Source organism: Palleronia aestuarii (assembly GCF_003253995.1).
Lineage (GTDB): Bacteria > Pseudomonadota > Alphaproteobacteria > Rhodobacterales > Rhodobacteraceae > Palleronia > Palleronia aestuarii.
The window spans coordinates 113062-166546 of record NZ_QKZL01000006.1 but is presented as its reverse complement, the minus strand read 5'-3'; the positions used below and the strand labels follow the sequence as shown (position 1 = coordinate 166546).

The window sequence follows — 53485 nt, the reverse complement described above, 5'->3', positions numbered from 1 at the left end:
TCTCTTTTCGCACGAGAGCATTGTATCTCGGCGCGAGCTGACCTTCCGCGGCGCCGGGATCGGCGGCGAGTAGTGCCTCGGCCATCACGAGCCCGAGCACGCGGTCGCCTAGAAATTCCAGGCGCTGGTTGTCTGGGCGGCTTCGCGAGGAAATGGAGCCGTGCGTCAAAGCGCGGATCAGGAGGGCGGGATCGGCGAAATCATGGCCGAGCCTGCGCGAGAAATCCTCGTGTTCCGCAGACAGTTTCACTCGATCTTCTCGAAGAAGCGATCCGGACGCCATGTCCAGAAGAAGAACATCGACCGTCCCGCGGAGGAGAACATCACCCGGTCGGCGCGCCCGATCAGGTTCTCGTAGGGCACGAAGCCCACGCCCATCGCCGACGGGCTGACGCGGCTGTCGGTGGAATTGTCGCGATTGTCGCCCATGAAGAAGTACTGCCCCTCGGGCACCGTGTAGACGGGCGTGTTGTCGAGGCGGCTGTCGCGGATGTTGAGGATCGAATGGGAAACCCCGTTCGGGAGCGTCTCGATGAACTTCTCCTTCAGGCAATCGGCGCCGAGGCCAACGCCCGCATTGGCGCATTGCGGCAGGTTGCCGACCGGGCCCTGTTTCTCGAACGTCTCGACGAAAGTTCCGTCGGGGACCTGCGGGGCCTCCTCTCCGTTGATGAAAAGCACCCCGTCGCGCACCTGCACGGTATCGCCCGGCAGGCCGATCAGGCGCTTGATGAAGTCAGACCCCGTGACCGGGTGGCGGAACACGACCACATCGCCCATCTCGGGTTCCGATCCGAACCAGCGCCCGTCGATGAACTTGCACATCGAGAAGGGGCAGGAATTCTCGGAATAGCCGTAGGCCATCTTGTTGACGAAGAGGAAATCGCCGACGAGCAAGGTGTCCTTCATGCTGCCCGAGGGGATCCAGAACGGCTGGAAGAACAGGGTGCGGAAGATCCCCGCGATCAGGAGGGCGTAGACGACGGTCTTGACCGTCTCGAACACGCCTTCCTTCTTTTCGGCACGGGCCATGGATGTGTCCTTGCTGGAGGTCGACCGCTTCATGGGCGGCGCCGTCAGGGCTGTCAAGCGAACGAGCGTGTGAGACCCTTGGCCGGCCGCGGACCGTCAGGATCGAAGCGGGTCCGCCACGGGCCGCCCCTCGATCACGACGAAGGCCTGTGCCCAGGGGTGATCGTCCGTCAGTGTCACATGGATTATCGCCTCGTATCCCGGGGGCGTGATCTCCGCCAGGCGCCGCGCGGCCCATCCGGTGACCTGCATGACGGGCTGGCCGGTCGGCAGATTGTCCACCGCCATGTCCTTCCACGCGATGCCCATCCGAAGGCCTGTCCCGAGTGCCTTGGAGCAGGCTTCCTTGGCCGCCCAGCGCTTCGCGTAGGTCCCGGGCGTATCCGCGCGCCGTTCGGCCTTGCGTTGCTCGGTCTCGGTGAACACACGGTGGCGGAAGCGATCGCCGAACCGCTCGAGCGTCGCGGCAATCCGGTCGATATTGGCCAGATCGGTTCCGATACCGAGGATCATGCGCGTCGCACGATCACTCTTGCGCCACGGCGTCGAAGGTGAAGACGTGCCGTCCCTCCACCTTGAACGTCTCGACGATCTCGCGTGCACGATCCGAGACCAGCCAATCCTCGATGCGGTCGGCGAGGTCGGACCTCACGCCCTCATGCGTGTCGGGATTGACGGGAACGAAGGTAAACTGGTCGCGCAGGGCCGGATCCTCCGCGAAGAGGATCGCCAGACCGTCGCGTCCTTCGGACCGAAGCCAGCTGATCCTGTCGGCGATGAGATAGGCTTCGGCTTCGGCCGCGGCCTCGATTGTCGCCTGCATGCCGGCATTGACCGTTTCGTACCAGTCGGCCTGCGGATCGAGCCCCGCCCCGCTCCAGAGCGCCCTTTCCCGCACGTTGCTCTGGCTTCCGTCGCCGCGGCTGACGAAAGCGGCGCGGCGTCCCGCGATCGCCGAGAGGGCCTGCCGCACGGATTTCGCCTCTCGAATACCGGCAGGATCGGCTTTCGGTCCGATCAGGGCGAAGTCGCTATGCATGATCTCGCGCCGGCGAAGGCCGTCGCCGGACCGAAGGAGACCCTCTTCCAGATGCCGATCGTCGATCAGCACGGCGTCGACCGCGCCCTCTTGGGCTAGCTGCGCGGCCCTCCGGGGGCTGACCGTCCTGAGCCGTACGGAAATGCCCGTATCCTCCTCCATCGCGGAGATGAGGGCGGCGGAGAGCCCGGAACGGGCGAGAGGAGCCGAGATGGCGAGCCTGATCTCGTCCGCCGCGGCCGGTGCGATCAGGAAACAGGACAGAAACATAGCAAGAAGCCATCGCATCATGCCCTGCCATGGCTTCGCCGACATCCTCGACACTGACCGGCCTCCCGCATGTTTCAACCGTCTGGGACGGTTTTGACATGCGAAAGCGGCGCCGTCACCACGACCGAAGCGATCCGAGTTCAACTATACGGGATCGCTGTCATCCCGCGATGAACGGGACGCGTCAGCGACCAGATCAATCCTCCGAGTCGTCGTCCCGCGGGCCGTCCGGAAGATTAAAGAAGCTGTCCGCATCGCTCACGTCGCGGTCGTTCTCTTCTTCGAGTTCCTCGCCGGTATCGCTCAGCGTGAAGGTCTCGAGGCCGGAGATCGACGACGGCATCCGCGTCTCCGTGCCGCCCTCGAGGCTCTGCTCGGTGGAGACGAGCTTGCGACGCTCGTCATCGGTCATCACCTCGCCTTCCCGTGCCTTTTTGGCGGCGGCCTTCTGGACGATTAGGTCCAGTTCCGTCTGCCGGCACAGGCCCAGGGCCACCGGATCGATCGGCTCGATATTGTTGATGTTCCAGTGGGTCCGCTCCCGGATCGCCTGGATCGTGGGCTTCGTCGTCCCGACGAGCTTCGAGATCTGCGCGTCCGCGAGTTCCGGGTGGAACTTCACGAGCCAGAGGATCGCGGCGGGACGGTCCTGCCGCTTCGACAGCGGCGTATAGCGCGGACCGCGACGCTTCTCCTCGCCCACAGCGGCGGCGTTGAACTTCAGCTTCAGGCGATGGGTCGCATTCGCCTCGCCCTTGTCAATCTCTTCCTGCGTCAGCTGGTTATTGGCGATCGGGTCGAACCCCTTCACGCCCACCGCGACATCGCCATCGGCGATGCCCTGGACCTCGAGTTCGTGCAATCCGCAGAAATCGGCAACCTGCTTGAAGGTCAGCGTGGTGTTGTCCACGAGCCAGACTGCGGTGGCCTTGGCCATGATCGGTTTGTCAGCCATCGGACGTCTCCTTCGTCATCGGCATGCCATCCCCGCGGCCCTTCTCAAGGCCGGGCTCCGGGGGAACCCAAGTTCGCATTGTCGGGGAACTCGGATGACATATAGTCGGACGAACGTCCTGAGGAAAGACCCGAAATGCGTCGCCTGGCCGCCCTTCTGGCCCTTCTTGCCGCTCCCGCCTGGTCCGATGACGCCGGGGAGTTCGACTATTACGTCCTGTCGATGTCCTGGTCGCCCACCTGGTGCGCAATCGAGGGTGATGCGCGCGGCGCGGCGCAATGCGACCGCCGGTTCGGCTGGATCCTGCACGGTCTCTGGCCGCAATACGAACGCGGCTACCCCGAATATTGCGACACGACCGAAGCCGATCCCAGCCGTGCCGAGACCGCGGCGATGGCCGACATCATGGGCGATGGTGGTCTCGCGTGGTATCAGTGGAAGAAGCACGGCCGCTGCGCCGGACTACCCTCGGGGGCCTATTTCGACGCCGCCCGCACCGCGTTCGGGCAGGTGGCAAAACCGGATGTGTTCCGCCGTCTCGATGAACCGGTCGCCCTGCCCGCTCGGGTCGTGGAGGAGGCATTCCTCGAAGCGAATCCGGAGCTTTTCTCCGAAGCGATCACGATCACCTGTCGCGACGGACGCATTCAGGAGGCGCGTCTCTGCCTCACGCGCGACCTCGCGCCGCGGCGGTGCGGATTGGACGTGATCCGCGACTGCAGCCTCGGCGACGCGCTGATGGATCCGATCGAGTGAGCCGCGGTCAGGCCACCGACACCGCCGTCTCGATGAGAGACATAAGGTCTCCGAAATAGCCTTGGGAGCGGGCCGGACGGTTCGGATCGGAGGTGATGGCCAGCGTCATGTCGAGATCGGGAACGACGCAGATGACCTGCCCGCCATAACCCCGCGCGAGCGCGTAATCGTGGCCGCCGATCTGTCCCAGGAACCAGCCGAGGCCGTAGCCCATGCCGGAAAAGGGCGAGTTCGTCACGGGCTCCCAAGAGTCCTCGACCCAACCGGCACTGAGGATGCGGGTGCCGTTCCACGTGCCGTCCTGCCGGAAGGCCTCGCCGAAACGGATCATGCCCGCGGGCGTCAACGCCATCTGGTTGCCGCCCATGTAGCGCCCCTGCGGATCGCGGGTCCAGGGCGGGATCTCGATGCCCAGGGGCTGGCCGAGGCGCTGGCGTGCCTGATCGAGGAGGCTGAGCCCCGTGACCTCCGAGAGCACCGCCCCGAGCACGTGGAAGCTGCCCGTGGAATAGAGCATACGGCCGCCCGGCTCGGCCACGAAATCGCGCCCGAGCGCGTCCGCGACCCAGTTCGAGCTCGAGATCCATAGCCCGTAATTCGACCCCGAGGTCCGCTCGAGCCCCGCGCGCATCGTCACGAGGTCGAGGATCGTGAGACCCGGGACACGCGGATCGGCTCCGGACGGGATCAGTTGCGGCGCAAGTTCGCCCAATGTCGCGTCGAGCGAGCCGATCTCGCCCCTGTCGATCGCAACACCCGTGAGGGCCGCGACCACGGTCTTCGACACCGACTTGACGTTCACCGGCTGGCCGAGCGCGGGCCCGCGGAAACGACGCTCTAGCGCCGTCTGGCCGTCGAGCGCGATGACGAGGGCGTGCAGCTGATCGAGACCCTCTGCCGCCTCGATGACGGGAGCCCAGCGGTCGGACTGGCCGCGCGCCGGCAGGGCAAGCACTGCCGCGGCGCCCGCGAGCAAGGTCCGCCGGGTCGGTGCGCCGGTCATCCCCCGGCCACCTCCAGCACGATTTTCCCGATATGCTCCGAGCTCTCCATCCGGGCATGGGCCTTCGCGGCGTCGGCGAATGCGAACGTGCTGTCCATCACCGGCGCGACCTTGCCCGCGGAAAGGAGCGGCCAGACCTGCTCTCGGAGCGCATCGGCGATCCGCGCCTTCGCCGCATCGCTCTGCGGGCGCAGTGTGGACCCCGTAATCGTCAGCCGCCGCATCATCACCGGGGCGAAGTTCAACTCCGCCTTCGAGCCTCCGAGAAACGCGATCTGCACGAGACGCCCCTCGTCGGCGAGCGCCTTCACGTTGCGCGCGATATAATCGCCCCCGACCATGTCGAGAACGAGATGGGCTCCGCCCGCCTCATCGAGCACGTCCTCGAACGCCTCCTCGCGGTAATTGATCGCCCGCTCGGCGCCCAGTTCCTCGCAGAAGCGGCACTTCTCCGCGTTGCCCGCCGTCGTGAAGACGCGCGCGCCGAACTCGCGGGCGAGCTGGATCGCGGTCGTGCCGATGCCCGAGGAGCCGCCATGGATCAGCACGCGCTCGCCCGCGGCGAGGCGCCCGCGTTGGAAGACGTTGGTCCAAACGGTGAAGAACGTCTCCGGCAGGCAGGCCGCCCGCTTCAGGTCGAGGCCGTCGGGAACCGGCAGGCAATGCGCGGCCGGCGTGACCACGTACTCGGCATAACCGCCGCCAGGCGTGAGCGCGCAGACCTCGCTCCCAATCTCGAGATCGACACCCGGTCCCACGGCCGCGACGGTGCCCGAGACCTCGAGCCCCGGCAGGTCGCTCGCTCCCGGTGGCGGCGCGTAATTTCCCGCCCGCTGCAGGGCGTCGGGGCGATTGACGCCGGCCCAGGCTACGCGGATGAGCACGTCCCCATGCCCCGGCTCCGCGACGGTCCGGCGCGCGGGTTTCAGGACCTCGGGCCCGCCATACTCGGAGATCTCCACGACCTCCATCTCGTCAGGAATGTTTGCGCCGTCTTTCATCTCTTTCCCCTCCATCGTCCAGGCAGGTCCACCTTCGGCATTCGCGCGGGAGCCCGCACCTTCGAGAGCGCCCAGAGCGGACCCGCGCTCACCGTCCGCAGAACCGGGTTGGCCCGGACCGCAGCCTTCGCCTTCTCGATCCGCATCACGTCCTCGATGCGCCGGTCGATGAAGGCGCGGGTGTCCTGCCCCTCATAGGAATCGTCGCCGAGCCAGTAAAGGACGGTCGATCCATAGACCCCCGCGAGCGTGGCCCGTTTCGTGTACCAATTGATGTCGTCCGAGCGATCGCCGAGCGCGGTCCAGATCCGGTCCGCCGTCCCCCAGAGCGCCTTCGCGCCGTCCGCGCTGTACTGCGGCAAGGCGAAGAGCGTCGTGCCCCGGCGCACCGCTTCCCGGTCGGGGATGACCTCGAGCCGGATCCAGATCGCCTCCGCCACGCGGTCGCGAAAGCGCATGTCGGCAAGCGCCATGCCGGAAAGCCTCTCGGCCATCTGCGCGTCGCCGCGCCGATGGAAGGCGAGCGCGAGGTCCACCGCTCCGCGCGGGAAAAGCGCGCGCGCCTCGGCCTTCGACACGTCGGCATCGCGCGCGGCGCGGGCGAGCGTGGCCTCGCTCCATCCGTCGAACGGCACGTGGGTCAGCGCGGCATCGAGCAGCCGCTCCTCGGTCTCGGTCATAAAACCCTCCATCGCGTCGCGGGCCCGCGGGACCGCACTGATCGGTGGACAAGCTAGGCCCGGGCTGCTAGATGACCACTTCCTGCAAATCCGAAACTCCAACTTAGAAAGGTGGTGAAAACCACATGCAGGTCAGCGTTCGCGACAACAATGTCGATCAGGCGCTTCGTGCCCTGAAGAAGAAGCTGCAGCGTGAGGGTGTCTTTCGCGAGATGAAGCTCAAGCAGCATTTCGAGAAGCCCTCCGAGAAGAAGGCGCGCGAGAAGGCCGAGGCCATCCGCCGGCAGCGCAAGCTCGCCCGGAAGAAGGCCCAGCGCGAAGGTCTCCTCTAAGACCTCCGCCCGCCTGAGACGCCTTGGACCCCCGGACCCTTCCGTTCGGGGGTTTCGCTTTCCCCCTTTTCTTTTCCGATCCGGAACGTCCATGTCACGGGACGTCTTGGTGCGGGCGACGGACGAGACCATGGATCACTTCCTCTACCGCGACGGGCAACTCCATGCCGAGGATGTGCCGATCGCCCGGATCGCGGCGGAAGTCGGGACGCCGTTCTACTGCTATTCCACCGCCACGCTCACGCGACACTTCAAACTGTTCGACGCGGCGCTCGCGGGGATGGACCATCTCGTCTGCTTCGCGATGAAGTCATTGTCGAACGTCGCGGTGCTGAAGCTGCTCGGGGATCTCGGTGCGGGCATGGATGTGGTCTCGGGCGGTGAATACGCGCGGGCCCGTGCGGCCGGAATTCCGGGTGACCGCATCGTCTTTTCCGGCGTCGGCAAAACCCGCGAGGAGATGCGCCATGCGCTCGAACACGGGATCCGCCAGTTCAACGTCGAGTCGGAGCCGGAGATCGACCTGCTGAACCGCGTCGCGACCGAGCTCGGCACCGTGGCGCCGATTGCGATCCGGGTGAACCCCGATGTCGACGCCGCGACGCACGAGAAGATCGCCACGGGCCGCAAGCAGGACAAGTTCGGCATCCCGATCGATCGGGCGCGCGAGGTCTATGCCCATGCCGCTTCGTGCGAGGGACTGCGCGTCGTGGGGATCGACGTCCATATCGGCAGCCAGCTCACCGCCCTTGCCCCGTTCGAAGCCGCCTACGGCAAGATCGCGGAGCTGACCCGGACGCTGCGTGATGATGGCCACGAGATCTCGCGCCTCGATCTGGGCGGCGGTCTCGGCATTCCCTATTCGCGCGGCAACGACATACCACCCCAGCCCGCCGAATACGGCGAGTTGATCCGCCGTACCGTGGGCGATCTCGGCTGCGAGATCGAGATCGAACCAGGGCGTCTCATCTCCGGCAATGCGGGCATCCTGGTGGCCTCCGTCCTCTATCTCAAAAAGGGCTACGACCGCGACTTCGTGATCCTCGACGCGGCGATGAACGATCTGATCCGACCGGCGATGTACGGCGCGCATCACGACCTCGTCCCGATCGAGGAGCCGGCGCCCGGCACGGAAGCCGAGCCGCACGACATCGTCGGACCGGTTTGCGAATCGGGTGACACCTTCGCCAAGGCCCGCCCGGTCCCGCCGCTCCGCCCGGACGACCTGGTGGCGTTCCGCTCCGCCGGTGCCTATGCCGCCGTGATGTCCTCCGAGTACAATTCGCGGCCCCTGGTCCCCGAGGTGCTGGTGAGCGGAGATCAATTTGCCGTCATCCGCCGCCGCCCGACATTTGACGAGATGATCGCGCGCGATATTGTTCCCGAGTGGCTCTAACGCGGCATCCTCCGCATCGGGCCTGATACTCGGGCCCGGCCCGGAGGTCCATGACCGCAGAGCCCACCCTTCCCGAAGCGGCCCGCCGCGGCTTGCGACGTCCCCTCGCGATGACCCGCCTGGGACTGGTCGCCGAGCGCGTGGCACGAACCTTCTGGCCGCTCTGGACGCTCCTGATCCTCGCCGCGGCGCTCCTGATGCTCGGCGTGCAGGACACCCTCCCCCTCGAAGTCGTCTGGATGCTCGGTGTCGCCATCGTGGCAAACGTGATCTGGGCGGCATCCTGGGGCGTGCGACGCTTCTCCCTACCGACGGAAGCCGAGGCGCTCGACCGGCTTGACCGGACCCTGCCCGGTCGGCCCATCACGGCGATCTCCGACAGTCAGGCGATCGGCGGCGCCGACAGTGCCTCCCGCGCCGTCTGGGAGGCGCATGTGCTGAGGATGGCGGAGCGCGTTCGGTCTGCCCGCGCAGTGCGGCCCGATCTCAGGGTGTCGGACCGGGATCCCTATGCGCTGCGCTACGCGGCGCTTCTGGCGCTTGCGATCGCCCTTCTCTTCGGGTCGATCCTGCGCGTCGGCAGTATCGCGGAGATGGCGCCTGGCGGCGGTGGTCAGGCCGCCGCTGCGGGCCCCTCCTGGGAAGGGTGGATCGAACCGCCGGCCTATACCGGACTGCCGAGCCTTTATCTGGCCGATCTCGGCGAAAGCGTGGAGGTCCCTGAAGGCAGTTCCGTCACGCTGCGCCTTTACGGCGAGGTCGATTCCCTCCACGTGATGGAAACGGTTTCCGCCCGTGCCGGCGATCCGGAGGCCGCGTCGGGCCCGGTTCAGAGCTTCGAGATCACGCAGCCCGGCCGCATCGAGGTCGAGGGGCGTGGCGGGCGCTCATGGGACATCGCGATGGCCCCGGACGCGCCGCCGGCGATCACCGTGACCGAGCCTGCGGAACGCGCCGAGGGCGGGGAGTTCCGACAGCCTTTCCAAGCTTCCGATGATTTCGGCGTGACCGGCGGGCGGGTGACCATCACGCTCGACACGGATGCGATCGAGCGCCGCTACGGTCTCGCCCCGGATCCCGATCCGCGCGATCCGATCGTCGTCGACCTGCCGCTTCCGATCAGCGGCGACCGCTCCGACTTCACAGGAACCCTCGTCGACAATTTCAGCGAGCACCCCTGGGCCAACCTCCCGGTGACGCTCCGCTACGAGGTGGTGGACGCGATGGGTCAGACCGGCGCCTCGGAGCCGATCTCGACACCGCTTCACGGGCTGCGATTTTTCGATCCGATGGCACAGGCGATCATCGAACAGCGCCGTGATCTGCTCTGGACGCGGGAGAACGCCCGCCGTGTCTCGCAGGTGCTGCGTGCGGTGAGCTTTCACCCCGAGGACGCCTTCCCTTCGCAAAGCCTGTTCCTGCGTCTCCGCGTCGCGATCCGTCGGCTCGAGGCCGGCATCGCCGACACGCCGCTGGATCTGGAGCGGCAGGAAGAGATCGCGGCGGCACTCTGGGACATCGCCAACGAACTCGAATACGGCGACCTTTCCGATGCGCTCGAGCGCCTGCGCCGCGCGCAGGAGCGTTTGAGCGAGGCCATGGAGAACGGCGCCGATGACGCGGAGATCGCGGAGCTCATGCAGGAGCTGCGCGAGGCGATGGACGATTACATGCGCCAGCTCGCCGAGCAGTCGCAGGGCCAGGAACAGCAGCAGGCCCAGGGCGAGATGCAGGAGATCACCGGCGACCAGCTCCAGGAGATGATGGACCGCATCCAGGAGCTGATGGAGCAGGGCCGCATGGCCGAGGCGCAGGAGCTTCTCGACCAGCTCAATCGCATGATGGAGAACATGCAGGTCACGCAAGGTCAGTCCGGCCAGGGTCAGCAGAGCCCCGGGCAGCAATCCATGCAGGATCTGCAGGAGACGCTGCGCGATCAGCAAGGCCTGAGCGACGATGCCTTTCAGGACCTCCAAGAGCAGTTCGGTCAGAACCAGCCCGGAGAGGGGCGGCAACCCGGACAACAAGGACAGCAGCCGGGCCAGCAGGGTCAGCAACCCGGACAAGGTCAGCAACCCGGCCAGCAGGGTCAGCCCGGCCAGGGGCAACAGCCCGGACAGGGCGGTGAGCAGGGTCAGGGTCAATCGCTCGCCGATCGGCAGCAGGCGTTGCGAAACGAGCTCGAACGTCAGCGCGGCAATCTGCCGGGCGCTGGCAGCGAGGCCGGTGATGCGGCACGCGACGCCCTCGACCGTGCGGGTCGCGCCATGGACGGGGCGGAGGACGCCCTACGCGAGCGCGACTACGCCGGCGCGCTCGACCGGCAATCCGAGGCGATGGAAGCGCTGCGGGAAGGTATCCGCAATCTCGGCGAGGCGCTGGCGCAAGAGCAGCAGCAAGACGGCCAAGGCCAAGCGAGCACCGATGGCGATACGCAGGGCCAGCAACGCGACCCGCTCGGCCGCGAGCCCGCAAGCAATGGCCGTATCGGCTCCGACGAGCAGCTTCTCGGTCAGGACGACGTCTATCGCCGGGCGGAGGAGTTGCTCGACGAAATCCGGCGGCGCTCGGGCGACCAGCTCCGCCCGGAGGAGGAACGCGAATACCTCCGCCGCCTGCTAGATCGGTTCTGAAGGGACCCCGCTATGGGGCGGCCCGTCCGGAGCAAGGCACCCTCAACCAAGTCCTGATGTCAGGCAGTTGAGAGCGGTAAAGGGCTGCGTCAGCCGAAGAGCTTGGCGACCCGGCCCACCAGCATGAACGCCCGCGCACTGCGCGTCTCCGCCAGCGCGGCGATCTCCGCGTCGCTCGCCACGGGCTCCAGTTCTGCCAGGGCGGTGTCGAAATGGCGCAGGAAGTGCTGCGCGGCATCGCGGAAGATCGTGTCCTCCCGCATCCGGGCGGAGACCTTCGCAAGCGCCTCGCGATCTCGAATCCCGCCCAGAGCCGCGACGGCATGGCCGCGCTCTCCGCCCGCGAAAAGCCGCCAGGTCCGTGGCGGCGCGGCGAGCGGATGGAAATCGTCCATGTAGATTCCGTTCTGGCTCAGCAATGTCAGGATATCCTGTGCCGAGGTCACGATCTGCGCGGCACGACGATCCTTCAAGGCCCGCCGCAGGGCCCGGAATCCGGCATCATCGTCCGCATCCGTGGGAAACTGCATGGCGAGGATGAAATCCTCCAGGCTGAGCTCGTCGGCCTCGAAAGACTCGGTCAACGGCTCGGAGACCTCCTCGTCCTCGGGTGGAACCGTGCCGACGGGTTTCGGCGCTGCAGTCGACGGCGGTGGCGCCGCTGCCTTTGGCGAACCCCCGCCCCCGCTTTCGACGTGACGCAGGCGTTCGCCCAACTCGGCGATCTTTCCGGACAGCCGCGCCTCACCCCGGGTCTGCAAATCGATCAGGTGATCGAGCGCGTCGCGAATACCGGATCCGTCGGAGCCACCGGCTCCATCCTCCGGATCCGGCCGCCTCAGCTCCCGCGCGAGCGCCGCCTCGATCTGTTCGAGCGCTTCCGCCTGGGCCAGGCGGTCCTCCTGCGCGTCGAGAAGCGCCCGGCGCACCTGGAACACGCCGATCGCGAGCCATGCGAATCCCAGGGGCAGAACGACGATCGTGAGCGTCAAGAGCGCGTCGAGGTCGTTGATGCCTTCCGCGGTGAAGAGCCGGATGGACCAGAAGACGAACCAGAGTACGCCGGCGGCAAGGGCGATGATCTCATAGAACTTCACGTTCCCGCCCCCCAGCCGAGATGCCCCGGAAGGCGAGCGGCGTCTGTGATGCATTCGGACATTGCTGCCCTTTCCGATCGGAGGGGTCTAGGAATAGACGACGCTCACGACCTCGTAGGATTTCTCGCCGCCGGGCGTGCGGACCTCCACGCTGTCGCCCTCGTCCTTGCCGATCAGGGCGCGGGCCAGGGGCGACTTGATGTTCAGTCTGCCCGCTTCGAGATTTGCTTCCGGCTCGCCGACGATCTGGTACGTCTTCTCCGCCTCCGTCTCCTCGTCGACGAGCGTGACCCGCGCGCCGAACTTGATCGGACCGGACAGCTTGGACGTATCGATCACGTCGGCGAGGCTCAGGATGCCCTCGATCTCCTTGATGCGCCCCTCGATGAAGGACTGCTTCTCCTTGGCCGAGTGGTATTCCGCGTTCTCGCTCAGATCGCCGTGTTCGCGCGCTTCCGAAATCGCCCGGATGATTGCGGGGCGGTCCTCGGACTTCAGTTGCTTCAACTCGGCGTTGAGCGCGGTATGCCCCGCGCGGGTCAGCGCTATCTTTTCCATCGTCCCGTCCAACACTGATAGAGGTCAGGTGCATCGTCCGATCGCTCACGGTCGAGCGACGAGAGAATACACATATCGCGACCTTTCCGCGGGGAAAAGGCCGGATGGTTGCGAAAGGTGCGGACGATGCCCGGAGGCGGGCAAAACATCCGCGGCGTCGCATTTGACGCCGAAACCACTAGCTGCATAACAGATAACGACCGCGGGTCGTCATGTGAAGGGAGAGAGATGTCCGATTCAGAACGCGAAGCCATGGAGTATGACGTGGTCATCGTCGGGGCCGGACCGGCGGGTCTCTCGGCCGCCATACGCCTGAAGCAGCTCGACCCCTCCCGGGAGGTCGTCGTGCTCGAGAAGGGATCGGAGGTCGGCGCCCACATTCTTTCGGGCGCGGTCCTCGACCCTGTAGGTCTCGATGCGCTCCTGCCGGACTGGAAGGAGCAGGGCGCACCGGTCAGCGTGGCCGTGAAGAAGGACAACTTCTTCTTTCTCGGCGAATCGGGAAAGATGCGGATCCCCAACGCCGTCATGCCGCCCCTGATGAACAACCACGGCAATTACATCGTCTCGATGGGCAATGTCTGCCGGTGGCTGGCGGAGCAGGCCGAAGCCCTGGGCGTGGAGATTTTCCCCGGCATGTCCTGCTCCGAACTCGTCTATCGCGAAGACGGCTCGGTGAAAGGCGTCGTCGCGGGCGAGTTCGGCCGGAACGCGGACGGCACGCCGGGGCCGAGCTACGAGCCCGGGATGGAGTTGCACGGCAAGTACGTCTTCCTTGGCGAAGGCGTGCGCGGATCGTTGTCGAAGCAGGTGATCGAGGGGTTCGACCTCGCGGCCGAAAGCGACGTCCAGAAATACGGTCTCGGCATGAAGGAGATCTGGGAGATCGACCCGGAAAAGCATGCGGAGGGAACGGTCACCCACACGATGGGCTGGCCGCTCGGCTCATCCGCCGGCGGCGGATCGTTCATCTACCATCTCGACAACAACCAGGTCTACGTGGGTTTCGTCGTCCATCTCGGCTACGCCAATCCGTACGTGAACCCCTACCTCGCCTTCCAGCAGTTCAAGCATCACCCCTATGTCGCCGACCTCCTGAAGGGCGGCAAGCGCGTGGCCTATGGCGCGCGGGCGATCTCGGAGGGCGGCTTCCAGTCTCTGCCGAAGGCCGCGTTCCCGGGCGGCGCGCTACTCGGCTGCGCCGCGGGAATGGTCAACGTCCCGAGGATCAAGGGCAATCATAACGCCATGCTCTCCGGGAAGGCCGCGGCGGAGGCCGCCCACGCGGCGATCGAAGCCGGTCGCGCGGGCGACACGCTCTCGGAATACGACGCGGAAGTGCGGACGGGCGCGATCGGACAGGACCTCAAGCGCGTGCGGAACGTGAAGCCGATCTGGTCGCGTTACGGCCTGACAGCCTCCCTCGCGCTCGGGGGCTTCGACATGTGGTGCAACACGGCGGGATTCTCCGTTCTCGGCACGCTCAAGCATGGCAAGACCGATGCCGAAGCGACGGAGGAGGCGAGCCGTCACAAGGAGATTGCCTATCCCAAACCGGACGGGACGCTCAGTTTCGACCGGCTCACGAATGTGAGCTTTTCAGGGACGAACCACGAGGAGAGCCAGCCGGCGCATCTGCGGCTGAAGGACGCGAAGCGCCCCGTCGAGGTGAACCTGCCGAAATATGCCGGACTGTCGCAGCGCTACTGTCCGGCGGGCGTTTACGAATTCGTCACCGAGGACGGCCAGGATCCGAAATTCGTGATAAATTTCCAGAATTGCGTGCATTGCAAGACATGCGACATCAAGGATCCCGGCCAGAACATCGTCTGGACCGTGCCGCAGGGTGGAGACGGGCCGAACTACCCGAACATGTGAACGGGACGTCGCCGAGCGGAAGCCGCGCCGATTGTCAGGCGCGGCGACGCGGCCTATCTCAGGGGCAACGTGCCCGGAAGGAATGATCATGCTCCGTCCCGTCCTCCTCGCGGCCCTTCTCGGCCTGACCTCTGTCCCGGCGACGGCGCAGACCAATTCCGGCCCTTATCTGGCCGGGCGTCACGCGCAGATCTCCGGGGATTTCGCCGAAGCCGCGCGCTATCTCGGCGAGGCGATCCGCGAGGACGGCCAGAACCTCGGGCTCCTCGACGCGCTCGCGGGCTCGTATGTCTCCCTAGGGCAGGTCGACCGGGCCGAGGCCGTTGCCCGCCGTGCAATCGAGACCGGGGGGCAAAGCCAGATCGCGAGCCTCGTGCTCATCGCCTCGCAAGCAAAAGACGACAGGTGGGCTCCGCTTCTCGAGGACCTCGATGCGGGGATGAGCGTGGGGCCGCTTTTCGACGGGCTCGTCCGGGCCTGGGCCCTTCTGGGCGACGGCCAGGATGACGCCGCGATCGAGGCGTTCGACGCTGTCGCGAAAGAGCAGGGCGTGGCGCTGTTCGGCATCTATCACAAGGCTCTCGCGCTGGCCTCCATCGGCCGGTTCGAGGAGGCGGAGACGACGCTTTCCGATGCGTCCTCCCTGCGTCTCGCACGTCGCGGGGTCCTCGCGCAGGTCGAAATACTCAGCCAGCTCGGCCGCTTCGACGAGGCCATGGCGATGCTCGAAAGCGGTTTCGGAGACGAGCTCGACCCCCCTCTCATGGATATCCGCAACCGGCTGGAGGCGGAGGAGGCGATCGAGTTCGATATCACGCCGACGGCGCGGGACGGCATCGCGGAGGCGTTCCACGACATCGCGAGCGTCCTCATCTCGGAGACCGGGCCCGAATATACGCTGGTCTATACGCGGCTGGCCGAATATCTGCGCCCCGACCTCATCGAGGCGACGTTGATGTCGGCGCAGCTTCTCGAGAATCTCGGGCAGCACGATCTCGCCATCGAGGCGTTCGGTGCAATTCCCGACGACAGTCCCGCCTTCGAGGCGGCCGAGCTCGGTCGGGCGCAGGTGATGCGCGAAGCGGGACGCGACGATGCCGCGATCGAGGTGATGCGTCAGCTTGCCCGTCAGCGGCCTGATTCCGCGGCGATCCGCATGGCGCTTGGCGATACCCTGCGTCAACTCGAGCGCTTCGACGAAGCGCGGCGCGCATACGATGCCGCCATCGAGCTGTCTAGCGAAGACGGCGAGGTCTGGCTGCCGTTTTTCTCCCGCGCCGTGACCGAAGAGCGGTTGGGCGACTGGAACGCGGCGGAAGCGGATTTCAGGAAAGCTCTCGAGATAAATCCCGAACAGCCACAGGTCCTGAACTATCTCGGCTACTCGCTCGTGGAGCGGCAGGAGAATCTCGACGAGGCGCTCGACATGATCGAGCGCGCCGCCGCCGCGGAGCCCGAATCCGGCTACATCATCGATAGTCTCGGCTGGGTGCTCTACCGGCTCGGCCGCTACGACGAGGCGGTGGATCCGATGGAGAGGGCCGTGGAGCTGATGCCGGTCGATCCGGTCGTCAACGACCATCTGGGCGATGTCTACTGGGCCGTCGGCCGCGAACTCGAGGCGCGGTTCCAGTGGATGCGGGCCCTGAGCTTCGTGGAGAACGACCAGAACGACGAGGTGAAGCCCGACCGGATCCGCAAGAAGCTCGACGTCGGTCTCGACGAGGTCTTGGCGGAGGAGGGCGCCGATCCGCTCAGGGTCGCCGATGACGGTTGAGGCGTTCGCGCCGGCCAAGATCAATCTCTCTCTGCATGTGACCGGCCGCCGCGCGGACGGCTACCATCTGCTCGACTCGCTCGTGGCATTCGCCGACATCGGAGACCGGATCCGGCTCACCCCTGCCGCTGAATGGTCGCTTGCTGTCGAGGGTCCGATGGCGCCCGGTGTCCCGACCGGGGAGGATAACCTTTGCCTGAAAGCGGCCCGCATGATGGGTGGGCCGCCTGCCGCCATCACCCTCATCAAGGAGTTGCCCGCGGCAGCGGGGATCGGTGGCGGGTCGGCGGACGCGGCCGCGGTGCTGCGCGGTCTCAACGCTCTGGACGAACGCCCCTTGCCCGCCGAACCCGTAGCCCTGGGGGCCGACATCCCGGTCTGCCTCCGTGCGCGCGCGGCACGGATGCGTGGCATCGGCGAACAGGTGGAAGACGTCCCCTCCCTGCCCCCGCTTTACGCCTGCCTCGTCAATCCGGGCGTCACGGTACCCACGCCTGATATCTTCGCAACCCTTACGCAGCGCGAGAATGCGCCGATGCCGGACATTCAAGAATGTACGGAGATCGAGGAATTTGCGGTATGGCTTGCTCGGCAGCGCAACGACCTGGAGGGCCCCGCACGCGCCATCGCACCGTCGATCGGCGTGGTTCTGGGCCTTCTGGCCGCGACGTCGGGATGCCAGCTCGCCCGGATGAGCGGGTCGGGGGCGACGTGCTTCGGCCTATATCCCAGTCTTCCCGAAGCCCGCGAGGCGGCCGCGGAGATCAGGGCGCAGCGTCCGAATTGGTGGGTGGCCGCGACGCCGCTCGGGTGATCGCCCGGACCGGCAGTCAGCGGATGCGCATGACCACGTAATCGCCGAGATCGTGCAGGATGTCGCGCAGCTCCGTCGCGGGCAGGATCTTAAGGGCGGCCTGCGCGCGCTCGGCCCAGCCCAGTGCCGCCTTCCGTGTCGAGGCCAGCGCACCGTGCCGTTCCAAAAGGCGAGCCGCCTGCTCCAGATCGCCGTCTTCCTGGCGGCCCTTCGCGATGGTGCGGGTCCAGAATGCCCGCTCCTCGTCATCGGCCGCGGCGACCGCCCGGATGATCGGCAGTGTCATCTTCCGCTCCCGGAAATCGTCCCCCGCATTCTTGCCGATGACCTCCGTTCCCTGCCAGTCGAGGAGGTCGTCGACCATCTGGAACGCGATCCCGAGCGCGTCACCGTAGGTAAAGAGCGCTCGAGTGACCTCGTCGCGCGCGCCCGCGATCACGCCGCCAGCCTCGGCGGCGGCGGAGAAGAGCGCGGCGGTCTTGCCGCGCACGATCCGCAGATAAGTCTCTTCGCCCGTCGCGAGATCGCTCATCGCGGTAAGCTGCAGAACCTCGCCCTCCGCGATGGTCGCCGCGGCGGAAGAGAGGATGTCGAGCACGCGGAGCGTTCCGGTCTCGACCATCAGCTGGAACGAGCGGGCGAAGAGATAATCGCCCACGAGCACGCTCGACTTGTTGTCCCAGAGGAGATTCGCGGTCGGACGGCCCCTGCGCTGACGCGATTCGTCGACCACGTCGTCATGAAGGAGCGTGGCGGTATGGATGAACTCCACCGCCGCAGCGAGGTGCGCATCGTGCCGGCCCCGGTAGCCGCAGAGCTCCGCGGCGGCGAGGGTCAGCATGGGCCTGATCCGCTTGCCGCCCGCACCGATCAGGTGATCGCTCACCGCGGGGATCCGCGGCGCGTGCTCGGACGCCATCCGCTCGCGGATCAGGCCATCGACATCGGCCAGCCGCGCACTCAGCGCGGTGGCAAGACGTTCCTGCGGATTTGCCTCGGCGTCCATCGCGGTCTCCTGCCTCGACAAGGGATCACCCCGCCCATATGTCCGGGGCATGAAGGAATTGATGCGCAGCAGCGACCCGACTTCGATCGCCTTCGCCAAGGCGCTCCTGCAGGGCGAGGACATAGAGTGCTTCGAGTTGGACGTCCACATGAGCATCCTCGAAGGTTCGATCGGAGTTCTACCCCGGCGGCTGATGGTGGCGTCGCGCGATCATTTCCGCGCCCGTGTCGTTCTGACGGACAATGACGTCGATCTCGGACAGTGAGACGACCTGCGACGGGTTTCTCGGCGGGCGCCTGAACGTGATCCAGCCGCGGCGCGGATACCGTGCCGGCATCGACCCCGTCCTCCTCGCGGCCTCGATTCCCGCCCGACCGGGACAGAGCGTGCTGGAACTTGGATGTGGCACTGGCGTGGCGCTTCTCTGCCTCGGCGTACGCGTCGCGGAACTCGGTCTCACGGGACTGGAGCTGCAGCCGCTCTACGCGGACATGGCGCGACAGAATGCGGCCAGAAACGAGATCGCGGCCGAGATCGTGATCGGCGACGTCGCAGCGCCCCCGCCCGAAATCCGAAGCCGGCGATTTCACCATGTCATCGCGAATCCACCCTATTACGAGGCCAGTTCGGGCACACCGGCCAGCGAGGACGACCGCGAGCAGGCGCGCCGGGAGCGGCTCGATCTCGCGGCCTGGATCGACACGGGCGCGCGGCGGCTATTGCCGCGCGGCACGCTTTCGATCGTTCAGCGTGCCCACCGATTGCCGGATCTCCTCGCCGCGATGGCGCCCCGGCTGGGTGGGCTCGACATCCGGCCAATCCAGCCACGTCCCGGCCGGCCCGCGACACTTGTGATCGTGCACGGCGTGAAGGAAAGCCGGACACCGCCGATCCTTCGCGCACCACTTGTCGTCCACGCGGCGGAAACCCATCTCAAGGACGGGGACGATTACAGCGCCGCTCTGGCCGCTGTACTGAGGGGGTGCGCTGCACTCCCATAGGTTGAGCAACTTTCCGTCAATTTTATCTTTTCGTGTTACAAGCACGTGACAGAATCTCGAATCTGTGCTGCACTTGGATCACTGTCAGCTAAGGAGAACGACGATGGCGTTGAGTTCGCATGTCCAGGAACTGCGGAAGAAGCATCAACATCTCTCCAACCAGGTCGAGGCGGCTCAACGAAGCCCCGGATTCGACGACCTGCAGATCATGGAACTCAAACGGCAGAAGCTCCGGCTGAAGGAGCAGATAGAACGTTTGACGCACTAGCGTGCGCCCGCATCCGGCTGGATTCGGCCGGATCGCATCCGTTTACTTCAATGCAGAGATCGGCGCCCAGAAGCGCCGATCCAGTAAATTTCGAGCCATTCGAAAGGACCGGTCGTATGCATGCGCGCATCATGGCCGGTCCAACCCGTCAGGCATCGGTCAGACGAAGAACTGGCCTCCATTCGCCGTGATCGTCGAGCCGTTTATGAAGCCCGCTTCATCGGAGGCGAGGAACACCACGCATCGCGCGATCTCTTCCGGCTCGCCCAGGCGGCCTACGGGGATCTGCGAGATGATCGACTCGCGCACCTTTTCCGGCACCGCCATGACCATGTCGGTCGCGATGTAGCCGGGGCAGATCGCGTTGGCCGTGATCCCCTTCGACGCACCCTCCTGCGCGAGCGTCTTGGTGAAGCCCAGATCCCCCGCCTTCGCGGCAGCGTAGTTGGCCTGGCCGAACTGCCCTTTCTGACCATTGATGGAGCTGATCGTGACGATCCGGCCGAAGCCGCGCTCCCGCATGCCCGGCCAGCAGGGGTGGGTCATGTTGAAGACACCGGTGAGGTTGGTCGAGATCACCTCGTTCCACTGCTCCGGCTTCATCTTATGGAACGGCGCATCGCGGGTGATGCCTGCGTTGTTCACCAGGACCTCGACCGGACCCAGATCGCCCTCCACCTGCTCCACACCGGCCTTGCAGGCCTCGTAATCGGCAACCGACCACTTGTAGGTCTTGATCCCGGTCTCGTCGGTGAAGGCGCGCGCAGCCTCGTCGTTGCCTGCGTAGTTCGCAGCGACCTCGTAGCCCGCTTCCTTCAGCGCCTTCGAGATCGCAGCGCCGATCCCGCGGGTGCCCCCCGTGACGATTGCGACTCTTCCCATTCATCTTCCTCCCGTCATTCCGACTTGGCTTCCCTCAATTCGGCAAGGAAATTACGTGCATCCTCTTCGCCGATCCGCCATGTATCGCGCACCTGCTCGGGGTCGGTAAAGTCGATCTTGTCTGCAGGGACCTCCTGAGACGGCTGGACATACGTACGTCCCTCGATTTTCGGTAGGTTGCGGAACCGCTTGGTCAGCAGGATCAGGCTGGTACCCTCGTCGGGAACCGGCATCGGGGCCTGATCGGCCATGCCCGCATCGATCGCGGGCCGCCCGTCCCAGTCCGGCGGATCGAACGCCGGCGGGATCGTGGCTGCCGCACAGACGAGATCCAGTAGCGTCCCGTCGCGCGCAGCCTGATTCGCGTCCACGCGTTCTTCCCGGAGGCCCATCTTCTCCGCCCATTCGAGATGCGGGTTGGACCGGATTTGGGTATCGGCGACATAGACGAGCGTCATCGCCGCGCCGGTTAGCCGCTTCCAGTCGTCGTCGGGCGGCCGCGCGATCAGGATCTGGAATTGCGGGCCTTCCGCGATCTGCTTCCGGGCTTCCTCGTCCCCGAAACATTCCTCGATGATGTCGCGATAGAGGAGTTGATGCGGAGAGCGGCCGGGCTCCCCGTCGAAAGGTTCGTGCAGCGGAATGTTGCGGTCATGCGCCGCGAAACGGTCGATGAACGTGTCGCGGACGCGGGTCCCGCGCTTGGTGATGAAACCGCAGCCGGTACAGGCCCCGCCGGAGACGCCGATGATCCGCTTCGGCTCTATGGGGATCTCGGTGCGGAGGTAGTCGATGAACCCGCCCTGCCACATGCAGCGCGTGCCTCCGCCGGAGAAGACGATCTGATCGTAGAAACTCTGCGCCATGACGAAGGGGCCGCGCGCGATGGGCGCGCGGCCAAGTCGATCAGGGCCGCTCGACGCACATGGCCACGCCCATCCCGCCGCCGATGCAGAGGGTGGCGAGGCCCTTCTTGGCGCCGCGGCGCTTCATCTCGAAGAGGAGCGTGTTGAAGATCCGCGCACCCGAGGCGCCGATCGGATGCCCGATCGCGATCGCGCCGCCGTTCACGTTCACGATCTCCGGATCCCAGCCCATATCCTTGTTGACCGCGCAGGCCTGCGCCGCGAAAGCCTCGTTGGCTTCCACGAGGTCCAGATCGGACGGTTTCCATCCGGCCTTCTCGAGCGCCTTGCGGCTCGCCCCGATCGGACCCGTCCCCATGATCGACGGGTCGAGGCCCACGGTCGCGTAGCTGACGATGCGGGCGAGCGGCTCGATCCCCCGCTTCTCGGCCGCATCGGCGCTCATCAGGAGAACGCCCGCCGCCCCGTCGTTGATGCCGCTCGCATTGCCGGCCGTAACGCTGCCATCCTTCGTGAAGGCCGGCCGCAGCTTGGCCATGCCCTCGGTCGTGGCGCCGTGGCGGATATATTCGTCCTTGTCGACGACGGTGTCGCCCTTGCGGCCCTTGACGGTGAAGGAGACGATCTCGTCGTCGAACTTGCCGGCCTTCTGCGCGGCTTCCGCCTTGTTCTGGCTGGAGGCGGCGAACTCGTCCTGCTGCTCCCGGCTGATCTGCCACTTCTCCGCGACGTTCTCCGCGGTCTGGCCCATGTGATAGCCATTGAACGCGTCCCAGAGGCCGTCCCGGATCATCGTGTCGATAAAGGACACATCGCCCATCTTGTGCGGCTGGCGCAGGTTCTTCACATGCGGGCTCATCGACATGTTCTCCTGCCCGCCCGCGGCCACGATCTCCGCATCGCCGAGCTGGATGTGCTGCGCACCGAGCGCCACGGCCCTGAGGCCCGATCCGCAAACCTGGTTGATGCCCCAGGCGGCCGCCTCGATGGGCAGGCCCGCGTTGATATGGGCCTGGCGCGCCGGGTTCTGACCCTGCCCCGCCGTCAGCACCTGGCCCAGGATCGTCTCGGAGACCTCCGACTTGTCGATTCCGGCACGCTCTACGATCGCCTCGAGGACCGCGGCTCCGAGATCGTGTGCCGGCGTGTTCGCGAAGGCACCTGAGAAACTGCCGACGGCCGTTCGGGCGGCGGAAGCGATAACGACATTGGTCATGGAGATCCCCCTCTCGCATTTCGATAGAAACCGCGGCGGTCGCATCGGGCGATCCCGGCCGCGTCTTCTCGATCGATTGATAAAGCGAAAGCGGGCGTCAGCACAACAGCCCGGCGGTTTCCTGCCCCCTGGGGCTCAGCCCTGCCGCTCGGCGCCCGGCGCCCAGCGTGGCCGGATGGTCGGCGCCCCGAAATAGTAGCCTTGCAGGCAATCGACGCCGATCTGTCTCAGGACCCGGGAATCCTCGGCCAGTTCCACGCATTCGGCGATCGTGACCATGTCGAAATGACGCGCGATCGAGACGATGGCCTTGACGATGGCCTGGTTGTCGGCGGTCTGGCAAATCCCACGGACGAACGACCCGTCGATCTTGAGGATATCGAAGCGGATATCTTTGAGATGACGCATCGACGTGTAGCCCGAGCCGAAACCGTCGAGCGCGAAGCTGACCCCTCGATCCTGCATCGCGGTGATGAAGCTCCGGACTTCCTGCGGCATCAGGTTCACGGAATTCTCGGTGATCTCGAGGATCAGCCTCTCGCCGACCGTCGCATCGAGCGTCAAACCCCGCTCGAGCGTCTCGCGCCATGGCGCGAAGGAAATCGAGCGGGCCGACATGTTGATCGCGATGCGCAGATCGGGCTGCTGGGCCAGAAGCGCCAGGCCGCGTCGAAGCGACAGGCAGTCGATCCGGCGCCCGATCTCGGTTTCCTCGACCTGGCCGATGAAATCCTTGGCGGGAATGATGCGGCCGTTGCGGTCGAGGACGCGGATCAATCCCTCGTAGAAGGCCGGCATGTCGGGGCGCCCTGCCGGAACCACCGGCTGGAACGCGAGAAGGGCATTGTCGTCCTCGATCGATTCCTCGACCGTCCTCAGGATGTCGTTCGACGACGGCCGGGTATCGGCTCCCGCAAGGTCCGGCGCGACGGGGTGCGACGCACGCCCGACATTCGTCGCAATCAGAGCCATGGCCTCGATCTCCGTCATCCCGTTTCGCTTCTCGCAGCGACGTTCTAAAATTCGGTGAAGACCCGCCCGGCGGGTACGTGGGCGGAAGGGAGATGCGTGATGCGACGATGCGAATGGTGCGGGAACGATCCCCTCTATCAGGCCTATCACGATGCCGAATGGGGCGTTCCCGAATACGACAGCCGGGCCCTGTGGGAGAAGCTCGTGCTCGACGGGTTCCAGGCGGGGCTGAGCTGGATCACCATCCTGCGCAAGCGCGACCGGTTCCGCGCGGCCTTCGAGGGGTTCGAGCCCCGCCGTATCGCGACATGGGGCGAGGCCGATGTCCTGCGGCTGCTCGCAGATCCCGGCATCGTGCGCCATCGCGGCAAGATCGAGGCCGCGATCGGCAATGCCCGCGTCTGGTGCGAGATCGAGGCCGAGATCGGGTTCGACCGGTTCCTGTGGGATTATTTCGACGGGCATCCGCGGCAGAACGCCTTCGCAGATGCGACGGCCGTACCCGCCGAAACGGACACGTCGCGTCGGATCTCGGCCGATCTGAAACGCCGCGGGTTCCGGTTCTGCGGGCCGACGATCACCTATGCCTTCCTGCAGGCCTCGGGCTTCGTCAACGATCACGTGACCTCCTGCTTCCGCCATGCCGAGATCGCCGCTATGGTTCGTTGAAGGGACCATCGGCGTCCGCTGGCAGGGGAGAACAGGGATGGCGAAGCGCGCGAGCAGCAAATCCGCGGACGGATCGTCGGGCGGCAGCAAATCGGGAAGCTCCAAATCTTCGAAGGCCAAGGACCAACCTAAGGTCGTCGCCGTCCACAAGTCGGAAGGCCGCGTCGATGCGTTCCGCAAGCTCTCGCAGCGCATCGCGGAGGGCGATCAGGTCGTCCCCCCGGCGATGCTGACCGGGGAGGCGCGACGGAATCACGTCCGCTCGACGCTGAGGGAGGATCACCAGACCCGGATCGAGGAGCGCTCGATGGGTGCGGAGGTAAAGTTCGACAAGCTCGCCAGCTCGCGCTTCAAGTTCTTCCGCGGCACCGCGCTCCTCTTCTACCGCGACATGGTCGGCATCGATTCGAACATGCCTTCCGTCATGGCGCTCGGCGACGTTCATCCGGAGAATTTCGGGATCATGCCTAATTCCGACGGCGCGCCGATCTTTTCCGTCAACGATTTCGACGAAACGATCTATGCCCCCTTCACCTGGGATCTGAAACGCGGCGGAGTCGGCTTCTGGGTCGCGGCGCATGACGTCGCGGGCTTCTCGAAGAAGAAGCGTCGCAAGATCATCGCCCGTTTCGTGAAGGGCTATCTCGATGCGATGGAGAATTACGCGCAATACGCGACGGAGAAGAACGACGATTACCGGATGGACAATTCCCCGAAGGTGATCCGCCGCCTCTTCAAGGAAGCCTACGAGGAGCGCCGCGAGTGGCTCTGGGGCGATTACCTCAAGCCCAACGGGCGCGGTTTCCGAGCCGACGACGAGTTGCAGCCGATCTCGAGCGAGGCGGAAAAGTTCCAGAAGGCCGTCAACGATCTCGCATCCGCGAAGGGGTTCGAGGTTCCCGACCGTGCCGGCGAGTTGAAGGTCAAGGATGTCTGCGTGCGTCATGGCCAGGGGACCGCATCGCTCGGCCTGCCGCGCTATTACGTCCTGATCGAGGGTCCGTCGAAGGACGCGACCGACGACATCATCATCGAGTTCAAGCGCGCGCGCCGCTCCGCGCTCGAGGGTCTGACACCGTCCACGGAGTTCGACGCGGGCTCGAACGCGGAGCGCATCGCCCACGGGCAATCGGTACAGCTCGCCCGCGGCGACATCTTCTACGGCGCGGTGGAGATCGAGGGCACGAGCTTCATGTCGCGCGAGCGGGCGCCTTTCCGCGATGACATCGATCTCGACGAACTCTCCTACGGGACCTGGAAGGAATACGCGGAGGTCTGCGGGGCGGTGCTCGCCCAGGCACATGCGCTCTCGGACGATCTGGGTCAGATCGACTACGACGTCGAGCCGTCGATCGTCGCCGCCGCCTCACCCCGGCCGCTCTTCATCCGCGACATCGTGGGCTTCGTGGAGGAAGCGGCGGACCGGTTGAAGGAGGATCACCGGATGTTCTGCGAGGATCACGAGCTCGATGCCTTCAAGAACATCGACATGGTCTATCGCTAAGCTCGTACCAGCTATCGCGACCTAGCTCGCGCCTCCTTCGAGCATCGCCTCGACGAGGGCGCGGGCGTCCGCGCCGTTCCAGTCGGCATCGCCCATCAGGCGCCCGATCTCCCGGCCCTCCGGGTCGAGGACGAGCGTGACGGGAAGGCCGAGTACGCCCATCTCGCGGGCGAGCGCCTGCGACGGATCGAGCAGGACCGGCAGGGCCTCGATCCCCTCCTCGGCGAAGAACGTCTCGATCCCGTGGACCGTGTTGCGACCCGTTGCGATCGTCACGACCTCGAAATTCTCACCGCTGAATTCCTTCTGCAGCGCATCGAGGGCCGGCATCTCCTCCCGGCAGGGCGCGCACCAGGTCGCCCAGAAGTTAACCAGCACGTGCTTGCCCTCCCAATCCGACAGGACGTGCTCGCCCCCGTCGGGATCGGTGAAGACAGCGGTCGAAACCGGGGCGGGCTCGCTGTGAAGATTCAGCTTGCGCATGTCGCCTTGCCGCAGCGGCTCGAGATCCGGGTCGGCATTTGCGCCGGTCACGAGCGCGAGATAGAGAGCGGCGGCAAAAGCAGATTTCATCGAAGTATCCTCCGGGGGGCAGGCATGGCTGATCAGACTTCCAACGCGATGTGGGGCGGACGGTTCGCCGGCGGGCCCGATGCGATCATGGAGGCGATCAACGCCTCGATCGGTTTCGACCGCCGTCTTGCCGCCCAGGACATCGCGGGCTCGCGCGCCCATGCCGCGATGCTCGCCGCGCAGGGCATCCTCACCGATAAGGATGCCGACGCGATCCGGGAAGGGCTCCTCACCGTGTTGTCAGAGATCGAGGAGGGGAAATTCGAGTTCTCCACCGCGCTAGAGGACATCCACATGAACGTGGAGGCGCGGCTCATCGAGCTCATCGGCGATGCGGGTCGCCGCCTGCATACCGGGCGGTCACGCAACGATCAGGTGGCGACCGACTTCCGTCTCTGGGTGCGCGACCAGTGCGACGCGGCGATGGAGGGCCTCGCCGCACTCCAGCGCGCGCTTCTCGACCAGGCGGAGGCGGGGGCCGACTGGGTCATGCCCGGCTTCACCCATCTCCAGAGCGCGCAGCCCGTCACCTGGGGCCACCACATGATGGCCTATGTGGAGATGTTCGCCCGCGATCATTCCCGCCTGCGCGACGCCCGCGCCAGGATGAACGAATGCCCGCTCGGCGCCGCGGCGCTTGCCGGCACGTCCTTCCCGATCGACCGCGAGATGACCGCCGCGGAGCTGGGCTTCGACCGGCCGTCGGCCAATTCGCTCGACGCCGTGTCCGATCGCGACTTCGCGCTCGAATTCCTCTCCGCCGCATCCATCACCGCCATGCATCTCTCGCGCCTCGCCGAGGAACTGGTGATCTGGTCTTCGGCGCAGTTCCGCTTCGTGGCCTTGTCGGACCGTTTCTCGACCGGTTCCTCGATCATGCCGCAGAAGAAGAACCCCGACGCCGCGGAACTGCTCCGCGCCAAGATCGGCCGCATCTTCGGCGCGCAGGTGGCGCTGCTCACGGTGATGAAGGGGCTGCCGCTCGCCTATTCCAAGGACATGCAAGAGGACAAAGAGCAGGTCTTCGACGCCGCCGACACGCTGATGCTGTCGCTTGCCGCGATGACCGGCATGGTCGGCGACATGAGCGCCAATCGGGAGTCGCTGCGCGCCGCGGCGGGAAGCGGCTTTTCCACCGCGACCGATCTCGCCGACTGGCTCGTGCGCGAGGCGAACCTGCCGTTTCGCGACGCGCACCATGCGACCGGCGCGCTCGTGGCGCTCGCGGAGCGGAAGGGCTGCGACCTCCCCGACCTCTCGCTTGCGGAGATGCAGGAGATCAACTCCGCGATATCCGACGGTGTCTTCGACGTGCTCGGGGTAGACAAGTCCGTGGCGTCGCGTACCTCCTATGGCGGAACCGCGCCGGAGAACGTCCGGGCGCAGATCGCCCGATGGAGGTCGCACCTGGGGTGAAACCGCTTCTCGCAATCCTCGTCTGCCTCGGCCTCGCCGCCTGTGCGGAGACGCGGCCCTACGCCAATGTCGGCGTCGGCGTCGGCGGGGGCGATATCCGGGTCACTCCCAGCCTTACGCTCGGCGGCCGTTACGGCGCCGTGACGGTCTATCGATAGGAAAGCCGCACCCATGCGCATCACCGTCATCCTTCTTTGCCTCGCCGCCCTGGCCGGATGCGGCGCGAACGGCGCGCCGGAGCGGCCCGGGCCAGGCATCGCCGATGGGCCGAACATCGACATCTCCGGGACCGCATCGATCGGCGTCGCGGGCGGATTCTGATGCGCTGGGTGTTCCTGGCCCTCGCGGCCTGGGGGGCGGTCCATCCGATGTGGCACTTCACCCGCTACCTCGCGGAGGGCAATTCCTGGGGCCAGATGATCGGTGCCTGGTACGCCAATGCCTCCGTCACGGGGCTGACCTGGGATCTGACGATCGCCGCGATCTCGTTCACGATCTGGGTTCTCTGGGAGAGCCTGACGACGGGTCACCGCAAGGGGCTCGCCGCGATCCCGGCGACCTTCCTCATCGGGTTGAGCTGCGGGCTGCCGCTCTATCTGTTTCTCCGCTTCTCCCGTTCGGCGCGGGTTTGATCCCGGCGCATGTCGGGCCATACTCCGGGGCAAGATCAGCAAGGAGACCACGATGCGCATCGGCTGCCCCACCGAGACGAAGGCCCAGGAATTCCGCGTCGGAATGACGCCCAATGCCGCCCGCGAGGCCATCGGTCACGGCCACGAGGTCTTGATCCAGACGGGCGCCGGGGACGGCGCGGGCTTCACCGATGCCGATTACGAGACGGCGGGCGCGACGCTCGTGGACGGTGCTGAGGAGATCTTCGCGCGTGCCGACATGGTCGTGAAGGTGAAGGAACCACAGGCGGCGGAGCGCAAGATGCTGCGCGAGGGGCAGATCCTCTTCACCTACCTCCATCTCGCCCCCGATCCCGAGCAGACCCGCGACCTGATGGCCTCGGGTGCGACTTGCATCGCCTACGAGACGGTAACGGATGCACGGGGCGGCCTGCCGCTCCTCGCGCCGATGTCGGAAGTCGCGGGACGGCTCGCCCCTCAGATGGGCGCGTGGACACTACAGAAGGCCAATGGCGGACGCGGGGTCCTTCTGGGCGGCGTGCCGGGCGTGCTGCCGGCCGAGGTCGTGGTGATCGGCGGCGGCGTGGTGGGCACCCATGCGGCGCGGATCGCGGCGGGCATGGGCGCGGAGGTCACGGTGCTTGACCGGTCCCTGCCCCGCCTGCGCCAGATCGACGAGACGTTCGGCGGCCGCCTCCGGACCCGCTACGCCTCCGCGGGAAATACCGCCGAGGAAGTGGCTAAGGCCGACATGGTGATCGGCGCCGTGCTCATTCCCGGCGCGGCCGCGCCGAAACTCGTCACCCGCGACCAGCTCTCGCGCATGAAGCGCGGCGCGGCGATCGTCGACGTGGCGATCGACCAAGGCGGCTGCTTCGAGACCTCCAAGCCCACCACCCACGACGATCCGATCTACGAAGTGGACGGCATCATGCATTACTGCGTGGCCAACATGCCGGGCGCGGTAGCCCGCACCTCCACCCTCGCGCTCGGCAATGCGACGATGCCCTTCCTCATCGCGCTTGCCGACAAGGGCTGGGAAACGGCCTGCCGGGAGGATCCGCATCTGGCCCAGGGCCTCAACGTCCATGCCGGGACGCTGACCTACATCCCCGTGGGCGAGGCGCTCGGTATCGACGCGACGCCCGTGGAGAAAGTGCTCGCCGCATGAGCGAGGCACGTCGCCGGATCCTCGTGACCGGCGGCTCGCGCGGGATCGGGCGGGCCACGGCGCTGCTTTCGGCCCGGCGCGGGTGGCCCGTTGCCCTCGGATACCACAGCGACGTGGCGGCGGCGGAAAGCGTCGTCGAAGAGGTTCGCACAGGCGGCGGCATGGCCCACGCGATCCAAGCGGATGTCGCGCAGGAGGCGGATGTCCTGCACCTCTTCGACGAGGCGGAGACGGCGCTCGGCGGGCTCGACGCCGTCGTCGTCAATGCAGGCATCGTCGCGCCGGGCATGCCGCTCGCCCGGATGGAAGCGGACCGCCTGCGCCGTATGATCGATACCAACCTTGTCGGTGCACTCTTCTGCGCGCGGGAAGCCGCGCGTCGCCTGCCCCGCGGAACCGAGCGGCCGGCGGCGGCGCTGGTCCTCGTCTCCTCCGCCGCTGCGCGGCTGGGCGCGCCCTTCGAATACGTCGATTACGCGGCCACGAAGGGCGCTCTCGACACCCTGACCATCGGCCTCGCCAAGGAACTCGGAGGCGACAACATCCGCGTCAATGCCGTCCGCCCCGGCCTCATCGAGACGGAAATCCATGCAAGCGGCGGCCGGCCTGACCGCGCGCGGGAGCTGGGCTCCGGCGTGCCGCTCGGTCGTGCCGGAACCGCGGAGGAGGTCGCCGAGGCGATCGTCTGGCTTGCGAGCGGGAACGCCTCTTACGCCACGGGCGCGATCCTCGACATCGCGGGCGGCCGTTGAGCTAGCGGAGGCAATCGCTCACGCGGAAGCCCTCGGGAATCGTGTCGCGCCCCTCCAGCAAGAGATCGGCCATCGCCTCCGCCACGCCCGGCGCCATCCCGAAGCCGATCTTGAACCCCCCGTTGGCCACGAAATGCCCCTCCCGCCCCGGCCAGGGTCCGAGGATCGGCGCGCGGGTCCGCGCCCGGGGCCGGAGCCCCGCCCAGCGCTCTAGCACCGCGGCTCCGCGCAGTTCCGGCACGAGCGCCCGCGCCCGCGCGATCACGTCATCTAGCCCAGCATCCGTCGTCGTCGGATCGTCGTAGAGACGCTCCGTCGTCGATCCCACGGCCACCGTGCCGTCGGCATGGGGCACGATGTGGATCCCGTCCGCGAAAAGCTGCGGCGCGTCGCGCGCATCGTACGCGAGGAGTGCGGCCTGTCCCTTGATCGGCTGACCCACGGGTTGGTCGAAGGTCGCCGAGAGTTCCACCAGCCCCGCCGCGCCGGTGGCCCAAAGGATCGCACCACGATCTGGCGCCTCCGCCATGACATCGACGCTCCGGGACGCGAGCGCCGCGACGAGGCAGGCCACCGCCCGGCGGGGATGGATCCGCGCGCTCAGCGTATCGCGGACGTACTGCCCGGTCGGGCTCTCGGGAGCCCAGGTGTCCTCCGCCTGCACGACCTCCCAGGATGCCCGGCCCTCCCAGAGCGTCGCGGCGGAGACCGCGCGCTCCCGGGCCCGGTCGAGACCGGCTTCGTCGCCGATGGGCTGCAGACGCCCGCATCTAGCATAGCCCGCGGGCACGCCGCCCGCTGCCTCCGCCTCCCGCCAGAAACCCTCCGCCGCGAGGAGGCTGTCGAACTGGAACGCCTTCTTCGCGTTCCACCCCTCCGGCACGTGCGGGGCGAGCGCGCCGACGATCCCGCCCGATGCGCTGGCTCCGGGCCCAAACGGATCGGCAACGACCACGCGGGCGCCGCGGCACGCGCAGGCCCAGGCGATGGAGAGGCCGAAAATCCCCGCCCCGCGCACCGTCACGTCGACCATTGCATCCCTCCCGCTCCGTCGCCAAAAGCGCAGGGCGGAGGGGTACTCGCCATGCACGACCTTGACCAGAGCGCGCTCGACTGGCGCGACGGCGTTCCGGTCTCCCGCCGCTTCGGCGATCCCTATTACTCGCTCGAGGATGGCGCAGCTGAGACCACCCACGTTTTCCTCGACGGCAACGACCTGCCCGCCCGTTTCCGTTCGGGCTTCCATATCGCCGAATTGGGCTTCGGCACCGGCCTCAATGCCCTCGTCGCCTGGCGGGCCTGGCGGCAAGCCGGGCTTTCCGGGCCGCTGCGCTTCACGAGCTTCGAGGCCTATCCGCTCGGCCGAACGGAGATGGAACAGGCGCTTGCCGCCTTTCCCGCCCTCTCCCCCGAAGCGGAAGAGCTCCTTGCGAAGTGGTCCGGGCCGGGCTGCCTGACGCTCGACGGGCTGACGCTCGAGGTGATCGCGGGCGATGCGCGCACCACGCTTCCACGCTGGGACGGATCGGCCGATGCCTGGTTCCTTGACGGGTTCGCCCCGGCGCGAAACCCCGAGCTCTGGTCGGACGCCCTTATGGCGGAGGTCGCAGGCCGCACCGCGCCAGGCGGAACGGCGTCGAGCTACACCGCCGCGGGCCACGTGCGCCGCGCGCTCGACGCGGCCGGGTTCGATGTCGACCGCGTGCCGGGCTACGGCCGCAAGCGCCACATGATCCGGGCACATCGCCGATGACCGAGCAGAACGTACGGCTCGGCATCCTGCTGATGATCCTGACGAGCGCGATCTTCTCGCTGCAGGACGCGATCTCGCGCCATCTCGCGGCCGAGTACAACATCCTGATGATCGTGATGATCCGCTACTGGTTCTTCGCGGCGTTCGTCATCACCGTGGCGAGCCGGAAGGCCGGCGGATGGCGGGCGGCGGCGCGCACCGCGCAACCGGGCGTGCAGATGGCCCGCGGTCTGTGCCTCGCGCTCGAAATCTGCGTCATGGTTGCGAGCTTCGTCGTCCTGGGCCTCGTCGAATCACACGCCGTCTTCGCCTGCTACCCGCTCCTCGTCGCTGCCCTTTCCGGCCCGATACTGGGCGAGCGGGTCGGCTGGCGGCGCTGGACGGCGATCGCGATCGGGTTCGTCGGCATCCTCGTGATCCTGCAGCCCGGCCGCGGCGTCTTCTCCGCCTCCGCCCTGATCCCGCTCGCCTCGGCGGCGCTCTTCGCGCTCTACGGGTTGCTCACCCGCTACGTGTCACGGCGCGATTCGAGCGCGACGAGCTTCTTCTGGACAGGTTGCGTCGGGGCGGTCGCGCTCACGCCGCCAGGCCTTTGGATGTGGCAGCCGCTGCACGGGGCTGACATCGCCTGGATGGGCATACTGTGCGTCCTCGCGGCGCTCGGGCATTACTGCCTGATCCGCTGCTACGAGGTGGCGGAGGCCTCCGCGGTGCAACCCTTCGCCTATCTTCAGCTCGTCTTCGCCTCCGCGGTGGGCGTGGCCGTCTTCGGGGAGAGGATCACACCCGCGACAGCACTCGGGGCGGCCATCGTGACGAGCGCCGGCATCTTCACGCTCCTGCGCGCACGACGGCGCATCCCAGTCGGTCGCTAGACGTTCAGGGCTTGTAGCGGCGCAGCGTGTCGCCCCAGGAGATCTTCGGCTCGAGAACGATGCGCTGCCCCCCCTCGCTCTCTTCACCCTTGGCCCGGCGCGCGACGATCCCGGCGGCGTCACGCCCGATCTGCCGCCGCTCCGTGTCCATCGTGGCGAGTTTGCGGGGCAGGCCCTGCAAAAGCTCCACGCCGTTGAAGCCGGCAAGCCCCAACCGACCGGGAATCTCGATGCCCTTCTCGAGGCAGTAGAGCAATCCGCCCGCCCCGATCATGTCGTTGGAATAATAGAGGAAGTCGATGTCGGGCGACCGTTCGAGGATGGCCTGCGTCATCTCCCGGCCCTTGGCGAGGGCGGAGCCGCCGGAATAGAATTCCTGGTCCAGAACCTCGAGCCCGGCTTTGGCCAGCGTCTCCGTAAAACCCTCGAAGCGCTTCCTCGCGCGGTGGTCGAGCGGCATCTGCGTGCCGAGAAAGCCGATCTGTTCGAAGCCCTGCTTGATGATCGCCTCCGCCATCCGCCGTCCTGCGGCGCGGTGGGAGATACCCACCACGGCATCGACAGGCTCCCCGTCGGTATCCATGATCTCAACGACCGGGATATCGGCGGAGCGGAGCATCGACCGGCTCGCCTCCGAATGCTCGATCCCCGCGATGATGATGCCCGAGGGTCGCCAGGAGAGCATCTCGTAGAGCACCCGCTCCTCCCGTTCGGGGAGGTAGTTCGTCACGCCGACGACGGGCTGCAGGTCGGTATCGTCGAGCACTTCCGTGATCCCGCTCAGAACTTCCGGGAACACCATGTTCGAGAGGGACGGGATGATGACGGCCACGAGGTTGACACGGGAGGACGCCAGCGCGCCCGCGATCTTGTTCGGCACGTATCCGAGCTCCTTTGCGGCCTGAAGAACCTTGTCGCGCGTCGCCTCGCTGACGTCGCCGCGATTGCGCAGGACGCGGCTCACCGTCATCTCGCTCACCCCCGATGCTTCCGAAACGTCGCGAAGCGTCATCGGTCGGCGGGGAGGAATCTTGCGGATGTCGGTCATGGGCGCCTTCTGTCGCGTGGCGACACATAATCGGAAAAATTCGCCCCCGCCAAGCCCATGGACGCGATTGCCGATTGATCTCGCCCCGCGCAGCCGTCCGGCATAGGATGCGCCCATGCCCGCCCTCTGCCGCGATTGCCTGACCCCCTTCGATGCCGGGACACGCTGTCCCGCCTGCCGCTCGCCGCGCGTCCTGGCGCATCCCGAGCTCTGGGATCTGTCGATCGCCCACATGGATTGTGACGCCTTCTACGCGAGCGTGGAGAAGCGCGACGATCCGTCGCTCCGCGACCGACCGGTCATCGTCGGCGGCGGACGGCGGGGCGTCGTGACCACGGCCTGCTACATTGCGCGGATCAAGGGGGTACGCTCCGCCATGCCGATGTTCCAGGCGCTGAAGCTCTGCCCCGAGGCGGTGATCGTGAAGCCCCGCTTCGAGATCTATGCCGCGGTCAGCCGCGAGGTCCGCGCCCTGATGAATGAGCTCACCCCCGTGGTCGAACCGCTGAGCCTCGACGAGGCGTTCCTCGATCTCGGCGGCACGGCGCGGCTGCACGGCGCGCCGCCCGCGCTGATGCTGGCCCGCCTCGTGAAGCGGATGCAGGAGGAGATCGGGATCGCCGGATCCATCGGTCTCTCGCACAACAAGTTCCTGGCCAAGATCGCCTCCGATCTCGACAAGCCGCGCGGCTTCGCGGTGATCGGCCGGGCAGAAACGCAGACCTTCCTGACCGACAAGCCCGTAAGCCTGATCTGGGGCGTGGGCCAGGTGACGCGCGACGCGCTCGAACGGGCGGGGATCCGGACCTTCGCGGATCTGCTGCGTTGGGACCAGCGCGACCTCGCCGCGCGATTCGGCGGCATGGGCGAGCGGCTCTGGCACCTCGCCCGTGGGCAAGACCGACGCCGCGTCTCCGCCAACGCGCCCGTGAAGGGCATCTCGAACGAGACCACCTTCTCCGACGACCTGAGCGATCCCGACCTCATCGACGGCCATATCTGGCGGCTCGCGGAAAAGGTCGCGGATCGTGCCAAGGCCAAGGACATTGCCGGACGCGTCGTGGGCCTGAAGCTCAAGCGTGCGAATCACACCCTCCTGTCACGCCGCCTCACCCTGCGCGAGCCCACGCAGATCGCGGATCGCATCTATCGCACGGCACGCGCGCTCTACGATCCGGTGGCTGGCGAGGCACCGTTTCGCCTTCTGGGCGTCGCGCTTTCCGATCTCTGTCCCGCGACGATGGCCGACATTTCGGGCGACCTGCTCGATCCGGGCGCCGCGACGCGGGCCCGTGCCGAACGCGCGGCCGACGCGATCCGCGCGCGTTTCGGCCACGACGCGATTCTCAAGGGTCGCGCGCTGCGCTGAACGCTATTCCGCGGCGAGGGCGGTATCTGCGGGCCGACCGATCCGCGTGATTTCCGCCAGGACCCGGGTCAGCGTCGCCTTGACCTGCGCGTATCCCGAATGCGGCTCGATCGTGGCCTCGTTCATGTAAAGCGAACGGTCGATTTCTACCTGCACGACGTGACGGCCGCGCGCCGGTCGGCCGTAATGCTGCGTGATGAACGCCCCCGCGAAGGGCGCATTGCGCGAGACGATCATGCCCTCCGCCTCGAATGCACGCTCGACCGCATCGACGAGGTCCGGATCGGCCGCGGCCCCGTAGCGGTCGCCCAGGACCACGTTCGGCCGCCGCCCGCCAACCGACACACCGTCGAGCGCCTCGTGCGGCATCGAATGGCAATCGATGAGTACGGCTTGACCGAAGGCGTCATGGCTCTCCTCGATCAGGCGGTGGAGCGTTGCGTGATAGGGCTGCCAAACTTGGCGGATCCGACGCTGCGCGGTCACGAGGTCGAGCTTACCACGATAGATCGCCCGCCCCCCGGACACGACGCGCGGAACGACACCGAGGCCCGACGCCACGCGTGGATTGTGCGGCCCGCGCCCGAGTCCGTCGAACAGCGCGGGATCGAGTTCGTCCGAGGCGCGGTTGAGGTCGAGCCAGGCACGGGGCAGCCGCGCCGTCAGGATCGGCGCGCCCTCCGCGGGTGCCGCGCCGAAAAGATCATCGACAAACGCATCTTCCGACGAACGCAGGGCCAGGGGCGAAAGGACGCTGCGCGACAAAAGTTCGTTGGGATAGAGCCGACCCGAATGCGGCGATGCGAAAATCACGGAGGTCGTTATCCGCTGCGGTACGCGAAGATCGAACGCTCGTTCCAAATTTCGAAGTCCCTTCGGCGCCAGTCCCCAGCGATATACGCTTCCTACATGGCGCGCCGAAACCCCTTGAACAGGTGGGACAAGCCTTTTATAGACCGCCCACCGGCGCGGGCCCGTCCCGCGGAGCGTCCCTCGGGGCGTGCCGGACGAGGCGGATGACGGGCGATTAGCTCAGCGGTAGAGCACTTCGTTGACATCGAAGGGGTCACTGGTTCGATCCCAGTATCGCCCACCACCGCCGCCGCGTTTCACCGTCGGACCTTACGGTCCGGCAAATCGACACAAGGCGCGAGCCCCGCGCCGCGACATATGGGAGAAAGCGATGAAGGTCCGCAACTCGCTTCGTTCGCTGAAGACCCGCCACCGCGATTGCCGCGTGGTGCGCCGCAAGGGCCGCATCTACGTGATCAACAAGACGCAGCGCCGCTACAAGGCCCGCCAGGGCTGAGTTCTGCGCCAGTAGTGCCGGGAAGGGCCGTCCGCATCCTGCGCGACGGCCTTTTGCTTTGCGCGCAGGCGATCTACTGGGTCACCGAATCAGTCAGGAGCCGCCGGGCCGTTCCCGCATCGAGATAGCCGGTGACCGGTACTCCGAGCCCCTCCTGATACCGCCTGAGCGCATCTCGCGTTTCCGCGTCGAACGTGCCGTCGACCGCTCCGGGGGCGAGATCGAGCGCGACCAGTCGATCCTCCACGGCACGCCGGGTGAGCGGCGTCAGCCCGAGCTCCGCCTCCGCCGCAGCCGCGTCGCTATCGCCCGGAGGGGCATTGGAGGCGAGGCGGAGCGCCGCGAGTTCCTGGCGCACCCGATTGGCATAGCGACCGCGCGGATAGGCGTTCGCATAGGCCTCGTAGGCGGCGATCGTTCCGGCATCCCGCGCGGCTTGCCACATGTCTTGTTCTTCCTTGGACATGCCGTCTGTATCGATCCGCGCGTCCCGCAGATCGCTCAACCGTTCCCGCGCCTTCGCTGCATAGCGGCCTTGCGGATAGCGTTCGAGAAAGGCCTCGAGCCCGTCGATATCGCGGCCCTCGCCGGTCTCCCGCCAATAGGCGGCTTCTTCCTGACGCTCCGCTTCGAGGCGCCCCTGCTCCTCCGCCTCGAGGTCAGCCGCACGGCTGGCGGATTGCGCCTCGAGCGTCGCGATCTGGTCCGAATCGAGAAAGCCCGTCGGAGGAAGGTCGTTGGCGCTTTGCCATGACCGGATGGCGGTTCGCGTGCCCGGCCCGAAAATTCCGTCGACACCGCCAGTCCCGTCGCCCAGCAGAACGAGGTTGCGCTGCACCGCGCGACGGGCCGCCGGATCGAGGCCGAGCGCCGCCTCCCGCAGGCGCGGCCCGTCCGCGGTGTCGGCGAGCGCCGCAAGACGGGCCTGGGCTTCCCTGGCATGAGGGCCGTCGCCATAGCGGTCGAGATAGGCCCGATAACCCGCGGCGTCGTCCTGCACTTCGGTAAGGCGCCAGAACGCCTCTTCGATCTCGTCCGCAGTCGGATCGCCGTCGGTCAGATCGTCCGCAGACACGGTCGGCTCGGTATCGTCGGAAATATCGCCTTGCGCCGTCCCGGCGCGAATCCGCTGCGCAAGCGCGCTTCCAGGGCGAAGCACTTCGGGCATTAGCGCTGCAATCCTCTCCGGCGCGCCGCGAATCACGGTGACGTCCGCTGGAATGTCGAGCATCGCGATCCCGCCCATCAGGCCCGGCGCGATTTCTTCCGCCTCCCCCTGCGGGCTGGCGAGGAACAGAACGCCCTGACTTGCGCCACCGCTCAGGAAATCCAGCACCTCCGAGACAGGAACGCCGCCTCGGACCGCACCCCAGACGTCGCCGACCTCGGCACCCTGCGCGAGAAGGTATGTCTCGCGTCCGGTGCGAACGAACTTTCCGGCCAGGATGACGAGCCGCGTCTCGAGCTCGGCGGGCTTTTCCGCGAACCGGCCGAGAGCCTCGGTGATTGCGGGGCGGGTGGCGTCCTCGACGACCTCGAGATCGACATCGCTCCCGGCGAATGCGGAGGCCGCGGCGACGATTGCGTCCACGCCGTCGATCTGCGATCCGTCCGCATAGGTTCCATTGGCGACGACGAGGGCCGCGCTCGCCGCGAGGGCCTGTGTTCCCACCATCCCAAGCACGAACCCGCATAAAATCGCCAGCATCCGCATCGCTTTCCTCCCCCTCGTCCGGACCACGCACCTTATGATCGGCGCAGTGGCGGTGGAGCAAGGTGCCTATTGGCCAGAATCCGGGATTGTGAGCGGCGGTTGGCAGGGCATCGCCGAGCCTTGAGCGTCGAAACGCAAAGGGGGCGGTGGATGCCCACCGCCCCCGTCTTCCGAAGATGACTTGCGTCTTAGTTCAGGTTGTAGACCAGCGACAGGCCGAAGATGTTGTCGGTGGACTTTTCGCTGCCTACCGGATCGGTGTGGTACTCGGTCCGGATGCTCGCGCGGAGGGCCAGCGCATCGGCCATAGCGACGTTCGCGCCGAGATCGTTGTACAGCACCGTGTCGTCCGAGGACGAGATGATGTCGGTGTCGTTGGTCACGAAGACCATCTCGTTGATCCGCTGGTAGTAGTTCGAAGACAGCGCGAAGGCGGCCTCGTTTACGTCCTCGCCTTCACCGTCGAGCAGGTCACCGTCGGTGAGCGCGCTGCCGATGTCGTTGAAATCAGCGAAGCGGTAGCCCGGACCGGCCTGAACCGACCATTGCGTGTCGGCGGTGTTCACGAAGCGGTAGCCGACACCGAAGCCGAGGAAGACGTCGTTGCGGCGCTCGAGGTCGCTGTCGAGCTCGATCGGGTTGCCGTCGATGTCGAAGTACTGCTCGCCCTCGTCCTCGTCACCCGTGTAGGAACCCTGCAGCTTGGCGAAACCGTAGAGTACCGGGGTGAAGTCGCGGGTGTACTGGAAGTCGTAGAGAAGGTTGTCGTCGGTCGTGTTCGTGTTGCCGAAACGATCCTCGGACTCGCCGTAGATGTAGGACAGCGACAGCTCGTAGCCGTTGGCCCCGTCGTAATAGCCAAAGTTCGCGCCGATGCCGGCGTCGATCGACTCGTCGTTGCCGTTCGCGGTCGTGGCGCGAAGAGCGATCGACCCATCGAAGCCAAGCTCACGGCCCTCGTTGCCGAAGCGGTCGATGTCGCGCTCGAAATCGTCCTCGATGTCATCGGCGAGATCGTCGTTACGCTGCTCGACAGCGCTCTCGCCGAGGCCGGTTCCGGTGCCGGAGAAAGCGTTCTGGGCCTGCGCGGTCGCCGCGACGAAGGACGAGATGACGGCAAGGGCGAAAATGTTGGAGGGTTTGATCTGCATGGGATATCCTTAGCTCACGCGCGGCAACAAGCACCACGTTCGCGGGCTGAAATGACGCGAAGCCGGCGTCGGGTAAACGCTTATTAATCTTATTGTCATCCGGTTTTCGCATCGTTGTGCAATGTGCAACACCGGTGAAACCGCGAAGAAGATTATGTCAAGAAAATCAAGGGGGCGACAACACCGCACACGTGGTGCGGGAATTAATTTCGGCTGAAACCTTGAAATTCTACTGAGATACCATTGGATCCCAGTTCACGGGAACGCGATTGCGGATTGAAGTATCCGTTCTCGTTCGACTCAGGCACAGTCCGTTTCGCCCAGGGTCGCGGCCCTAGTAGCGGCTTGGATCGGCCCGCACTCGTCCTTTCGAAAGCCATCACACGGCACCGTTTGCGCGCCTGCGCCAAACCGGCTAGCTGCAAGGCGTACAAGGAGGACGTGATGGGTGAAGTCGTTCTGGTCCGTCACGGACAGGCCAACTCGCATGCGGATAACGAGGACGATTACGATCGCCTCAGCCCGCTGGGACATATCCAGGCGGAATGGCTGGGCGAATGGTTGCGGGAGCGCGACGGGGCGTTCGACCTCGTGCTCTCCGGCTCCATGCGGCGGCATCGCGAGACTGCGGCGGCGATGGGCGTCGTGCCCGAGATCGATCCGCGCTTGAACGAGATGGATTACTTCGCGCTCGGTCGCGCGCTCGAGGAAAGCCACGGCATCCCGGTCCCCGACGCGGACGGCTTTCCCGATCACGCCCCCCTCGTCATGCAGGCTTGGCACGACGCGGAAATACTCGGGGCGGAAACCTTTGCGGCGTTCGAGGCCCGTATCACCGCCGCCCTCGTAGAAGCTGCGGCGGAAGGGCGGCGGGTGCTTTGCATCACCTCGGGCGGTGTGATCGGCATGGTCGTCCGTCACGTATTGGCACTCGACCCGAAGCGTTTCGCCCAGATCCTCCTGCCGATCCGCAACGCGTCGATCCATCGCTTCCACGTGCGGGGGGAAACCATCCTGCTCGCGGGGTTCAACGCCACGCCGCATCTCGAACGCGACGACCGAAGCCACGCGCTCACGCATTACTGAAAAGAGGCGTCACTCGCCCTTGTCGGGCCGGATCGTCGCGATGATCTCTGCAACCTTGAAGCCGAACTTGCGGAACTGGCTGCGGTTGATGATCGTGCCGCCTTGCGTGAGGTACATCCAGTCGATCACGTCGAGCGTATGGCCGCCCGCATCCTTCGGGAGCACGATGCGGTAGGACAGGCGGATCGTCGGCCCTACGATCGTTCCGCTCCCCGACCCCACGACATCGTCGGCATCGGCCCGGAAACGCCCGCCCTCACGAAGCGTGAAACGCCACGAGCGGGATTGTTGCCCGCCACCGTCGAACCGGAACTCCTCCGCGATCACACCATGCCCGTCCGTCCAGGTCCCGAGGATGCGGGCGCGGAACCGCGCGCTCATCCGTCCGGTCGGACCGAAGATCATGCCATCGCTGACGAGCTTGCCGGTCAGGTGTTCGCGGAGGTCGAAATCGGGCGCCATCCCCTCGTATTCGTGCGGCTGTTGCGCCCGGAACGTCGCGAAACGCCAACGCAGGATGACTAGGCCGCCAGTGGCCAGGACGAGCACGGTGATGTAGAGGAACGCGTCCACGCCCGCCCCCGAGGATTGTACCAACCCGGGCGACGACCAAGAAGTTTACGAGCGCCCGTGCCAGCACAGCGCTCCGCACCCGCACTTGTTCCGCAATCCGCAGGCGCTTCGACGCATCGTCATCCGCGGGGTGCCGACGGGATCAGGGGGCGGAATGTCCCAGCCGCTCCAGCACCTCGCGCATGACCGCAATCTCGGCCTCCTGTAAGGCGATGATCGTCCGCGCGAGCGCTTCCACTTCTGGATCGTCGATCTGCGGCAGGAGCGCTTCGCCCATGTCGACCGCACTCCGGTGATGGGGGATCATCATCAGGAGAATGTCGGCATCGGCGTCGCCCGTGGGCTTGATCGCGTGCATCTCCGCCATCATGCGATCCATGGCATCGGCAACCTCGTCGCTCTCCGATGTCGCATGCATTCGTGCGTGATCTTCCGCCCCCATCTGCATCGTCCCGTCCCCTTGAGCGAACGAAGCGAACGGGGTCACGAAGGACAGGCACGCGACGAGGGTCGCGAAGACGGGCGGGAATATCATGGTCGCCCTTTCGTTGGCGCGGGTTGGGGGCCTCCGCGCCGGCATCGACGGCGCGGAGGAACCGTTAGAGCGGCATCGTCGTGCCGGTGAGCACGTTGACGATCATCCAAAGGCCCATCGCCACCATGACGAGGTTCTCCGTCAGCGAGATGAAGCCCAGCGGTACGTTCGAGCCACCGCCGACGCAGGCGCATTTGAGATCTCGCTTCTCGACATAGACGGCCTTGATCACGCTTACGGCCCCGATCGTTCCGATGAAGAGGCTGACCGGCGCAACGAGCCAGATCAGCGCGGAGCCGGTCCCGATCAGCGCGGCCATGCCGATACCGGCGAAGAGCTCGAGGAACGGATAGGCATAGCCGTAAGGCACGTAGCGCTGCGCGAGCAGGTCGTAGCCCAGAAACCCGCTCACGAAGCCGCCGACATCCTGCAGCTTCTGGACCGCGAGCGCGACCATGGAGGTGGCGAAGAACCACATCAGCCAGACGAGGATCGGGAAACCGTCGTAGAGGTTGATGACGATCGCCGCGGCGAGGAGCGCCATCGACCCGAAGATCGCGATCACGGGGGCATAGGTCGTATCGTCCTTGCCGAGTACGCGGTAGCCGAACCGCGCCTTGAGATCGGTGAAGCCACCGACCCGCTCGCCGTCGATCCAGGTCTGCGGGGTGGTCTTCACGCCGTGCGCATCACGGAACGCATCGACCTCCTCCCGCGTGGTGAGGAGGTTGTCGTCGACGCGGTAGCCCTTCCATTCGAGCAGCGCCTTGGATTTCAGCCCGAACGGGCAGAGATGTCCCGGCATCGCCATCCGGTAGAGCGAGGCGGTCTTGCCTTCGCCGAGGCTCGCGTTTCGTGCGGCGTCGGGGCCGTCGATATCTGTCGTGGTCATGTCCAAATCTCCCGCTTTTATGCGATTGAGATGGCGCGCGTGGCGTCATGCCCCGGAAATATACCCCTTGGGGGTATAATCAAGGGCGGGGCGACCCCAAATCTGGAAAAGCACGGAGGCCCGCATGAAACAGGACAAGCAGAAGACGCTCGATCGCCTCGCGCGCCTCGAAGGTCAGGTGCGGGGCGTCTCGCGCATGGTGGAGGAGGATCGGTACTGCGTCGACATCCTCGCCCAGACCGCAGCCATCCGCTCCGCCCTGAAAGCCGTTGAGCGTCTGGTCCTGGAGAACCACGCGCGCCATTGCGTGGAGGAGGCGATCAGCGAGGGACCCGACGCGCAGCGGGAGAAATTCAGCGAACTCATCGCGCTTCTCCAGAAGGCGCAGGGCTGAACGCCACCGGATCGTCGCCTCCAAAACGCGAATGGCCCGCCACCATCAGGTGACGGGCCATCCGTGAAAGGTCCGGTGGACGAGGCCACCGGTCCCGACGCCGTTTTGGCGTCTTACATCATGCCGCCCATGCCGCCCATGTCGGGCATGCCGCCACCGGCGCCAGCGCCTTCCTTCTGCGGCTTGTCGGCGATCATGGCTTCCGTCGTGATCAGGAGGCTCGCGATCGACGCCGCATCCTGCAACGCGTGACGGACGACCTTGGCCGGGTCGATGACGCCGAACTTGAACATGTCGCCATATTCTTCGGTCTGCGCGTTGAACCCGAAGGTCTTGTCCTGGCTCTCGCGGATCTTGCCCGCGACGACCGAGCCGTCCATGCCGGAGTTCTCGGCGATCTGGCGCAGCGGGGCCTCGAGGGCCTTGCGCACGATCGCGATACCGACGTTCTGGTCGGAATTGGCGCCTTCGAGACCGTCGAGGGCCTTGCCGGCCTGCACGAGGGCCACGCCGCCACCGACGACCACGCCTTCCTGAACGGCCGCACGGGTCGCGTTGAGCGCGTCATCGACGCGGTCCTTGCGCTCCTTGACCTCGACTTCGGTCATGCCGCCGACGCGGATGACGGCGACGCCGCCCGCGAGCTTCGCAACACGCTCCTGCAGCTTCTCACGGTCGTAGTCGGAGGTCGTTTCCTCGATCTGCGTGCGGATCTGGGAGACGCGCGCTTCGATCTCGGCCTTCTCGCCGGCACCGTCGACGATCGTCGTCTCGTCCTTGGTGATCGAGACCTTCTTGGCGGAGCCGAGCATGTCCACGGTCACGTTCTCGAGCTTCATGCCAAGATCTTCCGAGATCACCTGGCCGCCCGTCAGGATCGCGATGTCCTGCAGCATGGCCTTGCGGCGATCACCGAAGCCCGGCGCCTTGACGGCGGCGATCTTCAGGCCACCGCGCAGCTTGTTGACCACGAGCGTGGCGAGCGCCTCGCCTTCCACGTCCTCGGCGATGATGAGGAGCGGCTTCTGGCTCTGGATGACCGACTCGAGGAGCGGCACCATCGGCTGCAGCGACGAGAGCTTCTTCTCGTGCAGCAGGATCATGCAATCGTCGAGATCGGCGATCATCTTGTCGGGGTTCGTCACGAAGTAGGGGGAGAGGTAGCCGCGGTCGAACTGCATGCCCTCGACGACGTCGGTCTCGGTCTCGAGGCCCTTATTCTCCTCGACGGTGATGACGCCCTCGTTGCCGACCTTCTGCATCGCGTCGGCGATCTGACGGCCGATCTCGGCCTCGCCGTTCGCGGAGATGGTGCCGACCTGCGCGACCTCGTCGGAATTTTCGACCTTGCGGGACGCGGCGCGGATGGCTTCGACGACCTTCGCGGTGGCGAGGTCGATGCCGCGCTTCAGGTCCATCGGGTTCATGCCGGCGGCGACGGACTTCAGGCCGTCCTTGACGATGGCCTGGGCCAGGACCGTGGCGGTGGTGGTGCCGTCACCGGCCTCGTCGTTGGTGCGCTGGGCCACTTCCTTGACCATTTGCGCGCCCATGTTCTCGAACTTGTCCTCGAGCTCGATCTCCTTGGCGACCGACACACCGTCCTTGGTGATGCGGGGCGCGCCGAAGCTCTTGTCGATGACCACGTTGCGGCCCTTCGGGCCCAGCGTCACCTTGACCGCGTCGGCCAGGATGTTGACGCCGCGCAGCATCTTGTCGCGCGCGTTCGTGTCGAATTTGACGTCTTTGGCAGCCATGTTGGTATGCTCCTCGTCAGTGTTTCAATGCGTCTCGGAAAGGGGCGCGGATCAGGCGGCCTTCGCGGCGGCGTCGTCCGTGATGATGCCGAGGATGTCGGATTCCTTCATGATCAGCAGCTCTTCGCCGTCGACCGTGACCTCGGTGCCGGACCACTTGCCGAAGAGGACCTTGTCACCGGCCGAGACACCCATCGGGATGAGTTCGCCGGAATCCTTGCGGGCGCCTTCGCCGCAGGAAATGATGACGCCTTCCGCGGGCTTTTCCTTCGCGCTGTCGGGGATGATCAGACCGCCCTTGGTCTTCTCGTCGGATTCGACACGGCGGACCAGCACACGGTCATGCAGCGGGGTGAATGCCATCTCTGAACGCTCCTTGCTTCAAGTTTCGATCTCGGTTCTGGCACTCACCCTCGGGGAGTGCCAACAGAAGGTCACTTAGGAAAGCTGCGACACCGTGTCAACGAGGTCGGAAAGCGAAATATGCATGGCGAGGCGATTTCGGGACCCGTGATCCCGCGGACCGGCGATCAACCGCCGATGGCGTCGATCTCGTGGCCACCCGCACGGGCTGCGGCCTGCCAATCGCCGGGCTCCGATCCGGACGGCGTCGTTCCGTCCGCAAGGTCGAGCTGCAGGATTCCGTCGATCTCCGCGACGAGCGCGAGCTTGCGTTCAGCGGAGAGATCCTTCGACTTGAGGCAGTTCTGGATCTCGACCATGACCTTCGGCAGCGCCAGGTCGTCGCGGAGCGCGGCACCGATCGCCGCGCGAAACTTCGCCTCTTCCGCCGCACCCGCCTCCGTTCCCGGCGCACCCTCATCGCGGATCGCCGTCATCCGCAGCCGGAGCCGCCGCAAGGCCGTGGCGGCGTCCTCCAGCAGCTTCCAGGAGAACTTCATCCGCTTGCGGTAATGCGTGCGGAAGCAAAGCAGCCGGAATGCCAGCGGATCGACGCCCGCCCCTTCCAGCGTGAAGAGCGTGGTGAAGTCGCCAGAGGATTTCGACATCCGGTTGCCGTCGGTCGCCTCCAGGAACTCTCCGTGCATCCAGTACTGGACGAAGGGGCTTTCGCCCGTTGCGCATTCGCTCTGCGCGATCTCGTTGGAATGGTGGATCGCGATATGGTCGATCCCGCCGGTATGGATGTCGATCCGGTCGCCGAGATAGCGCCGCGCCATCGCGGAGCACTCGATGTGCCAGCCGGGAAATCCCTCGCCCCAGGGAGAGGGCCATTCCATCTGCCGCCGCGTCCCCTCCGGCGAGAACTTCCAGAGCGCGAAATCTGTCGGATTGCGCTTGCCGCCGGCATCGACGCGGTGACCGGCCTCGAACCCCGCGCGGGACGCGCCGGCGAGCCGCCCGTACTCCTCCATCCGCGACGTGTCGAAATAGATGCCGTCGCCGGTGCGATAGGTATAGCCCTTCGCTTCCAGCGCCTCGATCATCGCGATCTGCTCCGAGATGTGACCCGTCGCGCGGCAAAGGACGGTGGGCGCGGCGATGTTCAGCATCCGGCATTGCGCGATGAACGATGCCTCGTAGCGCGCCGCGATATCCCAGGCGGTCAGCCCCTCACGCGCGGCACCCACCTCCATCTTGTCCTCGCCCTCGTCGCCGTCCGAGACGAGGTGCCCGACATCGGTGATGTTCATCACGTGGCGCACGGGCAGGCCCGAGGCCTCAAGCACCCGCTTCAGGGTATCGACGAAGACGTAGGTCCTAAGATTGCCAAGATGCGCGTGGTGATAGACGGTAGGACCACAGGAATAGAGCGTGACCGTCTCGCCCAAGGGCGCGAAGGGGCGGACCGCCCGCGCCATCGTGTCGTGAAGCTTGATCTCGGGATGGGACACGCGGCGCACCGGTTTGCTGGGGAGGTCGGATCGTGTGCCTCCTAGCAATGCCGGCGTTGCGTCACAAGGAGGCTCCCTGTCCGGCCGCGGCGCGACCGGCCTCCGTCAGGTCGTAGACACCCCGCGCGACACGGGAAAACCACCCGTAATGATCGTCCGCCATGAGCCGTGTCGCCTGCGCGACGCCCGTGGCCCGCGCCACCTCCGCCCCGCGCGATGGCCCCGCCACACCGAGATGCCGCGCACAGGAGAGCGCGTCCTGCCTGTAGGCGGTGACGAGACCCCGACGCGTCCCCCCACCGACATTCGGATCCCCTTCGAGCCGCGCGAATTCGCGCAGGAGCCGTCCGGCCCGCCGCCCGTTGCGGCGCGGCACGAAGGGGCCGGGGTCGCAATGCACCGTGACGTGCCCGTCGCGGAGCCTCACGGTGACATAGCCCAGCCCGAGCCTGCGGCAGAGCCCAACCCGCGACCGGCGCGTGCGCGCCCCGTCCTCCGGCACGGCGAGATAGACCGCGTCCGACACCGATTGCCGCGCAATCCCCTGATAGACCAGCGCGAGGGAGAACGCGCGCTTCAGCTCGACCATCACCGGCGGCTCGTCCGCGCGGAGCGCCATGACGTCGACGCCGCCGATCTCGCCCTTCACGGTGTAGCCCTGCGCCTCGAGGAACGCCTTGACGGGGGCGTAGAGATCCGTTTCCCGCATGACCACCTTTCGTGCTTGACTGGTCGAAATTGCGGCGCCGGACGGTGACATCGCATCCCGGCCTGCCTATACACCGGCCGAATCCCGCTTCAAGGAACCGAATCCATGACAATTCTCGTCCTCGGTCACAAATCGCCCGATACCGACTCGACCGGCTCGCCCATCCTCTGGGCCTGGTACCTGAACGACGTCGTGGGCCAAACCGCGGAGCCGGTCCTGCTCGGCGAGCCCAATACCGAGGCGGCCTGGATGCTGGAGCGCTGGGATCTGCCGAAGCCCAAGATCATCGACACGCTCGACGAGGGGCAGGAAGTCGTGATCGTCGACACCAACAATCCCGCGGAACTGCCCGACACGATCGGGCGCGCGGATATTCGCGGCATCATCGACCACCACCGCCTCGCCGGTGGGCTGACCACGAAGGGCCCGGTCGACATCACGATCGAGCCGCTGGCCTGCACGGCCACCATCATCCACCGCCTGATGGGCGAGAACGCGGGAAAGATGCCCGACTGGGCCAAGGGCGCGATGCTTTCGTGCATCCTGTCCGACACGCTCGAATTCCGCTCCCCCACGACGACGGACGTGGATCGCAATCTCGCGAAGTCCCTCGCCGAGGATCTCGATCTGCAGATCCCCGCCCTGGCCGCCGAGATGTTCGCCGCCAAGTCCGACGTCTCCGCCTTCTCCGACAAGGAATTGCTGCGGATGGATTCGAAGGAGTTCGAGACCGGCGGCAAGTCGTTCCGCGTCTCCGTGCTCGAGACTACCTCGCCCGAGGCCGTGCTGCAGCGCAAGGAAGCGCTGATGGCGGCGATGGAGGAGGTCGCCAAGGAGGACGGCGTCGATCAGGTGCTGCTCTTCGTCGTCGACATCCTCGAGGAGGAGGCGACGCTCCTCGTCCCGAACGAGGACGTGCGCAAGATGGCGGAAAAGAGCTTTTCGACCGTCTGCGGCGGCGACACGGTCGTGCTGCCCGGCATCGTCAGCCGCAAGAAGCAGATCATCCCGAACCTGACCGTCTGATTCGCCTGCGAAAGGACGGACACCGCCATGACCCAGATCATCGACGCCCTGTCCGAGGTCGCTGAGGATTACGACGCCGTCTTCTGCGATCTCTGGGGGTGCCTTCACGATGGAGTCCGGGCCCTGCCCGAGGCGGTCGAGGCGCTCACGCGGTTCAAGGAGGGCGGCGGAAGCGTCGTGCTCCTGACGAACGCGCCGCGCCCGCGCGCCTCCGTGGCCGAGCAGATCGCGGCGATGGGTGTGCCGGAGGATTGCTGGGACACGATCGCGACCTCTGGCGACGCCGCCCGGCTCGCGATGTTCCGGGGCGAGATCGGCCAGAAACTTTACCATATTGGCGTGGATCGCGATTCGGGCTTCTTCGAGCCGTTGCAGATCATGGAAAACCCGGTCGAGATCACACGGGTTCCGCTTGCCGAGGCGGAGGGGATCGTCTGCACCGGGCCGTTCGACGCGCATGCCGACCCGTCGGTGCTGCGCCCCGAACTCCTCCATGCGAAGACCCTCGGCCTGCGGATGCTCAACGCCAATCCCGACGTCGTCGTCGATCGCGGGGAGCGCCGCGAATGGTGCGCGGGCGCGGTGGCGGAACTCTACGAGAGCATGGGGGGCGAGGTCCTGTCCTTCGGCAAGCCGTATCCGCCGGTCTACGACCTCGCGCGGCGGCGGCTTGCGGAGTTCGGCGCGGACGTTCCCGACAGCCGGATCCTTGCCATCGGCGACGGAATCGCCACGGACGTGAAGGGCGCGATCGGGGAAGGTCTCGACGTGCTCTTCGTCACGGGCGGGCTCGCCGCGGCGGAGACGGAGACCACGCGCCAGCCGCAGGAAGCGGCGCTGCGTTCCTTCCTCGATTCGCAGATGATGTCCCCCACCTTCGCGATCGGCAAACTCCGGTAGCATACCCCGCGATCCTTGCCGCGCCGGGACATCGCCAGATCGGCGTAGCGCGCTTATCGAATTGCCAATCTTTCGGTAGGTCTAATACGCGGGTCTGCTGGGGGGCCGAAACGATGATCGGAAGCGGTCGCTCCACGATCTTCATCGAAGACATGCAGATCGGCATGGTCCGGTCGATGGAGAAGCTCGTCACCACGCGCGACATCGAGCTTTTCGCGGAAGTGTCGAACGACCACAATCCCGTCCATCTCGACGAAGATTACGCGCGGGACACGATCTTCAAGGGGCGCATCGCGCACGGGATGCTGACGGCGGCCCTGATCTCCGCGGTGGTGGGCGAACGTCTGCCCGGACACGGAACGGTCTATCTGCGTCAGAGCATGGCCTTTCTCGCCCCCGTGCGTCCGGGCGACACCGTCCGCGCGGAGGTGGAGGTAACGGCGATCGATCTCGGTCGGTCCCGCGTGGGCCTGGCCACGCGCTGCCTCGTCGGCGGGGTCGTCGTGCTGCGCGGCGACGCGCTGGTGCGCGCGCCCTCCCGCGCCTGATCGGCTGCGCCTGGACGGGCGCTTGCGCGGCACGCCGCCGCCCGCTATCCGCAGGCCATGCGGATCTTTCGCACCTATCACGACCTCCCCCGGGACGCCCGCGGCGCCAGTGCCGCGATCGGCAATTTCGACGGCGTCCATCTGGGCCATCGGGCCGTGCTCGACCTCGCGCGCCGCGGCACCGACGCCCCGCTCGGCGTCGTGACCTTCGAGCCCCATCCGCGGGAGGTCTTCGCTCCGGACGGCCCGCCCTTCCGGCTCATGAACAGGGAAGCGCGGGCCCATCGGCTGGAAAAGCTCGGCGTCGAGCGGCTTTTCGAGCTGCCCTTCGACGCGGCACTGGTCGCGATGACGCCGGAGGCCTTCGCACGCGACGTGCTCTCGGAGGGGCTCGGCCTCTCCCATGTCGTCGTCGGCGCGGATTTCCGCTTCGGCAAGGCACGCGCCGGAGACGCACCCGCGCTGAAGGAATTCGGCAGCCGCATGGGCTTCGACGTGACCATCGCGGACCTCCTGCAGGAGGAGGGGACCGAGATTTCCTCTACCCGCATCCGCGAGGCGCTCGGCGCGGGCGATCCGCGGGCGGCCGCGTCGATGCTCGGGCATCTTCACCGGATCGAAGGGCCGGTGGTCGGCGGGGAGCGGCGCGGGCGCGAGCTCGGCTATCCGACCGCGAACATGTCGATCGACGGGCTCCACCCCCCGCGGTTCGGCGTCTACGCGGTGGAAGTCGACATCCTCGACGGTCCCGATGCCGGCCCGCATCTCGGCGTCTCCTCGATCGGCGTGCGGCCGATGTTCGGCGAGAACCGACCGAACCTCGAGACCTTCCTCTTCGATTTCACGGGCGACCTCTATGGCCGCCATCTCTCCGTCGGGCTCGTCGAGTTCCTCCGTGGGGAAGAGACATTCGACGGTCTCGACGCGCTGATCGCGCAGATGGATGCCGACAGCGCACGCGCCCGCGCGATCCTCGCCGCGCGATGAGCGGCCGCGACCCGATTCGTCGCGATGTCGGCCGCCCGCGCTTCTGGGAACGCTTTCCGCTCGAGGAGCTCTCCTCGGCGGAATGGGAAGCGCTCTGCGACGGCTGCGGCAAATGCTGCCTCAACAAGCTCGAGGACGAGGACACGGGAGAGGTCGAGCTCACGCGCGTTGCCTGCCGCCTCTTCGACGACGGCACCTGCCGCTGCGCCAATTACGAGATCCGCAAGCAATTCGTCCCCGAATGCGTGGTGCTGACCCCGTCGACCCTGGCCGACGCGGCCTACTGGATGCCGCGCACCTGCGCTTACCGCCTGCTCCACGAGGGCAAGCCGCTCTATCCCTGGCACCCGCTCATCTCCGGTGACCCCGAAAGCGTCCATGCGGCGGGCGTCTCCGCGCAAGGGATCACCGTCCCTGAATTCGAGGTCGACGAGGAGGATTGGGAGGAACACATCATCGAGGAGCCAATGTGATGCATTATGCCTCCGACAATTCCGGCCCCGCCCATCCCAAGGTGATGGAGGCGCTCCTGGCCGCGAATGCGGGCTACGCCCTGCCCTACGGCAACGACCCCGCGACGGAAAGGGCGCGCGCGCACATCCGCGAGGTGTTCGAGGCGCCTGACGCGGCGGTCGAGTTCGTGGCCACTGGATCGGCTGCGAACGCCCTCATCCTCGCCACGCTCTGCAAGCCCTGGGAGGCGATCTTCTGCTCCGAAGTGGCGCATGTGGAGGCCGACGAATGCGGCGCGCCCGAATTCTTCACCGGCGGCGCCAAGCTCGCGCTCGTCCCCGCACCCGATGCCCGCATGTCCCCCGCCGCGCTCCGCGACCGGATCGACGGGACGGCCCAGGGCAACGTCCACAACGTGCAGCGCGGGCCGGTCTCGCTCACCAGCGTCACGGAACGCGGCACGGTCTACGATCTCGATCATCTCCGTGCACTCGCGGGGACCGCGCGGGAATTCGGCCTGCCCGTCCATCTCGACGGCGCGCGCCTCGCCAATGCCCTCGCCACCCTAGGCTGCAGCCCGGCGGAGATGACGTGGAAGGCGGGCATCGACGCGGTGAGCTTCGGCGGTACGAAGAACGGGCTTCTGGGTGTCGAGGCGGCGATCTTCTTCGATCCGGCCCATGCCTGGGAATTCGAGTTGCGGCGCAAGCGCGGCGGGCATCTCTTCTCCAAGACCCGCTACCTCGCCGCGCAGATGGACGCGTATCTCGCGAACGGCCTCTGGCTCAGGATGGGGCACGACGCCAATGCCGCCGCCGCGCGGCTTGCCCAAGGGCTCTACGAAAGCGGCACGGCGACGCTTCTGCATGAACCGCAGGCCAACATGGTCTTCGCCAGCTTCCCGCGCGCCGCGCATCATCGCCTGCGGCAGGCGGGCGCGCAATTCTACTCGATGGGGAGCCTCGACGGCCCCGATGAGGAGCCCGTCGGTGCCCGCCTCGTCTGCGACTGGTCGGCGAGCACCGCGGATACGGAACGCTTCCTCGACATCCTCGAGGGCTGATCCGCCCGCCTCAACCCTTGCCCAGGTGATGGTCGAGATGCCCGAGCCGGTCCTGGCCCCAGAACCGCTCGTCGTCGTCGGTGATGTAGAACGGCACGCCGAAGACGCCCGCCGCGACCGCCTCCTCGGTGTTGCGGGTATAGGCCTCCGCCCCGCTCAGGAGCCCGCTATCGACGAGCGACGGCGCGAAACCCGCCTCCTCGAGGCAGGCGCGGATCACGTCGTCCTCCGCGATGTTGCGCTCCTCCGCCCAGACGGCCCGGGCGATGGCGTGGACGAGCGTGCCGAGATCGCCGCCCCCCGCATCCTGCGCCGCGATGACCGCGTAGGAGGAGGGCGCGGGGTTCGTGGGGAAGAATTGCGGTTTCGGATTGAGCGGCAGCCCCTCCATCTCGGCCACCCGCTGCAGGTCCTGCAGACGGTAGGCCTGGCGGTTCGGGTGCCGGTCGCCCGGCGGCAACCCGCCGGTGCGCTGGAAAAGCGTCAGCACGTCGAGCGGACGGTAGGTGATCGTCGCCCCGTGCCGCTCCGCGATGCGCTCCAATCGCGTGCCGGCGAGATAGACGGCCGGAGAGATTGTGGAGAAATGATACTCGATATGCGCCATGGCCGCCTCCCGCGTCCGCCTCAGGTTTGCGAAACCGTAGGCGCGTGCTAGGCGGTGTCAACGCGGCGATTCCCGCCTGACGGGGTAGCCGCACCGCGCGCCGCGAAGGAATTTTCCCATGCCCTCCCCGTCCGAGCCGAAGCTGATCTCCGGCAACTCGAACCCGACACTCGCGCGCGCCATAGCGCGGCGCATGACGATGCATCGCGGCCTCAGCGTGTCGCTCGTCGATGCGCGCGTCGAACGTTTCAACGACCAGGAGATCTTCGTCGAGGTCTACGAGAACGTGCGCGGCGAGGACATGTTCATCATCCAACCGACCTCGAACCCCGCGAACGACAACCTGATGGAGCTGCTCATCATGGCCGATGCGCTCCGCCGGTCGTCGGCCGCGCGGATCACGGCCGTGATCCCCTATTTTGGCTACGCCCGTCAGGATCGCCGCACCAAGGCGAGGACGCCCATCACGGCGAAGCTCGTGGCCAACATGATCGTGGAATCCGGGATCGAGCGGGTTCTGACGATGGATCTGCACGCCGCGCAGATCCAGGGCTTCTTCGACATTCCCGTTGACAACCTCTACGCCTCGCCGATCTTCGCGCTCGATATCGCGCATACGTTCAAGGCGAACCTGGACGACGTGATGGTCGTCTCGCCCGACGTGGGCGGCGTGGCGCGGGCGCGCGAACTCGCGCAGCGGATCGGCGTGCCGCTCTCCATCGTCGACAAGC

Annotated in this window: 60 protein-coding genes and 1 tRNA gene (2 of these 61 running past the window's edge); 32 read left to right on the top strand and 29 right to left on the bottom strand. The window is 66.5% G+C overall.

The window, feature by feature from the left end:
- The 5 genes from rnc to LX81_RS09910 all read right to left on the bottom strand — a co-directional run.
- Positions 1 to 250: the 5' portion of a ribonuclease III gene (rnc, locus tag LX81_RS09930; RefSeq protein ID WP_111537155.1), read on the bottom strand. 440 nt of this gene lie to the left of the window's left edge; only the first 250 of its 690 coding nucleotides appear in the window; the start codon lies at positions 248 to 250; its stop codon lies beyond the left edge, outside the window.
- On the bottom strand, positions 247 to 1032 hold the full coding sequence (lepB, locus tag LX81_RS09925) for a signal peptidase I (protein ID WP_111537154.1): 786 nt from the start codon (positions 1030 to 1032) through the stop codon (positions 247 to 249). Before lepB ends, rnc begins: the two co-directional genes overlap by 4 nt.
- 96 nt (positions 1033 to 1128) lie before the next feature.
- Positions 1129 to 1545: a holo-ACP synthase gene (gene acpS, locus LX81_RS09920; RefSeq protein WP_111537153.1), complete on the bottom strand. Its 417-nt coding sequence runs from the start codon at positions 1543 to 1545 to the stop codon at positions 1129 to 1131.
- A gap of 13 nt (positions 1546 to 1558) precedes the next feature.
- The gene (locus LX81_RS09915; protein WP_211322744.1) at positions 1559 to 2341 is read right to left on the bottom strand and encodes an ABC transporter substrate-binding protein; all 783 of its coding nucleotides are present in this window, start codon (positions 2339 to 2341) and stop codon (positions 1559 to 1561) included.
- Positions 2342 to 2537: 196 nt separating this feature from the next.
- Positions 2538 to 3296 (bottom strand): DUF1013 domain-containing protein, encoded by a 759-nt coding sequence (locus tag LX81_RS09910; RefSeq protein ID WP_111537151.1) that lies wholly within the window; start codon positions 3294 to 3296, stop codon positions 2538 to 2540.
- A gap of 135 nt (positions 3297 to 3431) precedes the next feature.
- On the opposite strand from LX81_RS09910, the gene LX81_RS09905 reads away from it, so the two are divergent.
- The gene (locus LX81_RS09905; RefSeq protein ID WP_111537150.1) at positions 3432 to 4052 is read left to right on the top strand and encodes a ribonuclease T2 family protein; all 621 of its coding nucleotides are present in this window, start codon (positions 3432 to 3434) and stop codon (positions 4050 to 4052) included.
- Positions 4053 to 4059: 7 nt separating this feature from the next.
- On the opposite strand, the gene LX81_RS09900 is transcribed toward LX81_RS09905, so the two are convergent.
- Genes LX81_RS09900 through LX81_RS09890 form a run of 3 tightly spaced genes read right to left on the bottom strand, consistent with a single transcriptional unit; the run spans position 4060 to position 6736 of the window.
- Positions 4060 to 5055: a serine hydrolase domain-containing protein gene (locus LX81_RS09900; protein WP_111537149.1), complete on the bottom strand. Its 996-nt coding sequence runs from the start codon at positions 5053 to 5055 to the stop codon at positions 4060 to 4062.
- Positions 5052 to 6056, bottom strand: coding sequence for an NAD(P)H-quinone oxidoreductase (locus tag LX81_RS09895; RefSeq protein WP_234822554.1), 1005 nt, complete (start codon positions 6054 to 6056; stop codon positions 5052 to 5054). Before LX81_RS09895 ends, LX81_RS09900 begins: the two co-directional genes overlap by 4 nt.
- Entirely contained in the window at positions 6053 to 6736 is a 684-nt protein-coding gene (locus LX81_RS09890) for a COQ9 family protein (RefSeq protein ID WP_111537148.1), read from the bottom strand. The genes LX81_RS09895 and LX81_RS09890 overlap by 4 nt, the downstream gene beginning before the upstream one ends.
- A 125-nt stretch (positions 6737 to 6861) precedes the next feature.
- Between LX81_RS09890 and rpsU the strand changes: the two genes are divergently transcribed.
- The 3 genes from rpsU (at position 6862) to LX81_RS09875 (ending at position 11097) form a co-directional block, all read left to right on the top strand.
- A complete protein-coding gene (rpsU, locus tag LX81_RS09885; RefSeq protein ID WP_007255353.1) occupies positions 6862 to 7068 on the top strand; it encodes a 30S ribosomal protein S21 in 207 nt (68 codons plus the stop codon).
- A gap of 130 nt (positions 7069 to 7198) precedes the next feature.
- On the top strand, positions 7199 to 8464 hold the full coding sequence (gene lysA / locus LX81_RS09880) for a diaminopimelate decarboxylase (RefSeq protein ID WP_111537192.1): 1266 nt from the start codon (positions 7199 to 7201) through the stop codon (positions 8462 to 8464).
- 50 nt (positions 8465 to 8514) lie between these two features.
- Positions 8515 to 11097 (top strand): TIGR02302 family protein, encoded by a 2583-nt coding sequence (locus tag LX81_RS09875; RefSeq protein ID WP_111537147.1) that lies wholly within the window; start codon positions 8515 to 8517, stop codon positions 11095 to 11097.
- 89 nt (positions 11098 to 11186) lie between these two features.
- Here the strand turns inward: LX81_RS09875 and LX81_RS09870 are convergent, their stop codons facing one another.
- Positions 11187 to 12194, bottom strand: coding sequence for a hypothetical protein (locus LX81_RS09870; protein ID WP_111537146.1), 1008 nt, complete (start codon positions 12192 to 12194; stop codon positions 11187 to 11189).
- A gap of 87 nt (positions 12195 to 12281) precedes the next feature.
- Positions 12282 to 12752 (bottom strand): transcription elongation factor GreA, encoded by a 471-nt coding sequence (gene greA, locus LX81_RS09865; RefSeq protein ID WP_111537145.1) that lies wholly within the window; start codon positions 12750 to 12752, stop codon positions 12282 to 12284.
- Positions 12753 to 12980: 228 nt separating this feature from the next.
- Between greA and LX81_RS09860 the strand changes: the two genes are divergently transcribed.
- From LX81_RS09860 to LX81_RS09850, 3 genes are all read left to right on the top strand, one after another.
- Positions 12981 to 14630 (top strand): electron transfer flavoprotein-ubiquinone oxidoreductase, encoded by a 1650-nt coding sequence (locus LX81_RS09860; protein ID WP_111537144.1) that lies wholly within the window; start codon positions 12981 to 12983, stop codon positions 14628 to 14630.
- An 88-nt stretch (positions 14631 to 14718) separates the two neighbouring features.
- Positions 14719 to 16407, top strand: coding sequence for a tetratricopeptide repeat protein (locus tag LX81_RS09855; protein ID WP_111537191.1), 1689 nt, complete (start codon positions 14719 to 14721; stop codon positions 16405 to 16407).
- Positions 16397 to 17221, top strand: a complete 825-nt coding sequence (locus LX81_RS09850; RefSeq protein WP_111537143.1) for a 4-(cytidine 5'-diphospho)-2-C-methyl-D-erythritol kinase — start codon at positions 16397 to 16399, stop codon at positions 17219 to 17221. The genes LX81_RS09855 and LX81_RS09850 overlap by 11 nt, the downstream gene beginning before the upstream one ends.
- Before the next feature lie 16 nt (positions 17222 to 17237).
- Here the strand turns inward: LX81_RS09850 and LX81_RS09845 are convergent, their stop codons facing one another.
- Entirely contained in the window at positions 17238 to 18227 is a 990-nt protein-coding gene (locus LX81_RS09845) for a polyprenyl synthetase family protein (RefSeq protein WP_111537142.1), read from the bottom strand.
- Between the two features lie 49 nt (positions 18228 to 18276).
- On the opposite strand from LX81_RS09845, the gene LX81_RS09840 reads away from it, so the two are divergent.
- From LX81_RS09840 to LX81_RS09830, 3 genes are all read left to right on the top strand, one after another.
- Positions 18277 to 18492, top strand: coding sequence for a putative signal transducing protein (locus tag LX81_RS09840; protein WP_111537141.1), 216 nt, complete (start codon positions 18277 to 18279; stop codon positions 18490 to 18492).
- Complete coding sequence (locus LX81_RS09835) at positions 18470 to 19228, top strand: tRNA1(Val) (adenine(37)-N6)-methyltransferase (RefSeq protein WP_111537140.1); 759 nt, start codon at positions 18470 to 18472, stop codon at positions 19226 to 19228. Before LX81_RS09840 ends, LX81_RS09835 begins: the two co-directional genes overlap by 23 nt.
- 103 nt (positions 19229 to 19331) lie before the next feature.
- Positions 19332 to 19496, top strand: coding sequence for a YdcH family protein (locus tag LX81_RS09830; RefSeq protein ID WP_111537139.1), 165 nt, complete (start codon positions 19332 to 19334; stop codon positions 19494 to 19496).
- A gap of 159 nt (positions 19497 to 19655) precedes the next feature.
- Here the strand turns inward: LX81_RS09830 and phbB are convergent, their stop codons facing one another.
- The 4 genes from phbB to LX81_RS09810 form a co-directional block, all read right to left on the bottom strand.
- Entirely contained in the window at positions 19656 to 20378 is a 723-nt protein-coding gene (gene phbB / locus LX81_RS09825; protein ID WP_111537138.1) for an acetoacetyl-CoA reductase, read from the bottom strand.
- Between the two features lie 14 nt (positions 20379 to 20392).
- Positions 20393 to 21244 (bottom strand): patatin-like phospholipase family protein, encoded by an 852-nt coding sequence (locus LX81_RS09820; protein ID WP_111537137.1) that lies wholly within the window; start codon positions 21242 to 21244, stop codon positions 20393 to 20395.
- 40 nt (positions 21245 to 21284) lie between these two features.
- Positions 21285 to 22460 (bottom strand): acetyl-CoA C-acetyltransferase, encoded by a 1176-nt coding sequence (locus tag LX81_RS09815; protein ID WP_111537136.1) that lies wholly within the window; start codon positions 22458 to 22460, stop codon positions 21285 to 21287.
- Positions 22461 to 22595: 135 nt separating this feature from the next.
- On the bottom strand, positions 22596 to 23432 hold the full coding sequence (locus LX81_RS09810; protein WP_111537190.1) for an EAL domain-containing protein: 837 nt from the start codon (positions 23430 to 23432) through the stop codon (positions 22596 to 22598).
- A 99-nt stretch (positions 23433 to 23531) separates the two neighbouring features.
- Between LX81_RS09810 and LX81_RS09805 the strand changes: the two genes are divergently transcribed.
- Entirely contained in the window at positions 23532 to 24101 is a 570-nt protein-coding gene (locus LX81_RS09805; RefSeq protein ID WP_111537135.1) for a DNA-3-methyladenine glycosylase I, read from the top strand.
- A 37-nt stretch (positions 24102 to 24138) separates the two neighbouring features.
- Positions 24139 to 25605, top strand: a complete 1467-nt coding sequence (locus LX81_RS09800) for a DUF2252 domain-containing protein (protein ID WP_111537134.1) — start codon at positions 24139 to 24141, stop codon at positions 25603 to 25605.
- Between the two features lie 21 nt (positions 25606 to 25626).
- On the opposite strand, the gene LX81_RS09795 is transcribed toward LX81_RS09800, so the two are convergent.
- Positions 25627 to 26178 carry a TlpA family protein disulfide reductase gene (locus tag LX81_RS09795; RefSeq protein ID WP_111537133.1) on the bottom strand — a complete coding sequence of 184 codons (552 nt, stop codon included), beginning with the start codon at positions 26176 to 26178 and terminating at the stop codon, positions 25627 to 25629.
- 24 nt (positions 26179 to 26202) lie between these two features.
- Here LX81_RS09795 and argH point away from each other — a divergent pair, with 24 nt between their 5' ends.
- From argH to LX81_RS09765, 6 genes are read left to right on the top strand one after another with little or no spacing between them, the layout of a single operon-like run.
- A complete protein-coding gene (argH, locus tag LX81_RS09790; protein ID WP_111537132.1) occupies positions 26203 to 27594 on the top strand; it encodes an argininosuccinate lyase in 1392 nt (463 codons plus the stop codon).
- Positions 27573 to 27752, top strand: coding sequence for a hypothetical protein (locus LX81_RS09785; protein WP_111537131.1), 180 nt, complete (start codon positions 27573 to 27575; stop codon positions 27750 to 27752). Before argH ends, LX81_RS09785 begins: the two co-directional genes overlap by 22 nt.
- 13 nt (positions 27753 to 27765) lie before the next feature.
- Positions 27766 to 27915 (top strand): argininosuccinate lyase, encoded by a 150-nt coding sequence (locus tag LX81_RS09780; protein ID WP_111537130.1) that lies wholly within the window; start codon positions 27766 to 27768, stop codon positions 27913 to 27915.
- Entirely contained in the window at positions 27915 to 28226 is a 312-nt protein-coding gene (locus LX81_RS09775; protein ID WP_111537129.1) for a DUF2834 domain-containing protein, read from the top strand. The genes LX81_RS09780 and LX81_RS09775 overlap by 1 nt, the downstream gene beginning before the upstream one ends.
- A gap of 52 nt (positions 28227 to 28278) precedes the next feature.
- Positions 28279 to 29397, top strand: coding sequence for an alanine dehydrogenase (ald, locus tag LX81_RS09770; RefSeq protein ID WP_111537128.1), 1119 nt, complete (start codon positions 28279 to 28281; stop codon positions 29395 to 29397).
- Positions 29394 to 30149 carry an SDR family oxidoreductase gene (locus tag LX81_RS09765; protein WP_111537127.1) on the top strand — a complete coding sequence of 252 codons (756 nt, stop codon included), beginning with the start codon at positions 29394 to 29396 and terminating at the stop codon, positions 30147 to 30149. The genes ald and LX81_RS09765 overlap by 4 nt, the downstream gene beginning before the upstream one ends.
- Position 30150: 1 nt before the next feature.
- Here the strand turns inward: LX81_RS09765 and LX81_RS09760 are convergent, their stop codons facing one another.
- Positions 30151 to 31182: an NAD(P)/FAD-dependent oxidoreductase gene (locus LX81_RS09760; protein WP_111537126.1), complete on the bottom strand. Its 1032-nt coding sequence runs from the start codon at positions 31180 to 31182 to the stop codon at positions 30151 to 30153.
- Positions 31183 to 31233: 51 nt separating this feature from the next.
- Between LX81_RS09760 and mnmC2 the strand changes: the two genes are divergently transcribed.
- Together mnmC2 and LX81_RS09750 are read left to right on the top strand one after the other, a co-directional pair.
- Positions 31234 to 31902, top strand: a complete 669-nt coding sequence (gene mnmC2 / locus LX81_RS09755) for a tRNA (5-methylaminomethyl-2-thiouridine)(34)-methyltransferase MnmC2 (protein WP_111537125.1) — start codon at positions 31234 to 31236, stop codon at positions 31900 to 31902.
- Positions 31899 to 32777 carry a DMT family transporter gene (locus LX81_RS09750; RefSeq protein ID WP_111537124.1) on the top strand — a complete coding sequence of 293 codons (879 nt, stop codon included), beginning with the start codon at positions 31899 to 31901 and terminating at the stop codon, positions 32775 to 32777. Before mnmC2 ends, LX81_RS09750 begins: the two co-directional genes overlap by 4 nt.
- A 4-nt stretch (positions 32778 to 32781) precedes the next feature.
- On the opposite strand, the gene LX81_RS09745 is transcribed toward LX81_RS09750, so the two are convergent.
- Positions 32782 to 33825, bottom strand: coding sequence for a LacI family DNA-binding transcriptional regulator (locus tag LX81_RS09745; RefSeq protein ID WP_111537123.1), 1044 nt, complete (start codon positions 33823 to 33825; stop codon positions 32782 to 32784).
- A 115-nt stretch (positions 33826 to 33940) separates the two neighbouring features.
- Between LX81_RS09745 and LX81_RS09740 the strand changes: the two genes are divergently transcribed.
- A complete protein-coding gene (locus LX81_RS09740; RefSeq protein ID WP_111537122.1) occupies positions 33941 to 35194 on the top strand; it encodes a DNA polymerase IV in 1254 nt (417 codons plus the stop codon).
- 3 nt (positions 35195 to 35197) lie between these two features.
- On the opposite strand, the gene LX81_RS09735 is transcribed toward LX81_RS09740, so the two are convergent.
- Complete coding sequence (locus tag LX81_RS09735) at positions 35198 to 36007, bottom strand: N-formylglutamate amidohydrolase (RefSeq protein WP_234822553.1); 810 nt, start codon at positions 36005 to 36007, stop codon at positions 35198 to 35200.
- 208 nt (positions 36008 to 36215) lie between these two features.
- Between LX81_RS09735 and LX81_RS09730 the strand changes: the two genes are divergently transcribed.
- Positions 36216 to 36290 (top strand) — tRNA-Val (locus tag LX81_RS09730).
- A gap of 87 nt (positions 36291 to 36377) precedes the next feature.
- Positions 36378 to 36503 carry a type B 50S ribosomal protein L36 gene (ykgO, locus tag LX81_RS09725; protein WP_111537120.1) on the top strand — a complete coding sequence of 42 codons (126 nt, stop codon included), beginning with the start codon at positions 36378 to 36380 and terminating at the stop codon, positions 36501 to 36503.
- Between the two features lie 73 nt (positions 36504 to 36576).
- On the opposite strand, the gene LX81_RS09720 is transcribed toward ykgO, so the two are convergent.
- The gene (locus tag LX81_RS09720; RefSeq protein WP_111537119.1) at positions 36577 to 38217 is read right to left on the bottom strand and encodes a peptidoglycan-binding domain-containing protein; all 1641 of its coding nucleotides are present in this window, start codon (positions 38215 to 38217) and stop codon (positions 36577 to 36579) included.
- 188 nt (positions 38218 to 38405) lie between these two features.
- The gene (locus tag LX81_RS09715; protein WP_111537118.1) at positions 38406 to 39368 is read right to left on the bottom strand and encodes a DUF481 domain-containing protein; all 963 of its coding nucleotides are present in this window, start codon (positions 39366 to 39368) and stop codon (positions 38406 to 38408) included.
- A gap of 444 nt (positions 39369 to 39812) precedes the next feature.
- Here LX81_RS09715 and LX81_RS09710 point away from each other — a divergent pair, with 444 nt between their 5' ends.
- Positions 39813 to 40454: a histidine phosphatase family protein gene (locus tag LX81_RS09710; RefSeq protein WP_111537117.1), complete on the top strand. Its 642-nt coding sequence runs from the start codon at positions 39813 to 39815 to the stop codon at positions 40452 to 40454.
- A 9-nt stretch (positions 40455 to 40463) separates the two neighbouring features.
- On the opposite strand, the gene LX81_RS09705 is transcribed toward LX81_RS09710, so the two are convergent.
- The 3 genes from LX81_RS09705 to LX81_RS09695 form a co-directional block, all read right to left on the bottom strand.
- Positions 40464 to 41027: a DUF3833 family protein gene (locus LX81_RS09705; protein WP_111537116.1), complete on the bottom strand. Its 564-nt coding sequence runs from the start codon at positions 41025 to 41027 to the stop codon at positions 40464 to 40466.
- Positions 41028 to 41169: 142 nt separating this feature from the next.
- Entirely contained in the window at positions 41170 to 41562 is a 393-nt protein-coding gene (locus LX81_RS09700) for a DUF305 domain-containing protein (protein ID WP_170133907.1), read from the bottom strand.
- A gap of 64 nt (positions 41563 to 41626) precedes the next feature.
- On the bottom strand, positions 41627 to 42454 hold the full coding sequence (locus tag LX81_RS09695) for a MauE/DoxX family redox-associated membrane protein (protein ID WP_111537114.1): 828 nt from the start codon (positions 42452 to 42454) through the stop codon (positions 41627 to 41629).
- A 124-nt stretch (positions 42455 to 42578) separates the two neighbouring features.
- Between LX81_RS09695 and LX81_RS09690 the strand changes: the two genes are divergently transcribed.
- Positions 42579 to 42848, top strand: a complete 270-nt coding sequence (locus LX81_RS09690) for a metal-sensitive transcriptional regulator (protein WP_111537113.1) — start codon at positions 42579 to 42581, stop codon at positions 42846 to 42848.
- A 113-nt stretch (positions 42849 to 42961) separates the two neighbouring features.
- On the opposite strand, the gene groL is transcribed toward LX81_RS09690, so the two are convergent.
- The 4 genes from groL to LX81_RS09670 all read right to left on the bottom strand — a co-directional run bounded on the left by groL (position 42962) and on the right by LX81_RS09670 (position 47170).
- Positions 42962 to 44605, bottom strand: coding sequence for a chaperonin GroEL (gene groL, locus LX81_RS09685; protein WP_111537112.1), 1644 nt, complete (start codon positions 44603 to 44605; stop codon positions 42962 to 42964).
- Between the two features lie 51 nt (positions 44606 to 44656).
- Positions 44657 to 44968 (bottom strand): co-chaperone GroES, encoded by a 312-nt coding sequence (locus LX81_RS09680; protein ID WP_111537111.1) that lies wholly within the window; start codon positions 44966 to 44968, stop codon positions 44657 to 44659.
- Between the two features lie 167 nt (positions 44969 to 45135).
- Positions 45136 to 46461 (bottom strand): cysteine--tRNA ligase, encoded by a 1326-nt coding sequence (gene cysS / locus LX81_RS09675; protein ID WP_211322743.1) that lies wholly within the window; start codon positions 46459 to 46461, stop codon positions 45136 to 45138.
- A gap of 61 nt (positions 46462 to 46522) precedes the next feature.
- Positions 46523 to 47170, bottom strand: a complete 648-nt coding sequence (locus LX81_RS09670; RefSeq protein WP_111537110.1) for a DUF2161 domain-containing phosphodiesterase — start codon at positions 47168 to 47170, stop codon at positions 46523 to 46525.
- A gap of 105 nt (positions 47171 to 47275) precedes the next feature.
- Between LX81_RS09670 and LX81_RS09665 the strand changes: the two genes are divergently transcribed.
- The 6 genes from LX81_RS09665 (at position 47276) to LX81_RS09640 (ending at position 52147) form a co-directional block, all read left to right on the top strand.
- Positions 47276 to 48196 (top strand): manganese-dependent inorganic pyrophosphatase, encoded by a 921-nt coding sequence (locus LX81_RS09665; protein ID WP_111537109.1) that lies wholly within the window; start codon positions 47276 to 47278, stop codon positions 48194 to 48196.
- A gap of 27 nt (positions 48197 to 48223) precedes the next feature.
- On the top strand, positions 48224 to 49096 hold the full coding sequence (locus LX81_RS09660) for a TIGR01459 family HAD-type hydrolase (protein WP_111537108.1): 873 nt from the start codon (positions 48224 to 48226) through the stop codon (positions 49094 to 49096).
- A 113-nt stretch (positions 49097 to 49209) separates the two neighbouring features.
- Positions 49210 to 49644, top strand: a complete 435-nt coding sequence (locus LX81_RS09655) for a MaoC family dehydratase (RefSeq protein ID WP_111537107.1) — start codon at positions 49210 to 49212, stop codon at positions 49642 to 49644.
- A 57-nt stretch (positions 49645 to 49701) separates the two neighbouring features.
- Positions 49702 to 50631: a bifunctional riboflavin kinase/FAD synthetase gene (locus tag LX81_RS09650; RefSeq protein WP_111537106.1), complete on the top strand. Its 930-nt coding sequence runs from the start codon at positions 49702 to 49704 to the stop codon at positions 50629 to 50631.
- Positions 50628 to 51104 carry a YcgN family cysteine cluster protein gene (locus tag LX81_RS09645; protein WP_111537105.1) on the top strand — a complete coding sequence of 159 codons (477 nt, stop codon included), beginning with the start codon at positions 50628 to 50630 and terminating at the stop codon, positions 51102 to 51104. Before LX81_RS09650 ends, LX81_RS09645 begins: the two co-directional genes overlap by 4 nt.
- Complete coding sequence (locus tag LX81_RS09640) at positions 51104 to 52147, top strand: threonine aldolase family protein (RefSeq protein WP_111537104.1); 1044 nt, start codon at positions 51104 to 51106, stop codon at positions 52145 to 52147. The genes LX81_RS09645 and LX81_RS09640 overlap by 1 nt, the downstream gene beginning before the upstream one ends.
- 10 nt (positions 52148 to 52157) lie before the next feature.
- Here LX81_RS09640 and LX81_RS09635 read toward each other — a convergent pair whose 3' ends face one another.
- On the bottom strand, positions 52158 to 52754 hold the full coding sequence (locus LX81_RS09635; RefSeq protein WP_111537103.1) for a 2-hydroxychromene-2-carboxylate isomerase: 597 nt from the start codon (positions 52752 to 52754) through the stop codon (positions 52158 to 52160).
- A gap of 118 nt (positions 52755 to 52872) precedes the next feature.
- On the opposite strand from LX81_RS09635, the gene LX81_RS09630 reads away from it, so the two are divergent.
- On the top strand, positions 52873 to 53485 hold the 5' portion of the coding sequence (locus LX81_RS09630) for a ribose-phosphate pyrophosphokinase (RefSeq protein ID WP_111537102.1). It continues 407 nt past the right edge of the window; 613 of the gene's 1020 nt are visible here — the first part of the coding sequence; the start codon lies at positions 52873 to 52875; its stop codon lies beyond the right edge, outside the window.

Coding starts and splice junctions, on each gene's coding strand:
- LX81_RS09835 (WP_111537140.1), top strand. CDS start 18,470: ATGACGTCGATCTCGGACAGTGAGACGACCTGCGACGGGTTTCTCGGC.
- LX81_RS09710 (WP_111537117.1), top strand. CDS start 39,813: ATGGGTGAAGTCGTTCTGGTCCGTCACGGACAGGCCAACTCGCATGCG.
- LX81_RS09910 (WP_111537151.1), bottom strand. CDS start 3,296: ATGGCTGACAAACCGATCATGGCCAAGGCCACCGCAGTCTGGCTCGTG.
- LX81_RS09650 (WP_111537106.1), top strand. CDS start 49,702: ATGCGGATCTTTCGCACCTATCACGACCTCCCCCGGGACGCCCGCGGC.
- LX81_RS09645 (WP_111537105.1), top strand. CDS start 50,628: ATGAGCGGCCGCGACCCGATTCGTCGCGATGTCGGCCGCCCGCGCTTC.
- greA (WP_111537145.1), bottom strand. CDS start 12,752: ATGGAAAAGATAGCGCTGACCCGCGCGGGGCATACCGCGCTCAACGCC.
- lysA (WP_111537192.1), top strand. CDS start 7,199: ATGGATCACTTCCTCTACCGCGACGGGCAACTCCATGCCGAGGATGTG.
- phbB (WP_111537138.1), bottom strand. CDS start 20,378: ATGGGAAGAGTCGCAATCGTCACGGGGGGCACCCGCGGGATCGGCGCT.
- LX81_RS09805 (WP_111537135.1), top strand. CDS start 23,532: ATGCGACGATGCGAATGGTGCGGGAACGATCCCCTCTATCAGGCCTAT.
- LX81_RS09655 (WP_111537107.1), top strand. CDS start 49,210: ATGATCGGAAGCGGTCGCTCCACGATCTTCATCGAAGACATGCAGATC.
- LX81_RS09815 (WP_111537136.1), bottom strand. CDS start 22,460: ATGACCAATGTCGTTATCGCTTCCGCCGCCCGAACGGCCGTCGGCAGT.
- lepB (WP_111537154.1), bottom strand. CDS start 1,032: ATGGCCCGTGCCGAAAAGAAGGAAGGCGTGTTCGAGACGGTCAAGACC.
- LX81_RS09850 (WP_111537143.1), top strand. CDS start 16,397: ATGACGGTTGAGGCGTTCGCGCCGGCCAAGATCAATCTCTCTCTGCAT.
- LX81_RS09765 (WP_111537127.1), top strand. CDS start 29,394: ATGAGCGAGGCACGTCGCCGGATCCTCGTGACCGGCGGCTCGCGCGGG.
- LX81_RS09665 (WP_111537109.1), top strand. CDS start 47,276: ATGACAATTCTCGTCCTCGGTCACAAATCGCCCGATACCGACTCGACC.
- LX81_RS09785 (WP_111537131.1), top strand. CDS start 27,573: ATGGAGGTCGCACCTGGGGTGAAACCGCTTCTCGCAATCCTCGTCTGC.
- LX81_RS09640 (WP_111537104.1), top strand. CDS start 51,104: ATGCATTATGCCTCCGACAATTCCGGCCCCGCCCATCCCAAGGTGATG.
- LX81_RS09845 (WP_111537142.1), bottom strand. CDS start 18,227: ATGGACGCCGAGGCAAATCCGCAGGAACGTCTTGCCACCGCGCTGAGT.
- LX81_RS09690 (WP_111537113.1), top strand. CDS start 42,579: ATGAAACAGGACAAGCAGAAGACGCTCGATCGCCTCGCGCGCCTCGAA.
- acpS (WP_111537153.1), bottom strand. CDS start 1,545: ATGATCCTCGGTATCGGAACCGATCTGGCCAATATCGACCGGATTGCC.
- LX81_RS09760 (WP_111537126.1), bottom strand. CDS start 31,182: ATGGTCGACGTGACGGTGCGCGGGGCGGGGATTTTCGGCCTCTCCATC.
- LX81_RS09635 (WP_111537103.1), bottom strand. CDS start 52,754: ATGGCGCATATCGAGTATCATTTCTCCACAATCTCTCCGGCCGTCTAT.
- LX81_RS09680 (WP_111537111.1), bottom strand. CDS start 44,968: ATGGCATTCACCCCGCTGCATGACCGTGTGCTGGTCCGCCGTGTCGAA.
- LX81_RS09905 (WP_111537150.1), top strand. CDS start 3,432: ATGCGTCGCCTGGCCGCCCTTCTGGCCCTTCTTGCCGCTCCCGCCTGG.
- LX81_RS09715 (WP_111537118.1), bottom strand. CDS start 39,368: ATGCAGATCAAACCCTCCAACATTTTCGCCCTTGCCGTCATCTCGTCC.
- LX81_RS09700 (WP_170133907.1), bottom strand. CDS start 41,562: ATGATATTCCCGCCCGTCTTCGCGACCCTCGTCGCGTGCCTGTCCTTC.
- LX81_RS09830 (WP_111537139.1), top strand. CDS start 19,332: ATGGCGTTGAGTTCGCATGTCCAGGAACTGCGGAAGAAGCATCAACAT.
- LX81_RS09860 (WP_111537144.1), top strand. CDS start 12,981: ATGTCCGATTCAGAACGCGAAGCCATGGAGTATGACGTGGTCATCGTC.
- LX81_RS09745 (WP_111537123.1), bottom strand. CDS start 33,825: ATGACCGACATCCGCAAGATTCCTCCCCGCCGACCGATGACGCTTCGC.
- rpsU (WP_007255353.1), top strand. CDS start 6,862: ATGCAGGTCAGCGTTCGCGACAACAATGTCGATCAGGCGCTTCGTGCC.
- LX81_RS09795 (WP_111537133.1), bottom strand. CDS start 26,178: ATGAAATCTGCTTTTGCCGCCGCTCTCTATCTCGCGCTCGTGACCGGC.
- LX81_RS09780 (WP_111537130.1), top strand. CDS start 27,766: ATGCGCATCACCGTCATCCTTCTTTGCCTCGCCGCCCTGGCCGGATGC.
- LX81_RS09900 (WP_111537149.1), bottom strand. CDS start 5,055: ATGACCGGCGCACCGACCCGGCGGACCTTGCTCGCGGGCGCCGCGGCA.
- LX81_RS09775 (WP_111537129.1), top strand. CDS start 27,915: ATGCGCTGGGTGTTCCTGGCCCTCGCGGCCTGGGGGGCGGTCCATCCG.
- LX81_RS09820 (WP_111537137.1), bottom strand. CDS start 21,244: ATGGCGCAGAGTTTCTACGATCAGATCGTCTTCTCCGGCGGAGGCACG.
- LX81_RS09875 (WP_111537147.1), top strand. CDS start 8,515: ATGACCGCAGAGCCCACCCTTCCCGAAGCGGCCCGCCGCGGCTTGCGA.
- LX81_RS09890 (WP_111537148.1), bottom strand. CDS start 6,736: ATGACCGAGACCGAGGAGCGGCTGCTCGATGCCGCGCTGACCCACGTG.
- LX81_RS09895 (WP_234822554.1), bottom strand. CDS start 6,056: ATGAAAGACGGCGCAAACATTCCTGACGAGATGGAGGTCGTGGAGATC.
- ald (WP_111537128.1), top strand. CDS start 28,279: ATGCGCATCGGCTGCCCCACCGAGACGAAGGCCCAGGAATTCCGCGTC.
- LX81_RS09840 (WP_111537141.1), top strand. CDS start 18,277: ATGAAGGAATTGATGCGCAGCAGCGACCCGACTTCGATCGCCTTCGCC.
- LX81_RS09750 (WP_111537124.1), top strand. CDS start 31,899: ATGACCGAGCAGAACGTACGGCTCGGCATCCTGCTGATGATCCTGACG.
- LX81_RS09915 (WP_211322744.1), bottom strand. CDS start 2,341: ATGTTTCTGTCCTGTTTCCTGATCGCACCGGCCGCGGCGGACGAGATC.
- argH (WP_111537132.1), top strand. CDS start 26,203: ATGGCTGATCAGACTTCCAACGCGATGTGGGGCGGACGGTTCGCCGGC.
- LX81_RS09800 (WP_111537134.1), top strand. CDS start 24,139: ATGGCGAAGCGCGCGAGCAGCAAATCCGCGGACGGATCGTCGGGCGGC.
- LX81_RS09810 (WP_111537190.1), bottom strand. CDS start 23,432: ATGGCTCTGATTGCGACGAATGTCGGGCGTGCGTCGCACCCCGTCGCG.
- LX81_RS09670 (WP_111537110.1), bottom strand. CDS start 47,170: ATGCGGGAAACGGATCTCTACGCCCCCGTCAAGGCGTTCCTCGAGGCG.
- mnmC2 (WP_111537125.1), top strand. CDS start 31,234: ATGCACGACCTTGACCAGAGCGCGCTCGACTGGCGCGACGGCGTTCCG.
- ykgO (WP_111537120.1), top strand. CDS start 36,378: ATGAAGGTCCGCAACTCGCTTCGTTCGCTGAAGACCCGCCACCGCGAT.
- groL (WP_111537112.1), bottom strand. CDS start 44,605: ATGGCTGCCAAAGACGTCAAATTCGACACGAACGCGCGCGACAAGATG.
- LX81_RS09660 (WP_111537108.1), top strand. CDS start 48,224: ATGACCCAGATCATCGACGCCCTGTCCGAGGTCGCTGAGGATTACGAC.
- LX81_RS09720 (WP_111537119.1), bottom strand. CDS start 38,217: ATGCGGATGCTGGCGATTTTATGCGGGTTCGTGCTTGGGATGGTGGGA.
- LX81_RS09855 (WP_111537191.1), top strand. CDS start 14,719: ATGCTCCGTCCCGTCCTCCTCGCGGCCCTTCTCGGCCTGACCTCTGTC.
- LX81_RS09740 (WP_111537122.1), top strand. CDS start 33,941: ATGCCCGCCCTCTGCCGCGATTGCCTGACCCCCTTCGATGCCGGGACA.
- LX81_RS09695 (WP_111537114.1), bottom strand. CDS start 42,454: ATGACCACGACAGATATCGACGGCCCCGACGCCGCACGAAACGCGAGC.